This window comes from Winslowiella arboricola (assembly GCF_025527015.1).
Lineage (GTDB): Bacteria > Pseudomonadota > Gammaproteobacteria > Enterobacterales > Enterobacteriaceae > Erwinia > Erwinia arboricola.
This window is the reverse complement of record NZ_JAODIM010000042.1, coordinates 575,559-633,229: the sequence shown is the minus strand read 5'-3', so window position 1 is coordinate 633,229 and position 57,671 is coordinate 575,559. Positions and strand designations below refer to the sequence as shown.

Below are 57,671 nucleotides of genomic sequence, written 5' to 3'. Positions count from 1 at the left end.
GATCGCTTCACGCTGTGCTTCGGACAGTTCAGGCATGCAGTAATGGAGATTGATCTGCGCCCTGCGCCGCGCGCTACGGGCAAATTTACCGGCAGTACGTCCCAGCGCGCCCAGCATCGGATCACGCACGCGTGCCGGTAGCAGCGCGATGCCTGCACAGGCACCAATCCCTAACCACGCGCCCCAGAATTTAGGTTTCAGGAAAGCCTTTTGAAAGACGGGAATAAATTCACTATTACTTTTTTTATGGTTTTCCATGCACTCGCCTCAAACAATAACCGGCTAATGATAGTGCTGACGGACAAATTTGCAATCATTGTGCATCATGCATAAAAAAAACCGGCCGGTTTCCCGGTCGGTTTTTCGTTGCTGCCAGCTTAATTAAAGCTGAGCTGCGGGGTCACTTCTCTGACCTGCGCCAGATAATCTTTGCGATCGCTGCCTGCCAGTCCTTCAGAACGCGGCAGTTTAGCGTTTAATGGATTCACTGCCTGATTGTTAATCCAGATTTCATAATGCAGATGCGGACCGGTTGAGCGGCCGGTATTGCCGGACAATGCGATACGATCGCCGCGCTTCACCTTCTCGCCGGGCTTCACCAGCAGTTTTTTCAGGTGCATGTAGCGTGTCATATACTGACGACCGTGACGAATCGCCACATAGTTACCGGCACCGCCGCTACGTTTGGCAACCACCACTTCACCGTCACCCACTGCCAGCACAGGCGTGCCGACCGGAATAGCGAAGTCGACGCCTTTATGCGGCGCAATACGTCCGGTAACCGGATTCAGGCGACGCGGATTGAAGTTGGAAGACACACGATACTGTTTCACCGTCGGGAAACGCATAAAGCCGCGCGCCAGACCGGAACCGCTGCGATCGTAGAACTTGCCGTCTTCGGCGCGGATCGCATAGTAATCTTTGCCGCCGGTGCGCAGACGAACGCCTAACAGCTGGCTCTGCTCACTTTTACCATCCATCATTTCGCGCGACATCAGCACCGAGAACTGATCGCCCTTACGCAGTTTGCGGAAGTCCATCTGCCATTGCAGCGCTTTAATCACCGCGCTGGTTTCACCGCTGGACAATCCGGCGCGCTGGGCGCTGGCGGCAAAGCTGCCACTCAGCTCACCGCGCAATACGTTGTTCTGCCATTCACCCTTTTGCATCTCGCTGGAGGCTTTAAAACCGTTGCCGGAGCGATCGTAAGTACGGGTTTCACGGCGCGACATTTCCCAGGTCAGGCGCTGTAACTGGCCATCATCGGTCAGGGTCCAGGAAATTTGCTGACCGATCTTCAGGTTAGTCAGATCCTTATCGGCTTTCGCCAGCTGATTGATATCAGCCATCTCAATGCCATACTGATTCAGGATGCTGCTTAAGGTGTCGCCAGTCGATACTGTGTAATCGTGGGTGCCGGTTTCATTTGGCACGTCTTCATCGATTTCATCTTTCGGAATATCTTCTTCCGGTGCAGGGGTTGGCTGATCGATAGGTTCACTGGCTTCGGGCAACAAGGTACGCAGCTCGTTTTTATCCAGCTCGATATGTTTAACGATCGGGTTTTCGCTATCAACAGGGTGATAAACGTAGGGCCGCCAGACGGCGACGGCCAGCGTTACGACAGTCAGCGACCCCAGCATGACACGGTGGGGTCGCGGTAAGTTATTGAACGCCATGGCGACAGAGCGGGCTATCTGCTGCACTTTTTACTATTCCTCTATGCTCCTTTCAGGCAGCTCACATACTGGCTCGACAACTGTGAGAGGAATTTCACATAGCTGTCTTTTGCTAAGCTGATACCCATTCCCAGCGGATCTAAGGTGCCTTTTCGCACAGAAGTTCCGCGGGCAACGGCATCGATGACGGCCGGCCTGAATTGTGGTTCAGCGAAAACACATACGGCTTTCTGCTCAACCAACTGTGTTCGTATTTGATGTAAGCGCTGAGCGCCCGGTTGGATCTCAGGATTCACGGTAAAATGCCCGGCAGGCGACAACCCGTAATGTTTTTCAAAGTATGTGTAAGCATCATGAAAAACGAAATATCCCTTCCCTTTCACCGGCGCCAGCTCAGCACCAATCTGCTGGTCAGACTTCGCCAGGCTAACTTCGAATTGCTGGAGGTTAGCGTCTAGTTTGTCTTTGCTTTGCGGCATAAGTTCCAATAATTTTTGGTGGATTGCAACCGCCGATTGCCTTGCTATCTCTGGGGATAACCACAAGTGCATATTGTACTCACCGTGATGATGGTGGTCATGCCCCTCTTCATCGTGGCCGGAATGGCTCTCATCATGGTGCTCATCCTCTTCGCCACCGCGGATTAACAGTGGTTTTACTCCCGGCAATTCAGCCAGTTCAAGGTTTTTCTGCGGGGTAAATCCGGCCGCTGGTTTGGTCAGAAAAGCTTCCATTTCAGGGCCGATCCATACCACCAGATCCGCGCTCTGCAAGCGTTTAACGTCAGAAGGGCGTAATGCGTAGTCATGCTCAGATGCACCATCCGGAAGCATAACTTCCACCGGCGTGACACCATCAGCAATCGCCGCGGCGATAAAACCGAGCGGTTTAATTGAGGCCACCACCGCCGCCGAGGCTGGCGCAGCAAGCGAAGCGGCGAATCCCAGTGCGGCGAAGGCTGAAAATAAACGTTTTTTATTATGTAACATAATGCGTCAATCCATCGTGATTAGCTGATGGAGTGTGATATTATAACATTCGATATCTTCTGCAACCTGTAATTGACGATGCCCTCACTAATCACTCTGGAAAACATCTCGGTGTCCTTTGGTCAACGCCGCGTACTGTCTGATGTTTCACTGAAACTGGAACCCGGACGTATTCTTACGCTGCTTGGTCCTAACGGTGCCGGAAAATCGACGCTGGTACGCGTGGTGCTCGGATTAATTGCACCCAGCGCCGGTAAACTCGATCGCCCTGCCGGTTTGCGTATTGGTTACGTGCCGCAAAAACTGCATCTCGACTCTACCCTGCCGCTGACGGTCGATCGTTTTATGCGCCTGCGCCCCGGCGTTAAGCGCGCCGATATTCTGCCTGCGCTGAAACGCGTGCAGGCCGGGCATCTGCTGGAATATCCGCTGCAAAAACTGTCTGGCGGTGAAACGCAGCGGGTATTACTGGCGCGTGCGCTGCTGAATAATCCGCAGCTGCTGGTGCTGGATGAACCGACGCAGGGTGTCGACGTCAATGGCCAGGTGGCGCTGTATGATTTGATCGATCAGCTGCGTCGTGAACTGAACTGCGGCGTGCTGATGGTTTCCCATGACCTGCACCTGGTGATGGCGAAAACCGATGAGGTGCTGTGTCTTAACCAGCATATCTGCTGCTCCGGCACCCCGGAAGTGGTCTCAACCCATCCTGAGTTTATTTCAATGTTTGGCCCGCGCGGCGCCGAACAACTGGCGATCTACCGCCATCATCATAATCATCGTCACGATTTGCAGGGACGCATTATTCTGCGTCGGGGACAGGGTCCGTCATGATTGAATTGTTACTTCCCGGCTGGCTGGGCGGCGTGATGCTGGCCATTGCCGCCGGCCCGCTTGGCTCGTTTGTGGTCTGGCGCCGTATGTCCTATTTTGGCGATACGCTGGCGCACGCGTCGCTGCTTGGCGTCGCATTTGGCCTGCTGCTTAATATCAACCCGTTCTACGCGGTGATTGCGGTGACTTTGCTGCTGTCATTTGGTCTGGTGTGGCTGGAACGCCGCCCGCATCTGGCGATCGATACCCTGCTGGGGATTATGGCGCACAGCGCCCTGTCGCTTGGCCTGGTGGTGGTGAGTCTGATGTCGAACGTGCGCGTCGACTTAATGGCGTATCTGTTTGGCGATCTGCTGTCGGTGACGCCGGTTGATCTGATTGCCATTGCGGTCGGCGTCGCGCTGGTGCTGGCGATTCTTGCCTGGCAGTGGCGGGCGCTGCTGTCGATTACCATCAGCCCGGAAATGGCGCAGGTGGATGGCGTCAATCTTCAGCGCACCAAATTACTGTTGATGCTGGTAACGGCGCTGACGATTGGTGTGTCGATGAAGTTTGTCGGTGCGCTGATAATCACTTCACTGCTGATTATTCCGGCGGCCACCGCGCGTCGCTTTGCCCGTTCACCGGAGCAGATGGCGGCTGTCGCCATAGCGATTGGCGTGCTGGCGGTAACCGGCGGTCTGACCTTCTCGGCGTTTTACGATACGCCTGCAGGACCGTCAGTGGTGCTGAGCGCAGCGTTGATGTTTGTGATCAGTATGGTGAAAAAGCCAGCGGTTTAAATAACGGGCGGCGAGAACGCCGCCCCTGCAGAATATTATAAAGTCATATCGGGGTGGCGTTCTCGCCGCCCATGCCGAAGATTTGCACAATAAATAATGGCGACGTTTTCACCGCCCATCAGGTTATTCGCGGGTAATACCGAAATGTTTATAAGCGTGCTGAGTGGCGATACGGCCACGCGGAGTGCGCTGAATAAAACCCTGCTGAATCAGATACGGCTCCAGCACATCTTCAATGGTTTCACGCTCTTCGCCAATCGCCGCCGCCAGGTTATCCAGCCCTACCGGACCACCGGTAAACTTATCAATAATCGCCAGTAACAGCTTGCGGTCCATATAGTCAAAACCTTCAGTATCGACATTCAGCATATCCAGCGCTTTCGACGCCACATCGCCGCTCAGCTCACCGTTGGCGCGCACTTCTGAGAAGTCACGTACCCGGCGCAGCAGACGGTTAGCAATACGCGGGGTGCCGCGGGCGCGACGCGCAATTTCCAGCGCGCCATCTTCGCTCAGATCCAGCCCCAGCACCGCAGCGCTGCGGCCGACGATATGTTGCAAATCTTCAACGCGATAGAACTCCAGACGCTGCACGATACCAAAGCGGTCACGCAGCGGCGAGGTGAGTGAGCCAGCACGCGTAGTGGCGCCAATCAGGGTAAACGGCGGCAAATCGAGTTTAATCGAGCGCGCAGCCGGGCCTTCGCCAATCATAATATCCAGCTGATAATCTTCCATCGCCGGATAGAGCACTTCCTCGACCACCGGTGACAGACGATGGATCTCATCGATAAACAGCACGTCGTGCGGTTCAAGGTTAGTCAGCATCGCCGCCAGATCCCCGGCTTTCTCAAGTACCGGGCCGGATGTGGTACGCAGATTAACGCCCATCTCGTTGGCGACAATATTTGCCAGCGTGGTTTTACCTAATCCCGGCGGGCCAAAAATCAGCAGATGATCGAGTGCCTCACCGCGCATTTTCGCCGCTTCGATAAAGATTTCCATCTGCTCACGCACCGGCTGCTGACCGACATATTCCGCCAGCAGCTTAGGACGTATCGCGCGGTCAATTACCTCGTCTTCAGAGATAATACCCGGCGATATAAGGCGATCGGCTTCAATCATGCGTTACCTCAAATAGCTGCGCGCAGGGCTTCACGGATCAGGGTTTCGCAATCCGCACCGGCACGACCCACTTTGCTGATCATCCGGCTGGCTTCCTGCGGTTTATAGCCCAGCGCTACCAGTGCAGAGACCGCTTCGCCTTCCGCATCATTGGCGGCTGGCGCCGGACTTTCGCTGGTCAGCGCAAAGGTTGAATCGGTCGCAAACAGATCGCCATGCATCCCTTTAAAGCGATCTTTCATTTCCACCACCAGCCGCTCAGCGGTTTTCTTGCCAACGCCCGGCAGTTTTACCAGTGCGGCAATCTCTTCCCGCTCGACTGCGGTAACAAACTGCTGCGCCGACATGCCGGAGAGGATCGCCAGTGCCAGCTTGGGTCCGACGCCGTTCACTTTAATCAGCTCGCGAAACAGCGCACGCTCCTGCTTGCTGTTAAAACCAAACAGCAGCTGCGCATCTTCACGCACCACAAACTGAGTGAAGATAATGGCTTCGTGATTCAGTTCAGGCAGCTCATAAAAACAGGTCATCGGCATATGCACTTCATAGCCCACGCCGTTGGCTTCAATTAATACCTGCGGTGGCTGTTTCTCAAGAATAATGCCTCTCAGACGACCTATCACGTTAAGCTTCCTTTGGATAATGAGGGAATGTGCTGTTTATAACATAAAAAAGGCTGGATGAATATCCAGCCTGTTAAGGACGCAGACGCCCGCGCGTCAGTTGTAGTCGGGTTTCACTGAGACGGCTGGCGTTCTGGCTGACGTGACAATGGGTAATAGCAATCGCCAGCGCATCGGCAGCATCCGACTGCGGATTGGCCGCCAGTTTCAGCAGGGTTCGCACCATATGCTGAACCTGGCTCTTTTCGGCGCTGCCGATCCCCACTACCGTCTGTTTCACCTGACGCGCCGCGTACTCAAATACCGGTAAGTCCTGATTGACCGCAGCGACAATTGCCGCGCCGCGCGCCTGGCCCAGCTTCAGTGCAGAATCCGCGTTCTTCGCCATAAACACCTGTTCGATGGCAAAAAACTCCGGCTGAAACTGGGTAATGATTTCGCTGACGCCGGCATAAATCAGCTTCAGCCGCGTCGGCAGATCCGGCACGCCGGTACGAATACAGCCGCTGCCGAGATAGGTGAGCTGCCGCCCAACCTGACGAATCACACCGTAGCCGGTTACGCGTGAGCCAGGGTCAATGCCCAAAATAATTGCCATCACGCGTCTCCGGTGGTGTGCTGTTGCCTGCAGGGTAACGCCATTACAGCGTAGCCGCCACCTCATCGGAAATTTCACCGTTATGGTAAACTTCCTGCACATCGTCACAATCTTCCAGCATATCAATCAGACGCAGCAGTTTTGGCGCGGTCTCTTCATCCATATCCGCTTTGGTCGATGGGATCATCGTCACTTCAGCAGAATCAGCCGTCAGACCCGCCGCTTCCAGCGCCGCTTTTACCGCACCGAGGGATTCCCATGCGGTAAAGACGTCGATAGCGCCGTCATCATAGGTGACGATATCATCAGCACCGGCTTCCAGCGCCGCATCCATCACTGTATCTTCATCAAGACCCGGCGCGAAAGTGATCACCCCTTTTTTGGTAAACAGGTAGGCCACAGAACCATCAGTGCCGAGGTTGCCACCGGTTTTAGTGAAAGCGTGACGCACTTCACCAACAGTACGGTTACGGTTATCACTCAGGCACTCGATCATTACGGCAGTGCCGCCCGGACCGTAACCTTCGTAGATAATGGTTTCCATATTGCTGTCGTCTTCGCCGCCAACACCACGGGCAATCGCACGGTTCATGGTGTCACGCGTCATATTGTTCGACAGCGCTTTATCCATTGCCGCACGCAGACGCGGGTTAGAATCCGCATCGCCGCCGCCCAGTTTCGCCGCCGTCACCAGCTCACGAATGATTTTGGTGAAGATTTTACCGCGTTTGGCATCCTGTGCCGCTTTGCGGTGTTTGGTATTAGCCCATTTACTATGGCCTGCCATTGAATTTCTCTCCAAATGATATATCGCCCAGGCTTTCTTGCTGGCGAGTTTGCCCGCTGGCAGTGCTCGCAATCCTCACGTACTTCAGTACGCTGCAGTTGCTGTGCGCTGGCAGCGAACAAACTCGCTGCGCCGATAACGCCTGGCCTTTAATGCAAAAAAATCAGAACAAAACTTAAATCACAAATTCTTCTATCGCCTGGCGATTACTCCAGGACTTGGTCAGCTGCGCGGCGTTGACAGCATCAAGCCATTGATATGCCAGATGCTCACTGATCACTACGGCGCGTTCCGTCGGTAAGGCCAGGCTAAACCAGTGCTCCTGGTTATGCGTAACGCCTGGCGCATAGCGATGACGAAAGTGGCTGAAGATTTCAAATTCTATCTGACGCTGGCAGTCGACAACTGTGAGCTGCTCAGCGTTGATATCAATTGCAACCTCTTCCAGCACTTCACGCCGGGCAGTTTCCCGCGGAGTTTCCCCGGCTTCCACGCTGCCGGTGACCGACTGCCAGAACTCAGGGTCGTCGCGACGCTGCAGCATCAGCACCCGCCGGGTGTCGCGGGCGAAGATCACCACTAACACCGAGACGGGTCGCTTATAGCCCATATTATTCGTTCTCAAGACTCTGTGGCTTGTCCTTCTTCACCACCTGAATCGCCAGCTCTTCCAGCGAAGCCGGATTGGCGAAACTTGGCGCTTCAGTCATCAGACAGGCGGCCGCGGTGGTTTTCGGGAAGGCAATGACATCACGAATATTGTCGGTGCCGGTCAGCAGCATCACCAGACGGTCCAGACCAAAGGCGAGGCCCGCGTGTGGCGGCGTACCGTATTTCAGTGCATCCAGCAGGAAGCCAAACTTCTCACGCTGCTCCACTTCAGTAATGCCCAGAATGCCGAATACGGTTTGCTGCATCTGGCCCTGGTGAATACGAACTGAACCGCCGCCCACTTCATAACCGTTAATTACCATATCGTAAGCGTTGGCAATCGCAGTTTCTGGTACGGATTTCAGCTGTTCCGGCGTCATCTCTTTGGGTGCGGTAAATGGATGGTGCATGGCGCTGAGACCACCTTCGCCATCTTCTTCGAACATCGGGAAATCCACCACCCACAACGGTGCCCATGCGGCATCACGAGTGATATTCAGATCGCGACCCAGCTTCAGGCGCAGTGCACCCAGCGCATCGGCAACCACTTTGCCGTTGTCGGCGCCAAAGAAGATCATATCGCCATCGGCCGCGCCAGTGCGCGCCAGAATCGCTTCAACGATATCCGCATCAAGGAATTTCGCCACCGGACTCTGGATACCTTCCAGACCTTTCGCGCGCTCGTTTACCTTGATATACGCCAGGCCTCTCGCGCCGTAGATTTCGATAAATTTACCGTAGTCGTCAATCTGCTTACGGCTCAGCGTAGCGCCACCCGGTACGCGCAGTGCGGCAACGCGGCCTTTGGCATCGTTCGCCGGACCGGAGAATACTTTGAACTCAACGTTTTTCAGCAGGTCGGCAACATCCACCAGCTCCATCGGGTTACGCAGATCCGGTTTATCCGAGCCGTAACGACGCATCGCTTCGGCAAATGTCATGGTCGGGAAATCGCCCAGCTCGACGCCTTTCACTTCCAGCCACAATTCGCGTACCAGACGCTCCATCACCTCACGCACCTGAGGCGCAGTCATAAAGGAGGTTTCGACATCGATCTGGGTAAATTCAGGCTGACGGTCAGCGCGCAGATCCTCATCACGGAAGCATTTCACGATCTGATAGTAACGGTCGAAACCGGACATCATCAGCAGCTGCTTAAACAGCTGTGGTGATTGTGGCAGCGCATAAAACTTGCCTTTATGTACGCGGCTTGGCACCAGATAGTCACGCGCGCCTTCCGGCGTGGCTTTGGTAAGCATCGGCGTTTCAATATCGAGGAAACCGTGGTCATCCATAAAACGACGGACAAAACTGGAAATTTTGGCGCGCGTTTTCAGGCGATTAGCCATTTCCGGACGACGCAGATCCAGATAGCGGTATTTCAGGCGCGCTTCTTCGGTGTTCTCATGATTTGAGTCCAGCGGCAGCGGTTCAGAGCGGTTAATAATGGTCAGTTCGGTGGCAAATACTTCCACTTCACCGGTGGCCATATCGCTGTTTTTGTTCTTATCATCACGCGCACGTACGGTGCCCGTAATCTGAATGCAGAATTCGTTACGCAGTTCAGAAGCCAGATTAAACGCGTCCTGACGGTCCGGATCGAAAAACACCTGAACGATGCCTTCACGGTCGCGCATATCAATAAAGATCAGGCTGCCCAGATCGCGACGACGATTGACCCAACCACACAGTGTCACTTGCTGGCCGACGTGAGACAGATTGATCTGTCCGCAATACTCAGTACGCATAACGATATCCTTTTAACTTCACCGCTGCTGCACGCGCAGCATTTTAGGTCGTCTTTTGTTATTACCTCATCAGGCAATCGCCGGAGGTAGTGAGCAGACGCTGCCCTGAAAAAGGCAGGCATTATAATGTAAAATCGGCAGGGCGATAAGTGCTGAGCGCCATAACCACCGCAGATTGCCGTGATTCATCTCCACCCGTAGCCGGTTTATCACAAAAAGTAACAAAATTCGCGGTGTTACGACACCTTTCGCCTCGCCGCTGATAACAGTTTATCGCTACTCTCTTCCTTTTCCCGCCACTTTGGAGTCGATAATGAAGTTAAACACTGCTACGACCGCACTGGTATTAATCGATTTACAGGAAGGTATTCTGCCGTTTGCCGGTGGCCCGCATACGGCAGATCAGGTTGTCACGCGTGCCGCCACGCTGGCGGAGAAGTTCCGCGCGGTCAATGCGCCGGTGATTCTGGTGCGCGTCGGCTGGTCAAAAGATTTTGCCGAAGCGCCAAAGCAAGCGGTGGATGCGGAGAATCCAGGCGCTGCTCTGCCGGATAACTGGTGGGTTTATCCGGCTGCGCTTGGCGTGCAGCCGGGTGATATTGAAGTCACCAAACGCCAGTGGGGCGCGTTTTACGGCACCGACCTTGAGATGCAGCTGCGTCGTCGCGGCATCAATACCATTGTGCTGGCCGGGATCTCCACCAATATTGGCGTTGAATCCACTGCGCGTAACGCCTGGGAGCTGGGCTTTAATCTGGTGATTGCCGAAGATGTCTGTAGCGCAGGCAGCACGGAGCAACATCAGGGCAGTCTGAACTGGATTTTTCCACGCATTGCGCAAGTTCGTCAGTCCGCAGAGATTATTGCCGCGTTATAATAATGGCCGGACAGGGAGTGTCCGCCACCGGAGAGGGATAAAATGATTTGGCTGGGCTTACCACAATGGCAGCACCCACAATGGAAAAAACTCGGGATTGAAACCCTGGCGGATTACGCGCGCTTTTTTAACTGTGTGGAAGGCAATACCACCCTGTATGCCCTGCCCAAAGCAGAAATCGTCCAGCGCTGGAAGGCGATGACCGACGACCATTTTCGTTTCTGTTTTAAGTTTCCGGCCACCATCAGCCATAAGGCCGCCCTGCGTCATTGTGACGATCTGACTGAAGAATTTTTCCGCACCCTGGATCCGCTGGCGCGACGGATTGGTCAGTACTGGTTGCAGCTGCCCTCCGCTTTTGGACCCGATGAACTTCCCTATCTGTGGGCGTTTCTCGATAAGCTGCCACGCGCCTTTCAGTACGGTGTCGAAGTGCGTCATCCGCTGTTCTTTGCCAAAGGCGAAGCTGAACAGGCGCTGAACCGCGGCCTGCATCAGCGCGGCATCAATCGGGTGATGTTAGACAGCCGCCCGGTACATGCCGCCACTTCCGGTACGCCGGCGCTGATTGAAGCCCAGCGTAAGAAACCGAAACTGCCCGCCCATGCGGTGATGACGGCAAATAATCCGATGGTGCGTTTTATCGGCGGCGACGACCCGGCAGCCAACCTGCCCTTTTTTAACGACTGGCTGCGTAAATTGCCCGCCTGGTCGCAGCAGGGCCAGCCATGGCTGTTTATCCATACCCCCGATATCGGTGAAGTGCTGACGCTGGTCCAGTATCTCTGGCCGCATCTGCAACAGGCCCTTCCTGCCATCGGCGCAGCGCCTGACTGGCCACAGCAGGCGCAGCTGTTCTGACTGATCCACTGAATAAAGGCTAAACAGTTGCGCGGCGGCAAGGCGACACTTATCAGTTTCCCGGCTATGATAGGCGCAGCAACAATCTTTCCTCGATGGAGTTCAGCATGGTCAGCGCGCTTTATGTCGTGCTTGGGGCACTGTTTTTAATTAAGTTTTCAGTTGATGTGATACGCCTGCGTCGTTCATATCGCGTTGCACATGGCGACGGTGGTTTCTCTGAATTACAGATTGCGATGCGCATTCATGGCAATGCGATGGAAAATATCCCTGTTGCCCTGCTACTGCTGGTAATGATGGAGATGAATGGCGCCGATATCTGGATGCTGCATCTGAGCGCGCTGTTTTTCTTTGTCGGCCGCGCCATGCATTTCTGGGGCATGCACCACAGTGTGATGTTCTGGCGGCGTAACGGTATGCTGTTAACCGGCCTGTCATTGATTGCGATGGTGATCTTTAATCTGCTGTTTATGCCGTGGGATCTGATCCTGACGCTGCATTAATCGCCTGTTCTGGCAAAGCAGGTGCAGCCCGCGCTGCTTTCTGCCAAAATAGTGCCCTTCCCGTTGTTCACCGGATTTACCGTTATGTCTAACCGCGATACGCTTTTCTCCGCGCCAATCTCGAAGCTTGGTGACTGGACCTTTGATGAGCGCGTAGCTGAAGTTTTCCCTGATATGATTCAGCGCTCGGTGCCAGGTTACTCCAATATCATTTCGATGATTGGCATGCTGGCGGAACGTTTTGTACAGCCCGACAGCCGGGTTTACGATCTCGGCTGCTCGCTGGGCGCCGCCACGCTTTCCGTGCGCCGTAATATTCAGGTCGCTGGTTGCCAGATTATTGCCGTGGATAATTCACCGGCAATGGTGGAGCGTTGCCGCCGCCATATCGACGCCTTTCGCGCCGACACCCCGGTTGAGGTGATTGAAGCGGATATCCGCACCATCAATATCGAAAACGCCTCGCTGGTGGTGCTGAATTTCACCCTGCAATTCCTTGCGCCGGAAGAGCGCCAGCAGCTGCTGAATACTATTTATCAGGGGCTGAAGCCGGGTGGCGCGCTGGTGCTGTCAGAAAAGTTTAGCTTTGCCGATCAACAGGTTGGTGAGCTGCTGTTTAATATGCATCACGACTTTAAGCGCGCCAATGGCTATAGCGAACTGGAAATCAGCCAGAAACGCAGCATGCTGGAAAATGTGATGCTCACCGATAGCGTGGAAACCCATAAGCAGCGTCTGCATACGGCGGGTTTCGAACATGCAGAACTCTGGTTCCAGTGTTTTAACTTTGGCTCTTTGATTGCGGTAAAAGCGAGTGATAAATGATCGACTTTGGTAATTTTTATCAGTTAATCGCCAAAGGCCCGCTGGCGCCGTGGCTGGAGACACTGCCCGCGCAAATCGCCAGCTGGCAGCGTGATAATCTGCATGGCAGTTTTAAAAACTGGCACCGCGCAGTGGAGTATTTACCGCTGCTGGAACCAGAGCGCCTCGATCTGCTTCACAGCGTCACCGCTGACAGCAATAATCTGAGCGAGCGCCAGCGTGGCGGTATCAATAATTTACTGCGCAATTTAATGCCGTGGCGTAAAGGCCCTTATTCGCTTTACGGCACGGAGATCGACACTGAATGGCGTTCCGACTGGAAATGGCAGCGGGTGTTGCCGCACATCTCGCCGCTGGCGGGCCGCACGGTGCTGGATGTCGGATGTGGCAGTGGCTACCACATGTGGCGCATGCTTGGCGCGGGCGCGCAGCTGGTGGTCGGCATCGATCCGATGCAGCTGTTTCTCTGCCAGTTTGAAGCGGTACGTAAGCTGCTGGGTAACGATCAGCGCGCTCATCTGTTGCCGCTGGGTATTGAGCAACTGCCGGAATTAAAAGCCTTTGATACGGTGTTTTCGATGGGTGTGCTCTACCATCGCCGTTCACCGCTTGACCATCTGTTCCAGCTGAAAAACCAGCTGGTCAGCGGTGGCGAGTTAGTGCTGGAAACCCTGGTGATTGAAGGGGATGACCAGGCGGTGCTGGTGCCAGGCGAGCGCTATGCGCAGATGCGTAATGTTTACTTTATCCCTTCTACCGGTGCGTTAAAAAACTGGCTGGAGAAGTGTGGTTTTGAAGATGTGCGTATTGTCGACTATTCGCTGACCAGCACCGATGAACAGCGTCGCACCGACTGGATGACCAGCGAATCCCTGGCGGAATTCCTCGATCCTGAAGATGCGAGCAAAACCGTGGAAGGTTATCCCGCACCGCTGCGTGCGGTGCTGGTGGCGAGAAAGCCGTAAATAACTACGCTATGCGGGTGGCGAAAACGCCGCCCCTACAAAAAACCATCACAACCTGTAGGGGCGGCGTTCTCGCCGCCCGTATTGATGATTTTCACCTGCCATAATGACGGCGTTCTCGCCGCCCTTAAATTTTTACCGGCTTAACAGCGCCATATTATTGCGCCTCTTTTGGCCAATACTCAAAACGATAAGCGGTGCTGATATTACGTTTAACCGTATTGCTATCAAACACTTCCGTTTCACGGCCATAACTCAGAGTACAGTTACCGATATCATCCCAGGACTGACACTCATGAATTGTAGTGATCGTACTTACCGCCGTAGAGGCGACGCTGTGCAGCCCCAGTTCGCGTTCCTGCTTATCGTAGGTGTAGGTCTCTTTGCTTTTATCTGAGGTGGTGGTAAGCAAATTACCTTTAGGATCCCACTGATAGCGATATTCACCATTACTCAGATGATCAGAACCACGCGCCACACTTTTCAGCAGCCGAAAATGGCGATCGTGACTGTAGGTGGTTTCAGTAAAGCCTTTCTTGCCCATCAGGGTAAACACATCGGTCGAGCTGGTGATATTGCCGTTTTTGCCCAACTGGTAGTTGATGGTGCCCTGCTTGTTACTGACCTCCACCATTTTCTCCTGCTGCTTCACTTTGACGGAAATCGCATAGTCCGCCTGCCAGCCACCGGGGATTCGTACCACATGCTGCTCCATATTCAGCAGCACATTACCTTCATTCTTATCGAAACTGCTGTCGGCAATCAGCAGAATACCGCAGTTGTCGAACTGCCCCAGCAGACGCTTTTGCAGATCGACATCTTTGCCGAATTCGCCGACCACCACCTGCTTAATCGGCCCTCTGGCGGTACCGCCCAGCATAATAATCGCATTGCTGTCGTTAACCGCTTTATTGTGCAGCGGACACTGCTCAGCGGCGCTGGCGGTAAAACTGAGTAAACCGCCGCACGTCAGCGCGATAACCACACCAGAAATCGTTTTAATCATTCTGTTCCCCGTAAGACCTGAATCCCTGACGATTAAGATAAGTGTAAACGGCATTGGTTACACGCCCATACTGTGCGGAGAATTGTTTTTGTTTCTTCAAGGGCGGGTGCCGGCAATAAATTGCAGAAAAAAAGCCCCAACAAGATGTTGGGGCCTGGTACTTGCAAACATCACGTCATGATAACGGCGTGCTGCGCGGCAAAATCGGTTGTGATAGTCAGGCTACACGTACGGAATTCATATTAATGATCCCTTTCATCGCTTCCACCACATCGCCATCGACACAATAACGGCTGAATTCATCGGTTTCGGTATCAGAGCACATCGAAACACCGGCTTTACGGTAACGCATCGGCGAGGCCACCAGACGACTGGCTGAACTGTGCAGCTCTGCGATGCCAACGTCGAGAAACTTTTGCAGATTACTTAAACGCACCCCTGCGCCTGCCATAATAATTGGACCTTCGCTGCTGTGAGTTAGTTCCTTCAGTAATGCAATTCCACTTTCCGCGCTTTGTTGCTGGCCTGAAGTCAGAATGCGCGCAACGCCGAGGTCGGTCAACTCCTGAAGTGAACGTTTCGGACTATGGCACAGGTCAAAGGCACGATGGAAAGTCACCGCCATCTCACCGCACAATGTCATAATCTGCCGCATTCTGGCCATATCAATATGGGCATCTTCATCCAGCATACCCACTACCACGCCGGGAAAACCCAGATCGCGGATCGCCGCGACATCAGATTTCATCGCGGAAAACTCGCTGGCGGAGTAACAGAAATCACCGCCGCGTGGACGCACAATCGGATGGACAGGGATTGCTACCAGCTCACGCGCCATTTTCAGGCTGCCAAAGGATGGCGTTAGCCCGCCCTCCTTAGGTGCGGCACAGAGTTCAATGCGATCTGCACCGGCTTGTTCTGCAGTGATCGCACAATCCACTCCGTAGCAGCATACTTCCAATTTAGTCATCACATCCTCCTGTTTAATGACTGCTGGCTGGTAATCAGATTCTCAGTTAGGCTGGTTTAGCGGTTATTTTAACGGGAATAGTAATCATGGCATTCAATTTTGATCAATGGATAGACCGACGTCACAGCGATAGTGTTAAGTGGCACAAATATGGCGATCGCGATGTTCTGCCTTTATGGGTGGCCGACAGCGATTTCCGTGCGCCAGACTGTATTATTTCCGCGCTGCAACAACGGGTTGAACACGGTATATTTGGTTATGGCGACACACCGCATGAGCTGATTAATATTGTGATTAAGCGCATGGCCGAACGTTACAACTGGCAGGTGGAAGCGGAGTGGCTGGTGTTCCTGCCCGGCGTTGTCAGCGGCTTGAACCTTAGCGTGCGCGCCTTTACCGGCGCAGGTGAAGGCACTATCGCCCCGACGCCAATCTACCCGCCTTTCCGCCACGCGGCGAAACTGGCTGACCGCAGCCAGCTGAGTCTGCAGATGCGTCTGCAACAGGGCCGCTGGTTAATGGATCTGGAGGCCGCTGCGCCGCAATTAACCGGCAGCGAAAAACTGCTGATGCTGTGTAATCCGCAAAACCCGGGCGGCACCGTCTATCGCCGCGCCGAACTGGAAGCGCAGCTGGCTTTTGCCCGCCGTCATGATCTGATTGTCTGTTCCGATGAGATCCACTGTGACCTGCTGCTGGAACCCGGCGTGCAGCACATCCCCTTCGCCAGCCTGAGCGAAGATGCCGCCCGGCGTTCCATCACCCTGATGTCGCCGTCAAAGACCTTTAATATTGCCGGACTGGGCGCTTCACTGGCGATTATTCCCGACAAAGATTTGCGCGAACGCTTTAAACGGGTACGCAAAGGCATTGTGCCGGATGTCGATATTCTGGCGCTGGTGGCCGCCACTGCTGCGTGGCGTGATGGTCAGCCATGGCTGGACGCCCAGCTGGATTATCTGCGCGAAAATCGCGATCTGCTGGTGGCGCGCGTCAATGCCCTCGACGGCTTATCAATGGTGGCGCCGGAAGGCAGCTATCTGGGCTGGATCGACGCCCATAAACTGTCGGTTGCCAGCCCGGCGATCTGGTTTGAAAAGCACGGCCTTGGCTTCTCACCTGGCCGCGACTTCGGCGATGACGCGTTTGTACGTTTTAACTTTGGCTGTACCCGTGCCACGCTGAATGAAGCCATCAGCCGTATGGAGCGCGCAGTCAGTACGCTTTAAACGCCCTGCTCGCTGGCAACAATCTCCTGCAAACTCCACGGATGGAATTTGATGGTGATTTTGCCATCGGTCACTGCCAGCGTCGGATTAGGCAGGCGCTCATATTCACCTTTCGGCGAACTGGTTTTAATCGAAATCTCGCGCCGCGCCAGCCCTTCATCAGAAAACAGCGCCAGCGCGCGCGCGCCCAGCGTCTCCACTTCACCGCGCAACACGATCTCCACATGTTCCCAGCCTTCATGGCGGTACAGCGTCTGTCCCGGCCATGGCAGTTCAACCACATTTATCTGCCACGGGCCAACCTGCAGCGGCTGCGCCAGCGCAAACAGACAGATTGGCCGGCCATTAATCATATTTTGCGAAAAAAGATCGCCAACTTGTGACAGACCCTGTTTCCAACGCTCTGCGGTAGTGTTCTGATGACAACGCACGGCAATATGATCGGCTACCAGATCGGTTAAAGATAACCCCAGCGTCTCCGCCAGGCTGTTTAACGCCTGCTCAAAGCGCGGTAGATCGCTAGCAAGATCATTTAATTCTTCTACACATTTCCATGCCGTCACTAAATTCTCCTCAAATTTAAACAGTTTTATTAATAGTTACCGCCCAGTGATGATGCTGGTTGGGGTCCAGTTAACACTTGAAAATATTAGTTTCCTGTAAACTTTCCTCAGGGAACAGGTTAATTTGCCGGATAACTGTCCAGTTTACTGCGGTACAGGTCCAAAAAAAAATTTATAAAGCGAACCTTAACCTTATGTTTTACTTTAATTTTATTTACTCAATCCGATTATTCCTAATTGCGGGAGCCACAATTGCAGCCTGACAGCGTTTCTTATAGATTTGTCTCACCATCACACAAGGAACAGCTATATGCTTATGTTAATCGTAGTCGCAGTCCTAATCGCGCTGATGGGTTTTGCTATTACTCGCCACTGGAAGGTGCGCAGTAATAAAACGGTGAGCAATCCCTATCGTCACCTCCGCCGACGTTAAAATTTCCGCTTTTTGGGGGAAACATCCGCAGCAATGTTTCCACCCTGCCCCTCCGGCTACTGACGCCATTTAACAAATACAGTATACTTTTGCTCTCACTTTTCCGCGCCGCCATTGTACAGCATCACTATCGGCTGTCAGGCGACGCGATGACGACGGCTCGATCTGCCCGCAGACGGGCCTTTTCAGCTTATTAAGGTAATTCGGTGAATATTCAGGCTCTTCTTTCAGAAAAAGTCAGTCAGGCGATGATCGCCGCAGGCGCAGCCGCCGATTGTGAACCTCAGGTTCGTCAGTCAGCGAAATCTCAGTTTGGTGATTATCAGGCTAACGGCATCATGTCGGTGGCGAAAAAACTGGGCCAGCAACCGCGACAACTGGCAGAACAGGTGTTACAGCATCTTGATCTGAACGGAATTGCCAGCAAAGTCGAGATCGCTGGTCCGGGCTTTATCAATATTTTCCTCGACCATCAGTGGCTGTCACAGCAGATTGATGCGACGCTGGTTGCGCCACGTCTTGGCGTTGCGGCCGTTGAACCACAGACGGTGGTCATTGACTACTCGGCGCCCAACGTGGCGAAAGAGATGCATGTCGGTCATGTGCGCTCCACCATCATCGGTGACGCCGCTGCACGTACGCTGGAGTTTCTCGGCCATAACGTTATCCGCGCTAACCACGTCGGTGACTGGGGCACCCAGTTCGGCATGCTGATCGCCTTCCTGGAAAAGCAGCAGAATGAACACCATGAAGATATCGCACTCGCCGATCTGGAAGGGTTCTATCGCGAAGCGAAAAAAACCTACGATGAAGACGAAGAGTTTGCCCTGCGCGCACGTAACTATGTGGTGAAACTGCAGGGTGGCGATGAGTATTGTCGCACCATGTGGAAGAAGCTGGTCGATATCACCATGACGCAAAACCAGCTGATTTACGATCGTCTGAACGTGACCCTGACGCGTAAAGATGTGATGGGTGAAAGCCTGTATAACGACATGTTGCCCGGCATCGTTGCGGACCTGAAAGCGAAAGGTCTGGCGGTAGAGAGCGAAGGCGCCACTGTGGTATTCCTTGATGAATTCAAAAACAAGGAAGGTGAACCGATGGGCGTGATCATCCAGAAAAAGGATGGCGGCTATCTCTATACCACCACGGATATCGCCTGTGCGAAATACCGTTATGAAACTCTGCATGCTGACCGCGTACTGTACTTTATCGATTCACGTCAGCACCAGCACCTGATGCAGGCATGGACCATCGTCCGCAAAGCGGGTTATGTGCCGGATGCAGTGCCACTTGAGCACCATATGTTTGGCATGATGCTGGGTAAAGATGGTCGTCCATTTAAAACCCGCGCCGGTGGCACCATCAGGCTTTCCGATCTGCTGGACGAAGCGGTTGATCGCGCGACCAGACTGGTTGCCGAGAAAAATCCCGATATGCCAGCCGACGAACTGAAAGCGCTGGCTAACAGTGTCGGTATCGGCGCAGTAAAATATGCCGATCTGTCGAAAAGCCGCACCACTGATTACATCTTCGACTGGGACAATATGCTGGCATTTGAAGGCAACACTGCGCCTTACATGCAGTATGCCTATACCCGTGTGCTGTCGGTATTCCGCAAAGCAGGTATCGAGCTGTCCGGCGTCAGCGGCAAGGTTAATATCAGCGAAGATCGTGAAGCCGCGCTGGCAACCCGCCTGCTGCAGTTTGAAGAGACCATTACTCAGGTCGCTCGCGACGGTATGCCGCATGTGATGTGTAGCTATCTCTACGATCTGGCCGGGCTGTTCTCCGGCTTTTACGAGCACTGCCCGATTCTGACCGCCGAAGACGAAGCGACTCGCCAGAGTCGCCTGCAACTGGCGCTGTTAACCGCGAAGACGCTGAAACAGGGGCTGGATACGCTGGGTATTGAAACTGTCGAGCGTATGTAAATGATAAGGGCGGCGAGAACGCCGCCCCTACATCCTTAAACCGTAGGGGCGGCGTTCTCGCCGCCCGTGTCGATGATTTGCACCTGCCGTAATGACGGCGTTCTCGCCGCCCTTTTTTATGGCAGATTACTGATGACCACCAATGGTGGCGGTCATACGGATCTGACGGTTATCGGTCAGCTCCAGGTTGGACAGCACCATCAGCTGCGGCAGATTGCGACGCAGGAAGCGCGCCAGTAACGCACGTAACGGATGGTTAACCAGCAGCACCGGCGGCGCACCCAGCGACTCCTGACGTTGCAGCGCCTGCTGCGCCTGCACCAGCAGACGATCCGCCAGTCCAGGCTCCAGACCACCGCCGCCCTGCAATGCCTGTAACAGCAGACGTTCCAGCGTGGTGTCCAGACCAATCACCTGCACTTCGTCGCTACCCGGGAACCACTGCTGGGTAATCGCACGGCCCAGCGCCACACGCACCACTGAAGTCAGCTCATTCGGGTCAGGCTGCACCGGCGCATGTTCCGCCAGCGTTTCAATAATGGTACGCATATCACGAATCGACACCCGCTCGGTTAACAGATTCTGCAGCACTTTATGCAGCGTGGTCAGCGTCACCACTCCCGGCACCAGATCTTCCGTCAGTTTCGGCATCTCCTGGGTCACGCGATCCAGCAACTGCTGCGCTTCCTGGCGGCCAAACAGCTCGCTGGAGTACTGACCAAGCAGATGGTTAAGATGCGTCGCTACCACGGTACTGGCTTCTACCACGGTAAAGCCCTGGATCTGCGCCTGTTCTTTCAGCGCACTTTCAATCCAGACCGCCGCCAGGCCAAAGGCCGGATCGACAGTGGCTTCACCTGGCAATGTACCGGCGGCCGTGCCCGGGTTAATTGCCATCCAGCGGCCAGGATAGGCGTCACCGCTGCCAATTTCCACGCCTTTCATCAGAATACGGTAGCGCGCAGGCGGCAGTTCCATATTGTCGCGAATATGCACCACCGGCGGTAAAAAGCCGACTTCCTGGGCAAACTTTTTACGGATACTGCGGATACGTCCGAGCAGTTCACCATCCTGCTGGGAATCGACCATCGGAATCAGGCGATAACCGACTTCCATGCCCAGCGAATCTTCCAGCTGCACATCGGTCCACGAGGCTTCAAGCGCCGGTGAGGACTCCTGCGATTTTACCAGTGACGGTGCGGCAGCGGCCTTGGGTTTCATCTCCTTGCCTCGCATATACCAGGCCAGCCCTAACAGCGCGCCGGTAAACAGCAGGAAGACAAAGTTTGGCATACCCGGCACCAGGCCCAGTAAGCCGAGTACCCCGGCGCTTAACATCATCACACGTGGATTAGCGAACAGCTGGGTAACCATCTGCTCACCGACGTCCTGATCGGTGCTGACGCGGGTCACGATCACACCGGCTGCGGTGGAGATTACCAGCGCCGGGATCTGGGCAACCAGACCGTCACCGATGGTTAACAGGGTGTAGGTTTCAGCTGCGTGGCCCAGCGGCATACTGTGCTGAACGACACCCACAATCAGACCACCGATGACGTTGATCACCATGATCATAATGCCGGCGATCGCATCACCGCGCACAAACTTACTGGCGCCGTCCATTGAACCGTAGAAATCGGCTTCCTGGGTAACGTCAGAACGGCGTTTTTTGGCCTCGTCTTCACCAATCAGACCGGCGTTTAAGTCGGCGTCGATGGCCATCTGTTTGCCGGGCATCCCATCAAGCACAAAACGCGCGCCCACTTCAGCGATACGTCCGGCACCTTTGGTAATAACCATAAAGTTGATCAGTACCAGGATGATAAACACCACAATACCGATGGCGAAGTTGCCGCCGACAAGGAAGTGCCCAAAGGCCTCAACCACCTGCCCCGCCGCGCCAGCACCAGTATGACCATCCATCAGGATAATACGGGTAGAAGCAACGTTCAGCGCCAGACGCAGTAACGTGGAAAACAGCAGAATGGTAGGGAATGCGGCAAAATCCAGCGTGCGCTGGGTGAACATTGCTACCAGCAGCACCATAATCGATAACGCGATATTAAAGGTAAACAGCAGATCGAGTACGAACGCCGGTAATGGCAGCACCATCATCGACAGAATCATCAGGATCAGTACCGGACCAGCCAGCACCTGCCACTGCGTATCTTTAAAGTTGCCAGGTAACCGCAATAAAGAGGCCAGATTAGACATCAGTTTTATTCTCTCCAGCAAAGTCCAGTGCTTCCGGCACCGGCAGACGTACAGGTTTCTTCGGCATCAGGCCGCCTTCGATTTTCCAGCGGCGTAGCTGCCAGACCCATGCCAGCACTTCCGCAACCGCACCATACAGGGCGCCAGGAATATGTTGACCAATTTCACTGTGACGATAGAGCGCACGCGCCAGTGGCGGCGCTTCCAGCACCGGTATACGGTGTTCCTTGCCAATCTCACGAATACGCAGAGCAATCTCTCCCGCCCCTTTCGCCACCACTCTGGGTGCGCTCATTTTCTTTTCGTCATACTGTAATGCGACCGAGTAGTGGGTCGGGTTAGTGACAATCACATCGGCTTTAGGGATATCGGCCATCATGCGGCGCTGTGCGGCGGCACGCATTTGCTGGCGAATACGCCCCTTAACATGCGGGTCGCCCTCTTGCTGCTTATACTCGTCACGAATGTCCTGACGGGTCATGCGCAAGCCTTTGTAGTAGCTGTACAGCTGCCACACCACATCGTAGGCCACCATCGGGATCAGCCCGAGTAAAATATACAGTCCGCAGACGGCGATCATATTCAGCGCATGGTGCAGCGCATCGAATGGCGATTCAGTCAGCAGATGCAGCATATCCGGCCAGTGGCTATGCAGGTAGGCGCTGGTCACACAACCGACCAGAATCGCCTTCAGAATCCCTTTCAGCAGCTCGGTCCACGCCTGCGCGCTCACCATCCGCCCGAGCCCTTTGATTGGGTTCAGTTTGCCAAAATCAAACTTAATCGCTTTACCGCTGATCACGATGCCGCCCAGCAGCATCGGGGCGGCAATTGCCACCACCACCAGTCCCGCCAGCACCGGCAGCAGCGCCCAGATGGCCTGACCTAACAACGTGCTGATATGGCGGACAATCTGTTTATCATCGCTGATAATACCGTGGTCGAAATGCAGACCAGCCGCAACCATGGTCGATAACTGGCGTGCCATATTTTCGCCGCCCAGCCAGAGGATCATCAGGCCAATCAGCACCATTAATACTGAGGTGAGTTCGCGCGAACGCGGAATCTGCCCCTCCTCACGCGCTTTTTCTATTCGGTGGGGTGTGGGGGATTCTGTTTTTTCCTCATCGCTGTCTTGAGACACGGCAGCCAACCTTGATACGCGGAATTTCAGGCATCAGCATGCCAAAACCGCGCCGGTCTGATGGCGGGAGTAAAGAGGGAAAATAGCGGCTATTTTGCGGATAGGGTAATAGTCCCCTTATCCTGCCACTCCCCCCAGGCGGGAGGAAGGCAGGATAAAGGGCAATAAGCAACGACTGAGCGGATTAAAACCCGAGGCTATCCAGCAGATCGTCAACCTGATCCTGGTTAGCGACCACACCGGGTGCATCCGAGTGGATCTGCGGCCCATTTAACAGGCTGCTGCTCTCTTTCTTCTGGCGCTGGCTGCCTTCCGGCATGTTGTCGATCAGCACCATCAGTAACTGGCGTTCAATCTCCTGCACCACATCCATCATACGTTTGATCACCTGGCCCGTCAGGTCCTGGAAATCCTGCGCCATCATGATTTCCATCAGCTGGGCATTGGTAAACGACGTATGGGTAGGCACCACTTCCAGATAGCTACGGGTATCCGAAACCAGTGAACGTGCATCGGAAAGCTCAATAGGATTTTCAAACCACTCATCCCAGCGACCTTTCAGTTGTTTGGCGCCATTTTCTATTTCAGTCTGACGTGGCTGGGCAGCTTCCACGCAGTTCAGTGCGCGCTCTGCCGCTTGCGCCGTCATCTGTACAACATAGTCGAGACGATCACGGGCATCCGGAATCGCTTCCGCGGCTTCGGCAATTGCCTTATCAAGACCCAGTTCACGCAGACTGTCACGCAACATACGTGTCAGAGAGCCGATCTGCGTAATAATATCTGGAGCAGGCGCCGTATTGTTGCCTGGTTTCGGAAGTTCGCTCATCAGCTCTCCTTACATACCCAGTTTTTCGAAGATTTTACCTAACTTCTCTTCCAGGGTTGCTGCTGTAAAAGGTTTAACAACATAGCCACTGGCACCCGCCTGCGCAGCCGCGACAATATTCTCTTTCTTGGCTTCTGCCGTTACCATCAGTACCGGTAGTTTCGCCATCCCACCATCAGCACGAATCGTCTTCAGCAGTTCAAGGCCATCCATATTCGGCATGTTCCAGTCGGAAATGACGAAGTCAAATGCGCCAGCGCGCAGCTTGTTCAGTGCATCCGCTCCGTCTTCTGCTTCTTCGACGTTATTGAAGCCAAGCTCTTTCAGCAGGTTACGCACAATACGACGCATCGTATTGAAATCGTCCACTACCAAAAAGCGCATATTTTTATCAACCATATCAACTCCTGTGTTATCTCGACCCGCGGGACGGGCTTTGGTTAAATACGTAATGCCTGTCCGGCGCTAATTTTCGCCAGCATGTGCTGACTGATTTGGTGGAGATCCACCACCTCACTGACCGCCCCGTGGGCAATCGCCTCACGTGGCATGCCGAAAACCACACAACTTGCTTCGTTCTGCGCAATGGTCCAGGCGCCTGCCTGATGCATCGCTTTTAATCCCGCCGCACCGTCATTGCCCATCCCGGTCAGGATCACCCCGACGGCGTTACGGCCAGCGAACTGCGCCACTGAGTTAAACAGCACATCTACCGATGGCTTATGACGATTCACCGGGGGACCATCATTCAGTTTCACCTGGTAGTTAGCGCCGCTGCGCGTCAGCTCCATATGCATGGCACCGGGAGCGATATAGGCGTGGCCTGGCAGAATACGCTCGCCATCTTCCGCCTCTTTCACCGTAATCTGACACAGCTTGTTCAGACGCTCGGCGAAGGAGCGGGTAAAACCGGGTGGCATATGCTGTGTAATCAGCAGTGCCGGGCTGGTCGCAGGCAGTGGCTGCAGCACATGGCGAATCGCCTCGGTGCCGCCGGTTGATGCGCCAATGGCAATCAACTTCTCACTACTCAACAACGGACCTGCCTTTAACATCACCGGTGGCGCATCGCTGCGGCGCACATGCAGTTTCGCCCGCGATGCGGCACGCACTTTATCGGCAATCATCTGGCTGTACGCCAGCATGCCTTCGCGAATGCCCAGCTGTGGCTTAGTGACAAAATCCACCGCCCCCAGCTCCAGCGCACGCAGGGTCACTTCGGAACCTTTACCGGTCAGCGACGACACCATCACCACCGGCATCGGACGCAGGCGCATCAGTTTCTCAAGGAAATCGAGGCCATCCATCCGCGGCATCTCAACATCCAGCGTTAACACCTGCGGATTGAATTGTTTGATTAAATCGCGCGCGGCCAGTGGATCCGGCGCCGTGGCGACCATCTCCATATCAGGGTGGCTGTTAATGATCTCGGTCATTAGCTGCCGCATCAGCGCTGAGTCATCAACGCACATGACTGTGATTTTGCTCATTATCTTTCCTTAGTCAGTCCATAGACTGTCTGTCCACGCAGATAGAACTCTTTACTGATCTGGCTGAAGTTTTCTGAATGTCCTGCAAACAGCAGACCACCGGGTTTCAGCAGCGGAACAAAACGCCGCAGGATCTTCTCTTGTGTCTCTTTATCGAAATAGATCATTATGTTACGGCAAAAAATAACATCAAACGGACCGGGTAATGGCCACTCCGGCGCCAGCAGGTTAAGCTGGGCATAATTCACCATCCCGGCCAGTTCCGGACGCACCCGCACCATACCGGAATGAGGGCCGGTGCCGCGCAGAAAGAAACGCTGCAACTGCTGCGGTGAAATGGTGCGCAGCTCTTCCTGGCGATAGACACCCGCCAGCGCTTTTTCCAGCACCTGGGTATCAATATCGGTGGCATGAACCTGGAACTTCCCCTGTCCTGCCCCCAGCGTTTCCGCGAGGGTCATGGCGATCGAGTAAGGTTCTTCACCGGTTGACGCCGCCGTACTCCAGACGTTATAGCTGCCGCTACGCTGTTTGGCGTGTTCAGCCAGAATCGGAAAATGGTGCGCCTCACGGAAAAATGCCGTCAGGTTGGTGGTCAGCGCATTCACAAACGCCTGCCACTCTGCGCTATTCGGGTCATGTTCCAGCAGCGCCAGATAACGACCAAAATCATCAATATTTAACGTGCGTAACCGACGCACTAAACGGTTATAAACCATCTCCCGCTTATGATCGGCGAGGACAATGCCAGCGCGTTGATAAATAAGCTGGCTGATACGCCGGAAATGCGTATCCGATAACGGCAGCCGCTGTACCATCTGCGACAGCAGCGTAGCGTTTTCAGGCGGCGCTGCCAGCAACGTCGATTTTTTCATCTAAGGCCACCCAGCAAAAGGCTGATTAAGGGGTTAATACGATGCCACTTCCCTTGATGCCACCCGGGAATGCTGAAAAACGGCGGGTTCGGCGGCAGTATCGAGCGTAAATCTCGTTACCGCTTCGCTGAGCAGCCCGGCCTGTGATTCCAGCGCCTCAGTGGCGGATGCCGCTTCCTCTACCAGCGCGGCGTTCTGTTGCGTGACCTGATCCATTTGACTGACCGCCTGAGCGACCTGTTCAATGCCACGGCGCTGTTCGTCAGACGCCGAAGCAATTTCCCCCATAATGTCGTTTACACGCGTGACCGACTGAACAATCTCCTCCATGGTTTCCCCGGCGGATGCCACTAAGGTGGATCCCTGGTCAACCCGATTGACTGATTCTTCAATCAACACTTTGATCTCTTTTGCCGCCTGCGCACTACGTTGTGCGAGGTTGCGAACTTCGCCAGCGACCACGGCGAAGCCGCGTCCCTGTTCGCCTGCCCGCGCCGCTTCTACCGCCGCGTTCAGGGCCAGAATATTGGTCTGGAAAGCAATGCCGTCGATCACACTGGTGATATCACCAATCTTCCTCGAGCTGGTGGCAATTTCATGCATGGTGCTGACCACATTACGGGTCAGCGAGCCGCCTTTATGCGCCGTGGTTGAGGCGTCGCGTGCCAGCTGCGAAGCCTGGCGGGCATTTTCCGCGTTACCGGTGACAGTGGCGGTTAACTGCTCCATGCTGGCGGCAGTTTCGGCCAGTGAGGCGGCCTGCTGCTCGGTGCGTGCGGATAAATCGTTATTGCCAGCGGCAATTTCGCGGATACCGACATGCATATTCTGGCTGCCGTCGCGTACCTGCAGCACGGTTTCCGCCAGGCTGTTCTGCATCACTTTCAGGCCGTCAAACAGCTGACCAATCTCATTACTGCCACTCTCATCAATGCGCCCGGCAAGATTGCCGGAAGCAATACGTTCAAAATGGCGACGCATACGCGTCAGCGGAGCGATCAGCGCCTGTTTCAGCCACCATAGTGCTGCCGCAGTCGCCAGCAGTGAGAACGTCACCGCCATGGCAAAAATCCATTTCGACTGGCTGTAGAAGCCGCTACTCTGCTGTTTCGCATGATCGAGAATGTCATCGATATGCGTCATCCAGCGGTTGTAGTGCTGCAGAAAATCGTCCTGGAATTGCTGCGTCGGTGAATCAAGAAAATCCTGCAGCTGATTGTTCTGCAGATAAGCGATCAGCTGCGACAATTCATGGTGATAGCGATCAAAGCTCACTTTCATCGCCTGCGTCAGACGCTCACCTTCCGGCGTCACACGGGGTAACGCCATAAACTGCTTAAAACTGACCGTGGCAGCATCCAGATCTTTCTGGGCGCTGCTCATCAGGGTCAGAACCTTGTCACGCGGTGCGTTCAGCGCCGCACGGGTTCCGGCCCGGCTCAGGGTGACGCGGGTACTGAGCAGTAACGCCCAGCTCTCGCTCAGTGCATCACGCTGCTGTCCACTGACAGCCACCTGATGCAAATTATTCGTGTCCAGCCGGAAAGAGTTGAACGACAAGCCACTGCTGATCAGTTGCATCAGGCAGAACACGGCAAGAATAAAAATCAGCGCACTTGAGACACGAATACGGCTATACATCACTTCCTCCGGCCAGGCCGCCCAATGCGGGCGGCGAATAAGGTCTAATCAGAATGTTTCCCAGTTACTGTCGGAAACGTTATTACCCGCTTTTTGCGACGCTGCGCCGGAGCCTGCGATCAGAGCGGTTTTTGTTGCTGTAATAGTGTTAACGGCGCGCTGCGGAATTTCTTTACGAATTCTGAATACCGCTACCGCTTGCGACAGTCGGCTGGCCTGCTCTTCCAGCGCCGCGGCGGCAGCTGCAGACTGTTCCACCAGTGAAGCATTCTGCTGGGTCACCCGGTCCATCTCGGTCACCGCCAGGCCAATCTGGTCGATGCCACGGCTCTGCTCGTCAGAAGCGGAGGCGATCTCGCCCATAATGTCGGTAACGCGGGTTACCGCATTAACGATATCGCCCATGGTTTCGCCGGCGCTTTCCACCAGTACCGATCCGGTATCGACCCGGTTAACCGATTCTTCAATTAATGTCTTAATTTCTTTTGCTGCCTGCGCACTGCGCTGGGCCAGACTACGCACTTCGCCAGCGACTACCGCAAAACCACGACCCTGTTCACCGGCACGCGCCGCTTCTACCGCCGCGTTCAGCGCCAGAATATTGGTCTGGAAGGCAATGCCGTCGATAACGCTGATAATGTCGGCAATTTTCTTCGAACTGGTGGCAATATCGCTCATGGTACGCACCACGCCATCCACCACTTTGCCGCCCTTCTGTGCGGTTTCGGAGGCGCTGAGCGCCAGCTGCGAAGCCTGCCGCGCGTTTTCGGCGTTCTGTTTCACCGTTGCCGTCAGCTGCTCCATACTGGCCGCAGTCTCTTCCAGTGAGGCTGCCTGTTCTTCGGTACGCGCCGAAAGATCGTTATTACCCGCGGAAATTTCGCTGGCGCCGGTGTAAATAGCATCGGAGCCATCACGTACATCGCCGACCGTGTTCACCAGCTCCTGCTGCATATGTTGCAGGCTGGAAGCCAGCAGCGTCATTTCGCTACGCCCTTCCACGATGATCGGCTGCGTCAGGTCGCCACTGGCGATCTGACGGATATGATCGATAGTGCTGTTGAGCGGACCTAACAGGATGAGGTGCATACCGCGCCATACCAGCACCATAATCGCCAGCAGTATCACTACCACAGCACCGATTACCCACATCGCCTGTTGATAAGCGCTTTCATTCTGTGTCGAACCCTGGGCAAACAGATCGGCGGTATTGTTCAGCCAGCTGCTGTAAGCGGCTTCAAAACCATTCTGATATCCCTGCGTCGGTTGATCGACGAAACCTTTAATATTGCCGGTACTCAGCATCTGAATCAGTTCGGTCAGCGCGTCGTGCAGAATGACGTAATTATCGGCCACCGCTTTCACATGGCTGAGTGCTTTCACATCATCAGGAAGCTCGGCGTTATACAGCGCATATTGCTGCTCTGCGGTTACCAGCTGGGTTTTGGCCAGATCTAATAATTCCTTCATCCCTGCCCCGGTGCCGATCTGATTGCTATCGAGCATAAAGCGCATACCTGCGCGATTAAGGGTATTACGGGTCTGGATCAGGGCTATCCACGAGGCAGTCAGATTAGTCTGCTCGCGACGGAGTTGCTCTGTGAGGGTAAAATTCGCTTTATCACTTTTTAATGCCTGGAAGAAAAGACCGCCGGACATTAATTGCAGTGCGCCAAAAACTACCAGCACTAAAATCAGGCTGGTAACCACTTTCATACGCTTAAACATACGATCCCTTATGACATTGCCATTGCAGAACTGGATTGCTCTCTGCTGGGGATTATCGGCAGCGACCGGTGAACCTTTATGATGGGGGCGACAGAGCCGCCCCCAAATGATTAAAAGGTTTCCCAGTTATTGTCTGCGCTGGCGGACGCCGTTGCTTTACGCTGTGCTGGCGCGGCTGGCGCGCGTGACGCAGGCTGGCTGGCAGCCGCCATCACTTTATCTGCACGTACTTTAAATACCGCCACCGCCTGGCTCAGACGACTGGCCTGCTGTTCCAGTGCAGCAGCAGCAGCAGCGGACTCTTCTACCAGTGAGGCGTTCTGCTGGGTCACACGGTCCATTTCGGTTACCGCCTGGCCCACCTGGTCAATACCACGGCTCTGCTCATCGGAAGCCGAGGCAATTTCACCCATAATATCGGTGACGCGGGTGACCGCACCGACGATATCAGTCATGGTAGAACCGGCGGTTTCCACCAGTGAAGAACCGGCATTAACGCGGCTGACAGAGTCTTCGATCAGTGTTTTGATCTCTTTCGCTGCCTGCGCACTACGTTGCGCCAGGTTACGCACTTCACCGGCTACCACCGCAAAACCACGACCCTGTTCCCCGGCACGCGCCGCTTCTACCGCCGCGTTCAGCGCCAGAATATTGGTCTGGAAGGCAATGCCATCGATAACGCTGATAATGTCGGCAATTTTCTTCGAACTGGTGGCGATTTCACTCATGGTTTTCACCACGCCATCGACAACCTGGCCACCTTTCTGCGCGGTTTCTGAGGCGCTAAGCGCCAGCTGCGACGCCTGACGGGCGTTTTCAGCGTTCTGTTTCACTGTTGCCGTCAGCTGTTCCATACTGGCCGCGGTTTCTTCCAGTGATGCCGCCTGCTCTTCGGTACGCGCCGAAAGATCGTTGTTACCGGCAGAAATTTCGCTGGCGCCGGTAAAGATCGCGTCAGAACCATCACGCACATCGCTAACGGTACGCATCAGTTCCTGCTGCATATTCTGCAGGCTGGCAGCCAGCTGCGTCATTTCGCTGCGGCCTTCCACTTCGATACGCTGGGTCAAATCACCGGCAGCAATATATTTGATATGGCTGATGGTCTGTTGCAACGGTTGCAGCAGGATGCGTTGTAAACCGAACCAGCACACTGCGATAACCGCCACCACCAGCAGCATAATGCTGGCAAGGATCCACATCATCTGCGAATAGGCTGACTGGTTCTGCTCAACACCGGCTGCGGTCAGCAGCGCCTGCGCTTCACGCCATTTGGCATAAATCGCGGTCATATCATTCTGTTTCTGTTCAACATTCAGCCCAAACATCTCTTTCAGCTGATTATTGGTCATCATCGCCAGCATCTGCTCCAGCGTATTGCTGTAAGTGGCATAGTTCTTTTCCAGCTCTTCGGTCAGATGTTTATCGAGTCCCGGGGTATCTGGCGTCGCTTTATAGGCAGCGAAATATTGTTTACCTTGTTCCAGCTGTTTATTGCCTTGCTCTGCTAATGCCGCCAGTGATGACATATCATTAGTTTGCATCCGCAGCATGCCGCGGTTAAGAATAATGCGCGTCTGGTTAAGGGCAATCCATGCATCAGTAAAGGTTGCGACATTCATACTTGAATTTTGCGCAACGGCGAAGTTTTCTTTGTCGGTTTTTAGTGCGTTAAAAAACAGTCCGCCGGACACTAACTGCAAGGCACCAAAAATCATCAGCACCAGAATTAAACTGGTGACCACTTTGATACTTTTAAACATGTTTACCCTTGATGTGTGCTAAGTGAAATTACAACTCTGTTATCGGCATTACGATGGGGGGAGTTTATTTGCGCTCGACGTTTTTCTGCTTAAGTAATTATTGTTATCGGCTATTAATAATAGTCGGGGCAGTTTTGCGCTGCCCCGAATAAATCGCTTACGCGCTACGCAGCGTGTCCATCAGTTCCATCTCTTCACTGCTCAGCAGTTTTTCGATGTCAACCAGGATCAGCATGCGCTCGCCCAGTGCGCCGAGTCCGGTAAGGTACTCGGTGGACATAGTGACGGCGAACTCGGGTGAAGGGCGGATCTGCTCCTGCGTCAGAGACAGCACGTCAGAGACGCCATCCACCACAATCCCGACTACGCGATGTTCCAGATTCAGAACGATCACCACGGTATTGTCGTTATATTCCACACCAGGCTGCGCGAATTTAATCCGCAGATCGATAATCGGCACGATCACGCCGCGCAGATTCGTCACACCTTTAATAAACTGTGGGGTGTTGGCGATACGCGTTACCTGATCGTAACCGCGGATCTCCTGCACCTTCAGAATATCGATACCATACTCTTCATCACCGAGCGTAAATACCAGGAACTCCTGTCCTACGCTTTCGCCAGTAATTTTAGTGACATTTGCCAATCCAGTCATAGGTCTACCCTTAATCGGTTACAATTAAGCTGCGGCGCCGGCCACACGCTTTTCTCGGTTTAAAGATTGCAGTGCAGAGACGTCAACAATCAGCGCCACACTGCCATCGCCGAGGATGGTGGCGGCTGAGATACCCGGCACTTTGCGATAGTTGCTTTCCAGGTTTTTAACCACCACCTGATGCTGACCAATCAGCTGATCAACTAACAGCGCATAGCGTTTACCGGCACTCTGCAGGATCACTACGATGCCCTGCGTTGCTTCCGTTTTGGCGCCCTGCACTTCAAATACATTCCACAGCTCTACCAGCGGCAGATATTCACCACGCACTTCCAGCACGCGCTCACCGCCCGCCAGTGGGTGCAGATCTTCGGCCAGTGGTTGCAGCGATTCCATCACCGCATTCAGCGGCAGAATAAACACCTCTTCCGCGACCCGAACGGACATGCCATCGAGAATCGCCAGCGTCAGTGGCAGCAGAATACGGATGGTGGTGCCTTTGCCCTGCTTAGAACTGATTTCAACATGGCCACCCATCTCCTGGATGTTTCTTTTCACCACGTCCATGCCCACGCCGCGACCGGAAACATCGGTAACCTGCTCAGCAGTGGAGAAACCCGGGGCGAAGATCAGCATGCCCACTTCTTCATCGCTCATCGCTTCACTGACCTGCATCCCCGAAGAGAGTGCTTTCGCCAGAATACGTTCACGGTTCAGGCCCGCGCCGTCATCGGTCACTTCAATGCAGATATTCCCGCCCTGATGTTCCGCAGACAGCGTCAGATTGCCGGTGGCGGATTTGCCGCTGGCAATACGTTTATCCGGTGATTCAATGCCATGATCGAGACTGTTACGCACCAGGTGCGTTAACGGGTCAATAATACGTTCGATCAGGCTCTTATCCAGTTCGGTCGAGCTGCCCAACAGCGTCAGTTCCACCTCTTTGCCCAGCTTGCTGGCCAGATCACGCACCAGACGCGGGAAGCGGCTAAACACATACTCCATTGGCATCATACGAATCGACATAACCGATTCCTGCAGGTCACGCGCATTGCGTTCCAGCTGGCCCATACTGTTCAGCAGTTCGCCATGATTCACCGGGTCAAGCTCGCTGGAGCGCTGCGCCAGCATCGACTGGGTAATCACCAGCTCGCCAACCAGGTTAATCAGCTGATCGACCTTCTCAACCGCCACACGAATACTGGTCGATTCGCTGCCACGCGCGGGCGCGGCTTTTTTAGTTTCGCGTTTCGCCACCGGGGTGATATCACTGACGGTCGCCAGCGCTGGTGTATCGATCGCCACGGCCGCCACTTCGGCCACCGCTTCAACTACCGGCTCGGCAGCAGGCTGATCGATAAATTTGATCTGCGCTTCATCAATGACAAAACAGAGCACCGCGACGATATCATCTTTATCTACCGATGAATCGAGCGTCACTTCAACTGAAGTCTGGCCTTTGGTAATGTCGCTGACGGTGCCGAGGTTACCCAGCTCTTCCAGCATCAGATCCACTTCTGTCGGCTTCAGATCGATCAGCGCCAGACGAAGACCGGCGGCAACCACAGGCTGCACTGCCTCAACGCTGGCCAGGGTTTTCGCTGGCTCGATAACGTCGCCTTTTGCTTCCAGCGCCAGCTGACGCAACGCCTGACAGATATACTGAAAGGTCTCGGCGTTTGGCTCGGTCGCGGTTTTATAGGCATCCAACTGTTCCTGCATAATATCTTTGGTTTCCAAAAACAGGTTGATGATATCGGTGCTGAGCTGCATTTCACCGCGGCGTGCCCCGTCCAGAATATTCTCCAGAATATGCGTGGTTTCCTGTAATACAGTAAAACCAAAAGTACCCGCTCCGCCTTTAATCGAATGGGCCGCACGGAAGATGGCGTTTAGCTGTTCCGAATCGGGTTCCTGTGGGTCTAATCCCAACAGGTGTTGTTCCATGTCAGCCAGTAACTCATCGGCTTCATCGAAAAACGTTTGGTAAAAATCGCTGATATCCATGCTCACGGTATCACCTCGGCTGTGAGTCGCGATTAGGCTGCGACGGACTGACAGGCGCGGCCGGTAACGTGGTTACCGGTTGCGGCTGCGCGTTCGGTGCGGCCTGTGAAGGTTTAGGGTCTGGTGTTAATGCCGCGGCTGAAGGTTCAGCCGGTGCGGTAACTTGTTTAATACTCATTGCATCGTTGATTTGTACTGCATCACTCTCAGCGTTCTCTTTTTCAATCTGCGCCTCGGTATCATGGTTCAATACCAGCAGACTGATACGACGGTTCACCGCATCAGTGCCCACGCGGTTTTTCAATTTCATGGTGTCGGACATGCCCACCACGCGCAGCATCTTGCTGCTATCCAGGCCGCCAATCACCAGCTCGCGACGAGAGGCGTTGGCACGGTCTGCCGACAGTTCCCAGTTGCTGTAACCACGATCGCCACTGGCATACTGGAAATCATCGGTATGTCCCGCCAGACTGATGCGGTTTGGAATATCGTTAAGGATCGGCGCAATCGCCCGCAGGATATCGCGCATATAGGACTCCACTTCCGCACTACCGGTCTTAAACATCGGGCGGTTCTGACTGTCGATAATCTGAATACGCAGCCCTTCCTCCACCATGTTTATGATCAGATGCGGACGTAACGCCCGCAGACGCGGGTCAGCTTCAATCAACTGGTCGAGCTTTTCACGCAGACGATTCAGGCGGATTTCATCCAGCTTGCGTTTCTGCGCGTCCATATCGACCACTTTTTTGACTTCACCTTCCTGCTGCGTCGGGTCATCGCCGCCACCCGGAATCGGACTTTCGCTGTCGCTGCTGCGTTGTCCGCCGGTCAGCGCTACTTTTAACGGCGTCCGAAAATACTCAGCAATCTGTACCCGCTCCTTAGGGCTGGAGATCGAAATCAGCCACATCACCAGGAAGAAGGCCATCATGGCAGTCATAAAATCGGCATAAGCGATTTTCCATGAGCCATGCGCGCCCCCATGATGTTTCGCTTTGCGCCGCTTAACCAGCACGATGGGGTGATTGCTATTCTTCATGCATCTTGATCCGAAGTCTGTTGTGCCGGTGATTTGGCATTACGCACGTGCTCTTCCAGTTCGGTAAACGACGGTCGATCGGTGGAGTACAGCGTTTTACGGCCAAATTCCACGGCGATTTGCGGCGCGTAACCATTCAGGCTGGAAAGCAGAGTCACCTTAATACACTGCATCATCTTGGTGGTTTCCGCACACTTCTGCCGTAACACCGGGGCTAACGGCGAAATAAAACCGTAGGCCAGCAAAATGCCGAGAAAGGTTCCGACCATCGCATTGGCAATCAACGCACCCAGTTCCGCTGCCGGACGGTCCGCCGCTGCCAGCGTGTGCACAATGCCCATTACCGCGGCGACGATACCGAATGCCGGTAACGAATCGCCCAGTGCAGACAGGCTTTGAGCCGGAACCTCACATTCGTGTTCGTAGGTTTCAATCTCTTCATCCATCAGCGCTTCGATTTCAAATGCGTTCATATTCCCGCTCACCATTAACCGCAGATAGTCAGTGATAAAGTCCACCAAACGGTTATCGGCAAGAATTCGCGGGTAATTAGCAAAGATTTCACTTTCGCGCGGACTTTCAATATCCCTTTCCAGCGACAGCATGCCCTGCTGGCGCGATTTCGCCATCAGCCGATATAACAACGCCATCAGATCCATATAGATCGCTTTGTTATATTTTGACCCTCTCATTAAAAGGGGTAAGGCTTTCAGCGTGGCTTTAATTGCCTTGCCATTGTTGCCGACAATAAAGGCGCCAATGCCCGCACCGCCGATAATGATCAATTCCGAAGGCTGATAGAGGGCGCCAAGATGGCCGCCGACCATCATGTAGCCCCCCAGCACTGAGCCTGTTACCAGCAAATATCCCAATATAACCAGCACAATAAATCCTTACGTCTCAAACAACGTGTGGGTGGAAGTTAAGCCAGAGAGCCGAAGGCGTTATTCGTTAAACGTGACGCAAAAAAAAAGCAGCGGTTAAAAAACCGCTGCTGGATGTCATTCCACGTTTCGAACAATCTTAAACGGCGCGTTTAACCTGTTCATCCAGCAGTTGTGGATTACTATCGGCAAACTCCGCAGAAAGTTTACGTCTTTTTACCGCTCGTGATGGCGGCTGGCACAGGCTGCAGACGAAGCTGCCAACTGGCTGGTGAGCATGAGTAATAAAACTACCGTTGCAGCATTTGCAGCTGGAGAGTTCCAGCATATTGCTTTCAACAAAACGTACCAGTGTCCAGGCACGGGTCAGCGCCAGCAGAGGGGCTTCATCTGCATGAGGGCACTGCTCCAGATAGAGACGGTAAGCTTTGATCACCGCCTCCACGCCGCTACACAATCCGGTTTTCAGTAAAAACTGCCAGGCATTGCAAAACATCGTTGCATGGATGTTTTGCTCCCAGGTCATAAACCAGTCGGTCGAAAAGGGCAGCATGCCTTTCGGCGGTGGGCTGCCGCGCAGTTCTTTATATAATTTAATCAAACGGCCGCGACTTAGCTGAGTTTCACTCTCCAGCATTTGTAAGCGCGCACCCAGAGTAATCAATTCCATCGCCAACTGAATATCGCGAGCTTCGCGAACAATACTTTTCTCTGTCATTATCCCGCCCTCTTCTTCGGCAACTCTTCTGTAGATGAAGCGTCGCGTAATAAACGGCTGGATAACAGAATACCGGTATGGATTTGCTGTAAATCATCCACACGTGATTCTTTTGTCAGACGATTAATAGTCTGGTGATCGTTAAAACGGAACTGGCAAACCAGCTGGTTGGTCTCAGCCAATTTAACCATTTCAGGTAATGTTAATTTTGCCAATGTATCTGCCATTGGTTCGTCAATACCCAGACGAAACATTGCAGAGGCTTTTTCCTGGTTAATTAAACGTTGTGCAAGCAATAAATATGACAAATTGATGTCGTAGATATGTTTGAGTAATTCTGATGTACCCATTATTTTTTCCATCCTGACTAACACTACTTTTAACGTGTGCGGAATAAATCCGCTACCTTGGTTGCTGGTTGGTAAATCTTAAGATGGCAAAAACATGTGGCTGTAGCCGAACGTTCGCTGAAACATTTTTGTTTCTGGCCGCATACTGCCTCAGTAAGTCGTCTTTAACCCATTTTGCCGTCACTCTGGCCTGAGCTTTAACAATCTTCCATGACGTCCGCTTACATCGTTTTTAAGAATATTCCGAAAGCAACGCAACTCTATCCGCTCTGATTTCTACATACAACGAGCGAGCCACCTAATTTTAGATAAAGTGTGATCCAGATCACACTTTTAAGCCAAATCTTTTCACCCGACCCATCAGTGCCGCTTTTGAATAGGTTAAAAAGTGAGCAATTACCCCATTTTTTGCTAAATTTCATCCCTGGTGAATCTTTTGCCGCTAAAAATGCTTACTTTTTGATCCAATCAAAACAAACCAGCGGCCAGTTGCTTATAAGCAGACATTTAATACTAATAAAAGTGTTGATATCAGCATTAAGTACTAATTAATCAAAACAACTATCGCAGCAACGATTAGTTACTTACTGAAACTGTTTTAATGGAAAGTAGATTTAAATTGCGATCAACAGCAGAGTTTACGCAGCGTAGCGCAATGATTTGTTAACTTTTTAAGGGGAGTGTTCAGGAGTCGGTAAAACATGTAACAGACCATTACATTAGCAGAATGAATGTTTAGGGGTTAAGGCAGGGGGTACAAGCTAACTATCGGCAGCAGCTCATTATTCTTTAGAAAAAAAGTGGCTTTTTTTAAATATGGCCCTAAATAAGCCACTTTTAAGGCTGATTTAGACCCTAATCTCACTTTTATTCTGTTCCTATACATTAGCGAACCGCAGTTTTTTTCATCCTTAAGTGAAATGTGGCATGAAAAAACATGCCACCAAAGGCCAACGTTATTATTGTCACATTGGGGATCTTATGGGCGGCGAGAACGCCGCCCCTACATAAGCCGGTAAATTATTGCAGGGGCTGCGTTCTCGCCGCCCCTGCCATGATATGCACCTTGCCGAGGTCTCAGGCATAAAAAAGGGAGCCAAAAATGGCTCCCGCTCTCCTTCAGTGCCGTAAAGCACGTACTTTTACTGCAATTCAGGCTAATCGTGGAAAGGTCGCAACCTTATTGGTCACCTCGTGATCGTCGTCACGTGCGGCAATCGCCTGCAAATCCTTCAGGAAGGTCTCACGCCAGTGAGTGATATCGTTTTTACGCAATACCGCCATCATGTCGTTATAGCGAGAAATACGCTCGGTACGCGGCATATTCAGCGCCCGGTCGAGAGCCGCCGCCACTTCATCACGGTCATAAGGATTGACGATTAACGCTGAGGTCAGTTCGTTGGCGGCACCGGCAAAGCGTGACAATACCAGTACACCCGGATCGTCCGGGTCCTGCGAAGCCACATACTCCTTCGCCACCAGATTCATCCCGTCGCGCAGTGGCGTGACCAGTCCGACATCGGTCAGACGGAAGATTTTCATCAGCAGGCGGCGGTCGAAATGCTGGTTAAGGTAATAGAGCGGCGTCCAGCCCAGCGTGCCATATTTGCCGTTAATACGTCCGGCTTCAGTCTCAAGCTGGTGACGAATATCCTGATAGGCCTGCACATCACCACGCGAAGTCGGTGCAATCTGTGAATAGCGAATATTGCCGCGATGCTCCGGGAAGTTCTCCAGCAGAGCCTCATAAGCAAGGAAACGTTCCGGTAAGCCTTTTGAATAGTCCAGACGCTCACAGGCGATAATATTTTTTGCATCACCCAGTTCGCGCTTCATCGCCGCCATTTTCGGCGGCAGCGGACCTTCGGCCATCTCTTTGATGCTTTCCGGCTCAATACCGATCGGATAGACCTCGGTGGCAAAGTTATTGCCAAAAGCACGGTGCTGTTTCGGCCCATTACTTTGTACCTGAGTCAGCAGCGACAGGCTTTCGAGGAAGGCGGTACGATCGCTTTCAGTCTGGAATCCCAGCAGATCGTAATCACACATCATCTCCAGCAACTCCTGATGCGGCGGCAAGGCGTTGAAAATTTCCGGTGTAGGGAAAGGAATATGCAGGAAGAAGCCAATGCGGTTTTTCATTCCAAGTTTACGGCAGGCGGCGGCGAACGGTAGCAGATGGTAATCGTGGATCCACAGAATATCATCCGGCTCCACCAGCGGTTGCAGGCGCTCGACCAGCAACTCATTGACGCGGCAATACCCTTCCCAGGCTTCACGCTGGAACTGCACTAAATCGAGGCGATAGTGGAAAGCGGGCCAGATAACAGTATTGGAGAACTGACTGTAATAGAGGTCGTAATCATTCTGGGTCAGACTAAAAGAAGCATAGGTAATGCCCTCCTGTTTAACCACGCCCAGTTGTTCCTCTTCCTCTTCGCCGATGGCGCTGATTTCACCATTCCAGCCGAACCACAAACCACCTGTTTTCTTTAACGCATCCAGAATACCGACTGCCAAACCACCTGCACTGGCTTTCGAACCATCGGGTACAGCGATACGGTTAGATACGACCACTAAGCGACTCATAACCTTTACTCCTTACCGACGTTGTCTTGTCTTGATCTAATTGTAATTTCATCTGTTCCAGCCAGAGATACACGTCATCAACGCCCTTCAGGCGGTAGCGTGCATGGCTGGAACCTTCACCGACCTTCACTGATAAGCCATTCATGGCATTGACCGCCAGAAATCCTGCTTCATCAGTTAAATCATCACCAATAAACACCGGAATACGTCCGGTAAAAGGCGCTTCCTGCATAAAAGTGCGGATTGCCGCCCCTTTATCAATACCTTTGGGCTTCAGCTCCACCACACATTTTCCCGGCTGCAGCGCCAGCATCGGGAAATGTTCCACCATTGACTCCGCCAGCTGCAAAATCTGAGTTTCATACTGCATTCCCTGTCGGTAATGCAGCGCAAAAGCCATGCCTTTGGCCTCCAGCTGTGTGCCAGGCCAGTTAGCCATGCTGCTGCTTAGCGTCGCGTCGAGCGCATTGGCCACCTCTTCCGGCAACACAGTGCGATGTAATTCGCCCAGGGCATCACGTCGTTCGGCGCCGTGAACACCGGCAGCCGGCGCCCGTAACGGCGCGGCCAGTTGATCCAGCTGTTCAATCGGACGGCCGGAAATCAGCGCCAGCGCACCATGGCTGAGCGTCGAGATCGATTGCAGGGTATGACGAACCTGCTCCGGGATAGAGACCTCATCCGGGCGTGGTTTTATGGCAGCCAGCGTGCCATCAACATCGAAGAAAAACGCGTAGAGGCCGCCACCTATAGAAGGGAATACATCGGAATCTCTGGTCACACTTTCCTCCTGTCTGCATGGGATCGCGCAGTCCATTAATGATTATCGGGTGCGCGAACGTCTGTTATGGCAGTCAGGAATTGTGCTGATATCAAAACTAACAGATTAAAGTGAGAGAGGCGTTACAACTGAACTGGAGCGGCTGATGACCCGGTAATTATCGTTGTACTGTGGTGCGTTTCTCCTGTACCGACTCTTCACTTTTCGCGCTGTTAACTTATTTTCTCTGACCAAACTGCGCATAACATCACAATTTAGTATAGACGCTGTTTCTGCTTGTGCCAGATTAACGGGGTTTTAAGAGCAATCCGAAGCCGCATACCGGCGCAGTACACATGCTGGCCGCGAACATCTATTGTCTGTTTTATGCAAAGCAAAGTCTAAAAAAGCATTTAATTATTCAACATATATTATTCCAATAAACACGTTTCAAATTTCTCCCAGTCCGGCAGGATATTGTCTTTCCAGCTGGCGAAAAACGCCATTCGTCCTTTACCTTTGCGGATAAATACAATGAACAGCAAAACTTACACCCCCTGGCACGTTGTGGCTGGCACGCTAACCGCCTTTAGCTTACTGGTCAGTTCAGTCAGCGCGCGCGCCGAGGGAAATATCAGCATTGCGCAGCAATTCGGTATCGGCTATTTAATTCTCGATGTGGTACGCGATCAGCATTTAATTGAGAAACAGGGCAAAAAAAAGGGGCTGGAGATTAAGGTTGACTGGCGTACCCTGTCCGGCGCGACGGCAATGAATGAAGCACTGCTGTCCGGTCACCTTGATGTCGCTTCCGCCGGAGTGCCGCCAATGTTAACCCTGTGGGACCGTACCCGCGGCCGCCCGCAAGAGGTGCGGGCCATCGCCTCACTCGGCTCAATGCCAAATTATCTGCTGTCGAACAATCCGGCAGTCAAAACCATCGATGACCTGAGCAGTAAAGACCGTATTGCGGTTCCGGCTGCCGGAGTTGGCTTCCAGTCGCGCACCCTGCAAATTGAAACCGCGAAACGTTATGGCAATGCCGAATATAAACGCTTCGATAATATCAGCGTCAGCCTGCCTCATCCGGATGCCACCGCCGCATTAATTGCCGGTGGTTCAGAGATCAATACCCATTTCTCCAGTCCCCCTTTCCAGTATCAGGCGCTGGAGCACAAAAATGTGCATAAAATTCTCAGCTCTTATGATGTCCTCGGCGGCGAAGCGACATTTAACGTGCTGTATACCACTAAAAGATTCCATGACCAGAATCCTGAGACCTATCGCGCCTTTTATGACGCGTTAAATGAAGCGGCGCAAATTATTAATGCGGATAAAGCCAAAGCGGCGGAAACCTATATTCGTGTGGAGAAATCCCGTCTGCCGCTGCCACTGGTGCAGAAGATTGTTGCCGACCCGGAAATTAATTTCACTGTCTCGCCGGAACGCACCTTTGTCTACGCCGAGAAGCTGCACGAGTTAGGTGTGCTGAAAAACCGTGCTACTTCATGGCAGGACTATTTCTTTAAAGAGGCCTGGGAACAACCCGGCAGTTAAGCGCAGGAGAAGCTACCGTGACTGAACAACAACCTGCCGGCCCGCTGTTACGCGTCGAGGGTGTCGGACTGGAGTATCGCACCGGCCAGCGCCTGATCCGCGCCACCCATGATGTCAGTTTTGATGTCTGGCCATCCGATCGTTTTATTCTGCTGGGTCCTTCCGGCTGTGGTAAATCCAGCCTGCTGAAAGCGATTGGTGGTTTTCTGCCAGCTACCGCAGGCAGTATCCATCTTGATCAGCAGCCGGTGACCCAGCCGGGACCGGATCGCATGATGGTATTTCAGGAGTTCGATCAGTTACCGCCGTGGAAAAGCGTGCTGGAAAACGTGATGTTTCCGCTGATTGCCAGTGGCAAAGCGCGACGCCGTGAGGCGCGGGAGATCGCCCGCCATTTTCTCGATAAGGTCGGGCTGGCCGGTTTCGCCGATGCGCTGCCGCATACCTTATCGGGCGGCATGAAACAGCGGGTGGCGATTGCCCGCGCGCTGGCGATGAAGCCTAAAGTGTTGCTGATGGATGAACCCTTCGCCGCACTCGACGCCCTCACCCGCCGCAATATGCAGGAAGAGCTGCTGAATCTGTGGGAAGAAGCACGTTTTACGCTGCTCTTTGTCACTCATTCGATTGAAGAGGCGCTGGTGGTCGGCAACCGGATTCTGGTGCTCTCGCCGCATCCGGGCAGAGTTCGCGCTGAACTTAACTGCCATCAATACTCGCTGGCGCAATTTGGCAGTGAGCCGTTCCAGCATGCCGCGCGTCAGATCCACCAGCTGCTATTTCCGCAACAGGGGCAAACTGTTGCGCCTGCCGTTTCTGAACAGGATAAAAATCATGTCAACCCTGCCCCCCGTCCGTCCCGAGTATCAGCGTGAACTGACGCCGCTGGAAAACTTTGCGCTGGAGGTGCCGCTGCCATGGCACCAGCGCCTGTGGAATCAGACCTGGCTGCGCAAAACGGTGATCGTCGCTTTTTTGCTGCTGCTGTGGGAAGCGGCGGCGCGCTGGCAGAATAACGATCTGATGCTGCCGGGGGTGATTCAGACCTGGCAGGCATTTATCGCCGATATGGCCAGCGGTGAGTTACCGGCCCGCATGGCGATCTCACTGTCGCTGCTGCTGAAAGGCTATCTGATTGGCAGCGTGCTGGCACTGCTGCTGAGTGCGCTGGCGATCTCTACCCGTTTTGGCCGCGATCTGCTTAGCACCCTGACCGCAATGCTCAATCCGCTGCCCGCCATCGCGCTGCTGCCGCTGGCGCTGCTGTGGTTTGGCCTCGGTAATAACAGCCTGTTGTTTGTGCTGATTCATTCGGTGATGTGGCCGATAGCCCTCAGTACCTGGTCCGGTTTTAGCAGTGTCTCCGACACTCTGCGCATGACCGGTCGTAACTACGGGCTGAAAGGGCCGCGGCTGGTGCTGAATATTCTGATTCCGGCTTCGCTGCCCGCCATTTTGTCCGGCCTGAAGATTGGCTGGGCCTTTGCCTGGCGTACGCTGATTGCCGCCGAACTGGTGTTCGGCGCCTCCAGCGGTCAGGGTGGCCTCGGCTGGTATATTTATCAGAACCGTAATGAGCTGTTTACCGACCGGGTATTTGCCGGGCTGGTCTCGGTGATTGTGATTGGCCTGCTGGTGGAAGGGTTGATATTCGCCACCATCGAGAAAATCACCGTTAAACGCTGGGGTATGCAGCGTTAAACAGCACCTCACGGATCCAGCGCTGTGCGGGCGAGCTGTGATTGCGCGCATGCCAGACCGCCAGCTTGGTAAAGCCCGGGATCGCTACCGGCGGCTCCATGCTCACCAGTCCCTGCGTATTGACCGCCAGACGCTGCGGCACCACTGCAATCAGGTCGCTGACGCGCAATAACTCCGGCAACACCAGAAAACTGCTGACCGAAACACTGACTTTACGCTGCTGGCCAATCTGTGCCAGCGCGTGATCGGTCACGCCACTGAAAGCTTCGCCTTCATACGACACCAGCGCATGTTCCAGCTCACAGAAGCGCGCAAGGGTCATCTCCCCTGCTGCCGCCGGATGTCCGGTTCTCAGCAAACAGATATAACGTTCATCAAACAGCCTGCGCGCATGCAAATCAGGGTGCGAACTTTCCGGCGTCACCAGCGCCAGATCGATATCGCCGCGCTCCAGCTGGCTCTGTAGTTTGGTGTGATCCACAGGTCGCACCGCCACGCGGATCCCTGGCGCCTGCTGTCGCAGAATGGCGAGAAACGGCACAATCACCGCCCGCAGCGCATAGTCGGTGGAGGCGATAGTCAGCGTCATGCTGGCCTGCGCAGGGATAAATGCCGCCGGTTGCAACAGGCCCTCAATATTACTGAGGATGGCTCTGACCGGCGCCGCCAGCTCCAGCGCCCGCGCAGTCGGGATCACCCCGCGCTGGCTACGCACAAACAGCGCATCGTCAAAACTTTCCCGCAATCTGACCAGCATGCCGCTTACCGCCGGTTGCGTAAGCGACAGTCGCGCTGCCGCGCGCGTCACACTGCGCTCTTCCAGCAGAGCATCCAGCGCCTTCAGCAGATTAAGATCGAGGGTTCTGATATCAGAAATCATGATGCCAACCATCACTAAGCATAATTAGACTGATGTCAGCGTAGCACGCAATATAGTGCAACACCATTTGCCCTGTTAAGGAGAATCACCATGCACGCTATTTTCTGGCCAGAAGCGTATCTGCCCGGCCTGACCGACAATTTTGCCTCCAATGAGATCATTATTTCCGGGTTAAGCGCCGCCGATGTCTGGCCATTGCTGAATAATACCTCGGCCTGGCCGGGCTACTACAGCAATGCGGCAGATATTGTGTTTTATGACGCGCCCGGCCCGTTGCTCAGCAGCGGCGCGCGTTTCCGCTTCACCACATTTGGTTTTCTGGTGGAAGCGGAAGTGACCGAGTATCAGCCGCCGGTTGCCGGTCAGCCAGCGCGTATCGCCTGGCATGGCTGGGTTGAAGGCGACGCCGGGTCACGTCTTGATGTGCATCACGCCTGGCTGTTTGAAGATCTGGACGGCGGACGGGTGCGTATTCTGACGCAGGAAACCCAGAATGGCGCACCGGCGCGTGAGCTGGCGCGCAGCAAACCCAATCCGATGATCAATGCACATCAGGAGTGGATTGAAGGGCTGGCAGCAGCGGCGCGGGAAGCGAAGCGCTAAACGCTCAGAAGGTGCTGATACCGGCACCTTCATTGCCCCATCAGCGATAGTAAACCGCAATATACTGATTATTGACCTGTTCAATGGTCACTTGCGTATCAAAGATCGCTTCGATAATTTGCGGATGCATTATCTGCTGCGGCGTACCACGATAGATCACTTCACCCTCTTTCATGGCAATAATATGATCCGAGTAAGCGGAGGCGAAATTGATATCATGGATCACCAGTACAATGGTTTTATTCAGCTCATCCGCCGCACGTCGCAGCTGTTTCATCATCGCCACACTGTGCTTCATATCCAGATTATTCAGGGGTTCATCCAGCAAGACATACTGCGTATCCTGGCACAGCACCATCGCCACCCAGGCACGCTGGCGCTGGCCGCCGGATAACTCATCGAGATAGCGATCTTTCAGTGGCAGCAGATTCAGAAAGCACATCGCTGCATCAATATGCTGACGGTCGTCAGCGGTCAGCCGTCCTTTGCTGTAAGGATAACGGCCAAAACCTACCAGGTCATACACCGTCAGACGGCTGGTAAGATGGTTCTCCTGACGCAGCACCGACAGAATTTTCGCCAGCTGGTCGCCAGGGGTTTTTGCCACATCCAGCCCGTTAAAACTGACATGTCCGCCATCCGGCGTCAGCAGACGACTCATCACCGATAACAGCGTCGACTTACCCGCGCCGTTCGCGCCAATAATCGATGTTACCCCACCTTGTGCGATACTTTCAGTCACCTGATTCAGCACCGGCGTATCGAGGTATTTTTTTACCACCGCATTGATTTCAATCACAACGACGCCTTTTTCAGCAACAGGTACAGGAACAGCGCGCCGCCGGTAAATTCAATCACCACTGACAGCGTGCCCGCCATATTAAAGATGCGCTCAAGAATCAGTTGCCCGCCGACCAGTGCAATCACACCGGTCAGCACCACACCAGGCAGCAGATAGCGATGACGATGAGAGCCGATCAGCTGATAGCTGAGGTTAGCGACCAGCAGGCCAAGAAAGGTCAGTGGCCCCACCAGCGCAGTGGAAACCGCCACCAGCACCGATACCAGCAGCAGAATAATCATCACTTTTTGCTGATAAGGCACCCCCAGATTGATCGCGCTGTTGCGTCCCAGCGCCAGCACATCCAGCGTAAAACGCATGCGCCAGATAACGACAGCCACCAGCAGCACAATCGCGGCGGCTAAGGCGATAATTTCCGGCGCCGCGCGGGTAAAGGTGGCGAAGATACGGCCTTGTAACACGGCAAACTCACCGGGTGACAGCAGGCGCTGCAGTAAATTCGACAGGCTGCGGAACAACGTGCCGCACACCAGCCCCACCAGCAGCACCTGATGCAGATTGACGCCGCTGCTGCTTAACAGCCAGCGATACAGCAACAGTGAAAACAACACTAACAGCAACGATTCACAGATAAATTTGCCGCTGATCCCCAGCACGCGCAGCCCGTCGGCGTCGATAAAAAAGATCATCGTGGTCTGGATCAGAATAAACAGCGCTTCCAGTCCCATTACCGACGGCGTCAGAATGCGGTTATTGGTTACGGTCTGAAACAGCAGCGTCGCCACGCCGGAGGCAACAGCCACCAGCAGCATGGTGGCCAGAATCAGACCGCGATGCACGAGGATATAAGCGATATTGCCGTGCAGATTGATGGTCATAAACAGCGTAATCGCCAGCAGCGCCAGCGCGGCCAGTAGCAGTAAACGCCGCGCGGGTCTGCTCAGACCCGCGCCTGCAGCGGCGGTCTGTTCTGAAGATAGCGGATTAGCCTGCATGACGTTTTGTCCTGAGGATCAACAGCAGAAAGGTCAGCGCGCCAATCGCGCCGAGAATGACACTGGCCGGAATTTCAAACGGATAGCTGACCAGCCGGCCAATAATATCGCACAGCACCACCAGCGCGCCGCCCCCAAGCGCCACCCACGGAATGGAGCGCCGCAGATTATCGCCCATCGCCATACTGACAATATTCGGCACGATTAAGCCGAGGAACGGCAGTACGCCGACCACCACCACCACTACGCCACAGATAATGGCGATAATCGCCATACCGATCAGCATCACCTGCTGATAGTTAATGCCGACATTAAGCGAAAAATCGCGGCCAAGCCCGGCGACGGTAAAACGATCGGCAATCAGCATCGCCAGCAGCGTCAGCGCACCGACAATCCACAACAGTTCATAACGCCCCTGCAACACGCCGGAGAAATCGCCAGACTCCCAGCTGCCCAGCGACTGCAACAGATCAAACTCCATCGCCAGAAAGGTGGTCACCGCGCTGAATACCGCGCCCAGCATAATGCCGGTCAGCGGCACCATCAGCGCAGACTTAATCCGCATACGTTGCAGCAGTAACATAAACAGTGCGGTGCCGCCGAGGGCAAACAGCACCGCCACCACCATTTTCACCAGTACTGACGCTGACGGGCTGATAACCATTACCAGCAACAGACCCAGGCTGGCGGACTGAGTCGTACCGGCAATCGACGGTTCAACAAAGCGATTCTGCGTCAGCATCTGCATAATCAGACCGGCGACGCTCATCGCCCCGCCCGCCAGCACCAGCGCCAGCGTGCGGGGCACGCGGCTGATCAGGAAAATATCGCGCATATCGGCATCTGACCAGAAGCCGTCGAAGGTCATATAGCCCGCGCCGATACACAGGCTGCAGATCATCAGGCCCAGCAATCCTGCCAGGCCGATCATTAAGTGAAAGGTTTTCATCGTGGTTAATTACGGCTGCTGCTGATCCAGCGTGGTGCTGATTTTATCCATCAGCTGGCTGTAACTTTGCAGCCCACCGGCGATATACAGCGCGCCGGAGTCGAGATAAACAATATGTTTATTCTGCCAGGCAGCGGTTTTACGGATCAGCGGATTATCCAGCACCTGCTGAGCAGACTGCCCCTGTTTACGGCCAATGGCATTATCGCGATCCAGCACAAACAGCCACTGTGGATTCGCCTGCAGAATAAACTCGGAAGAGACGACGTTGCCGTGACGGCCGGTTTGCGGGAAGCTGGTGGCCGGTTTAAAGCCCAGCACATCAAACACAAAACCAAAACGTGAGCCAGGCGTATAGGCAGACATCTTACCGCCATTTACCATCACCACCATTGCCGTCCCGGCATTCGCCGATTTCACCTTCAGGTCGGCGATTTTCTGTTTAAAGTTATCCAGCAGGATTTTCGCTTGCGGCTGTTTAGCGAAAATAGTCGCCAGCTGTTCGGTGCGCTGTGACAGGCTGGCGACAAAGTGCTTCTCATCAATATCAAGCGAGATAACCGGCGCAATGGCGCTCAGTTTTTCATAAGTATCACGGGCGCGACCACCGGCAATAATTAAGTCAGGTTTAGCATTACTCAGCGCTTCATAATTCGGTTCAAACAGCGTACCGGCATTCAGATATGCGCTGCCCTGATACTTCGCCAGAAACGGTGGCAGATGTACGCTGCTTTGCGGCACCCCGGCCACCGGGATCTGTAACGCATCAACAATATCCAGCGTCGCCGGGTTCAGCACAATCACTTTGCTTGCATTAAGCGGTACTTCAGTGCTGCCCTGCGCGTGTTCAATAGTGATACTCGCCGTTTTAACTTCCGCCATTGCCGGAGCAATACCACTGACGATAAAGGTCGCAGCCACCAGCGACGCAGCCAACGCTAAACGTAATTTCATTTTCTCTCCTGAAAAGTAAACAACTGTAACCGCGAATTAAAACAGTAACGATTCTTATTACCAATTGTCACAATCATACGCGATAGCGCAGCAGAAGAAACACATCTGCTGTGCGGAATCTTATGCAATCGCGTGGTGGGAATCGGCATTCAGGCAGGAACGGCGTCTATTGCTATATGACGTATATTACTTAACCCGTTGTATTGTCGTTATAAAATATTAACGGGTTAATTTTATTGTCTTTTTTATCAACAATCATGGAGATTCTGTGAAGGATTTTGCCCGCTTTGTATATTAATGCAAATTATCACAGTGCTGGCTGCAGCCTTTTTTGTGCTTCAATCTTCATCAGAAAATCATACATCGGCGCCAGCTGCCGGAAGCCGCTGGCTAACACTGGCACCAGCTGCGGGGAGAACAGCAAATCCATCTGCCGCTGCTCGCAGATTAATGCCCAGGATTTCTTGTTGTACCACTGTGACAACGCCGGCTGCATGCCCTTTATCAGTTCACGCTTATAGCTTTCACCTTCCAGCGTAAAGTCAGCCGGGATCGCGGCGGTCATCTGAAGAAAAGCGGCGGGATCCTGCTGCAAAAGCTCTCTGAACAGATTCATGGTGATCCGCGAAGCGCTGTAGTAGCCGAGGCCATAACGCCACCAGTCGGGGCCAAACTCGAAAAAAAAGACCGGCGCATCGGTCCAGTTTTTACGGGACCGCTTAAAGGTCAGCCAGATATTGCTGCGATACAGCGATTTATCGCGGGAGAAACGCGTATCGCGATGCAGGCGGGAAATGGTCTTGCCAACCGCCGGGCGTATTTCAAACAGCTCATCGATAACCAGCATATCCTGCGCTAAATCTGCCACCAGCTGGCGCACAGGCTGTAGCAGATCCTCGTCATAGATCCCACGATGCTCGTCGAACCACTCTTTATTATTGTTCTGGCTCAGCTGTTGTAAGAATGTCAGGCCGCGCTGGGTAACACCGCTAAATTCGCTCATGATGATCCTTTTTCGCCGTTAAGCGATAAAGCTTATCAGAACAGACAGCAGGTTTTAAATCAGCCTGCGCCATACGGAATTTGATCGCTTCTGCAGGATCTGGCGAGCTGACCGGATAGTGTTTATGTTGATCATTTTCGCTAAGAGTGATCAAGATAATCCCCCTCCTCGCCGTCAGGCTGCGGATCGCGTGCAAAAATGGGCGCTCAGGCTTACCGCGCAACAGGTAATCCCGCATAACGTGTCGTATACGCCGGAGAGAGCATCTCGCGCTTCATCGCCCAGGGCTTCTGAATTCCCTGGCCGGCAAACCAGACTCTGCCATTGGTTTTCTGATTAATGTTATCAATAACCTGCATTAATTCTGCATGGTTAACCCGTGGCGGATAGTTATCAAACAGATTTAACTGCGCGACGCCGTGACTGAAAAAGTCGCCCAGCATGATCCCGGCTTTCATATAGCGATGACCAGCGATCCAGATACGATCGAGACACTCCAGCGCGGCGCGGATAATATCGCGCGTATCACAGGTCGGTGTCAGCACTTTTACCGTGGCCTGGTTGCCATAGAAGGTTTCCCCCTGCGCGTGAGGGCTGGTACGCACAAATACCGAAATTTGCTGGCAATACTGATGCTCACCGCGCAACTTTTCCGCAGCACGCTCCGCGTATGCGCATACCGCTTCGCGCATATCGGCATACTCAGTAATGCGGCTGCTAAAAGAGCGGCTACAGAGGATCTGCTGTTTAGGCGGCGGGCACTCATCGGTTTCCAGGCAAGGCTCGCCACGCAGCTCGCGTACCGTACGCTCCAGCACCACGTTAAAGTTTTTGCGAATAAAACTCGGGGTGGCTTCCGCCAGATGCAGTGCACTTTCAATTCCCATCAGCTGCAGTCTCTTACTGATACGACGCCCTACGCCCCAGACATCACCGACCCCGACCAGGCTGAGCAGCTTACGCTGGCGATCAATATTCGACAGATCCAGCACACCATTGGTTTTGCTCCATAGTTTGGCGGCATGATTCGCCAGCTTGGCCAGCGTTTTGGTTGGCGCAATGCCGACGCCAACCCGCATATGGGTTTCACGAAAAATACGTTGCTGCACCTGCTGGCCGAACAGCTCCAGCGACATACAGTTACTGACGCCATGCAGAGTCAGGAAGGCTTCATCAATCGAATAGATCTCCACCTGCGGCGCCATCTCTTCCAGGATGGTCATCACCCGCTCACTCATATCGGCATACAGCGCGTAATTGGAACTGAAGACCGTGACCTGATGGCGCTGAAACAGCGCTTTCTGTTTAAAATAAGGCTCCGCCATGGTGATACCCAGCTTTTTCGCTTCTGCGCTACGCGCAATCACACAGCCATCATTATTACTCAGCACCACCACCGGTTTACCGCGTAAATCCGGGCGAAACACCGTCTCGCAGGAAGCATAGAAGCTGTTGACATCGACCAGCGCATACATAGTTATTGATTATTTCCTGAGCTAAAAGGACATGACAGATAAACTGTATATATATACAGTATTACCGATCGCCGGTGGTGATCAAGCAGCTTGTGGCAGAATTTCACGAAGGGGTTGTTGTTATGGGGGATTTATCTGGACAGAGTTAGCAGAGTCCTTCCCAGTATGAGAAATTTAGCAAAAAAAAAACCGTCATAATGCGCATCTCTGAGAAACCAGGCGTGGCGGGTGTACTGCGATAAATGCCACCCAAATTTCACCCACCCGTCAATCCCGTCAGCTCACACTTCATTCAGTATGATGCGGTAAGCGCCGCAATTTTTCAAACAGCCAGAAGAACGCTAAGTAGCAAATATTCAGCGGCGATATCACGGGTTATCCGCAGTTTTCCCGACTGCATGCGCTTAATCGAAGACGCGGCAATAGGAAAGGGGGCGTAACGCCCCCTGCTAACAATATTATACGGTGATAAACACCCGGCCAATGCGGCCGCGCTCTTCCGCGCGACGATGGGCGGCGGCGGCCTCCGACAGCGGGAAAGTGGCATCAATCGGTAGCTGCAACTCGCCATGCAGAGCTTTTTCCAGCAGATCGGCGACCAGTGCCCGCGGCTGCGGATCGCCCATTTCCGGGCCAAACAGACAGCCGATAACCGTCTTGCGGTGCATCAGCAAATGCCCGGCATCAACAGGCTGGTTGCGTCCAGCCAGTACGCCGATCAATACCGCACGACCGCCATCTCTCAACGCCTCAATGCCGTCGCTCAGCTCCGGGCCGCCAATATTATCAATCAGCAGATCGACCGCATTGCCACCCAGTAAATCACGCAACTGGGCGCTGGCAGAGCGGGAACCGGTAACAATCGCGTCGGTTAAGCCGTACTCGCGCAGCTTTTCCAGGCTGGCAAGGCTGGTGCCGGTGCCAATCACGCGCGCGCCCATTTTTGCCGCCAGCTGAACGGCAGCGATACCCACACCGCCGGCAGCACCGAGAATCAGTACCGTCTGACCACGTTGCAGCGCGCCGAGCTGTAACGCCCAGGCCGCAGTGCCCGGCCCGACCGGAATGGCCGCCGCAATCCGCATATCCAGCCCTTGCGGCACCACAAAGCAGTTTGCCGCCGGAACCGCGCGCAGTTCAGCATGCGATCCTGTCCAGTGAAAGGTCGTGACCTTTTGACCCACCGCAAATCCCTCTACCGCTTTCCCGACCTGCAGCACTTCGCCCGCTGCCGCATAGCCGAGAATAGCGTCCGCGCCGCCTGGCCGGTGTTTACGCCCGACCAAATCGCCACCTTCGATACTGATAGCTTCAACGCGGATCAGTAACTCAGTATCGGCTGGCACCGGATCGGCAACCTCCTCAAGCCGTAAAACTTCCGGCTCGCCGGGCTGATCATAGATTATCGCTTTCATCTGTTTCTCCATCAGTGTGCTGTGATGATAGAAATAACAGAGTGATAGCCTGGAAAGATACCCTCATGGTGCTATCGGCTGATTTAACGCTGGATGGTTGTCCGCCAGCCATTGCGCGACATCGGTCACGTCAATGTCGTACCGGGCATTAAAACTGTCGGCTTTTTTCCACGCCACCCCCTCTGCGCGCGCAAAAGCCAGCCGGTAAGCGGCGGCCAGATCACCTGGCGCTGCCGCCACCGCATCATGCAGCTGTTGATGGCTGAGCACCTGCAAAGTGAAAGGCACGCCATAGTGTTCACTCAGCACGCTGGTCAGCTGGTGATAAGTAAGGGTATCGCCGGCGATATACACCACGCTGTTTTTAATCACCGGCTGATGACAGAAAATCTGTGCCGTAAGCCACCCAATATCTTCGGGCGTGGTCAGTGTGAGCGCATAGTCAGCAGCACCCGGCGCATAAACCCGCTGCTGCTGACCATCGACAATGCCGAAGCTCGGTTCAAACAGATAGCTGGTAAACATACCGGTCGAAACTATCACCCACTGCGTCTGCTGCTGCGCACGTAATATTTCGCGCACCGCCAGCTGTTCATCCCATACCGGCTGCCCGCTGTCTTTACCAATCTGGTCGTAATCGACGCCAAACTGCCACGGAAAATAGCGTGCGACTCCGGCATCCAGCACCGCCCGGGTGATCTTCAGCTGGGTACCTGCGCCGCCGACAAAGCCGCTACAGTTGATAATCGCGTCAAAAGGCGCAAAGCAGTGGCTCAGCTCGCCGGTGGTCTGCTGGCTAAAATCCGCGGTAATCACTTTAACGCCCCACTCCGCTAACTGTTGCAGCCGCGCCTGGTTGGCCGGATGCGGATCGGTTAACGATGCCGGGCGCAGCAACACGCTCAGGCGCAGCGCTGGCCGCTGTTGACGCTGGCGGATAAAGCCTGCCAGCATCGCCATACCCAGTTCGCCGGCACCCAGAATCAAAATATTTTGCCATTGACGCATTGCAGAATCGTTCATACTCTCCTCCTGTTGTTGCGCCCTATCCTGCCAGCGCCGGGGGGAGGCAACAATCAGGTACACGCGTGATACCAGGGGAAATAATGAAGCTAAGTGAAGAGAGAATCAGGCAGTTTGCAGCCATTTGTGATGCGCTCAGCGATGAAGATGACAGTATGAAGCGAGAAATCCTCACCCATACCGGTAATCGCTGGTCACTGGGGATTGTCTACGCCTTAGGGACGCAGGGAACGCTGCGCCATGCCGGGCTGGCGCGCGAACTGAGCGGCATCACGCAACGCATGCTAACCCGCACTCTGCGCCAGCTGGAACGTGACGGCCTGATTAGCCGCCATGACTATCAGCAAAAATATCCGCACCCCCGGGTCGAATATACGTTAACGGCTCTGGGCGAAGGGATGTTGCTGAATATGCTGCCGTTATGGAACTGGCTAATGGATAACGCGGCGGGATTTCGCGCTGCCCGCAGCCATTTCGCCGCCAGCCATCCGGCTGATAGCGTGCCGTAGCCCGGGGATTACTGCATATTTTTAATCACAAACGTCACCACGCCGAATACATCGAGCCGATCTTCACTACCAATCATAATCGGTGAGTAAGCGCGATTCATCGGCATCAGCTGCACGCGCGGCTTCAGCAACAACTTTTTTACCGTAAACTCGCCTTCCACCGCCGCCACCACAATGCTGCCGTGGGTGGCATTTAGCGAGCTGTCGACCACCAGCATGTCATCATCACTGATCCCGGCTTCGATCATCGAATCACCGGATACTTTGACAAAATAGGTGGCGCTGGGATGCAGGATGCAGTGCTCATTCAAATCGATCCGTTTTTCGACATAGTCCTGGGCCGGAGACGGGAAACCACAGGGAACCTTTTCCAGAAACAGCGGAAGAGAAAGAGAGTGCGGAATATCGGCCATGCGTAAAAAAGTGATCATGCTAACCTGCAATAATATCTGTATATATATACAGTATTATCGTTCACAGCAGCAGTGACAACTGGATTTTTTTGGAAACCCGTTAGCGGCCTGATTGTGCAGAAGATTTAGTTAACGGTGGATCGTCCCTGCTGCGCCAGCCACTCGTCGCGCGGTTAAAATGCCAGACAGAGGTGAGTTTGCTGCCGGGAATATAAACTGGCAATTCCGCGCACTTTTATCACACTTAAGGCTGACCTGAACAACCGGAGAAGCCGCCATGAGCAGCAACAACGCGAAAATCGATTTCCCGCCAGAGAACGTCCGAAAATACCTTGAGCCAGGCCCGGTGGTGCTGATCTCGTCACAGTGGCAGGATGAGCATGACATTATGACCCTCGGCTGGCATACCATTATGGAATTCTCGCCGTCACTGGTGGGCTGTATGATTTCGGCGATGAATCACAGCCATCAGCTGATCCGCGCCAGCGGTGAGTGCGTGATCAATCTGCCGACGGCGGATCTGGTCGATAAAGTGGTGGCAATTGGCAACAGCAGCGGGACAAAGATTGATAAATTCAGCGCCAACCAGCTGACGGCGTCTGCCGCCAGTAAGGTGCAGGCGCCGCTGATTGCGGAGTGTTACGCTAACTTTGAGTGCCGGTTATACGATGATGCGCTGGTGGAAAACTATAACTTCTTTATTTTTGAAGTGGTGAAAGCGCATATCTGTCGGCTGCCGGAATATCCGCAAACCCTGCACTATACCGGCGACGGCATCTTTACGCTTTCCGGTGATCGGCATCTCGATAAAAGCGCCGATTTTCGACCGGAAATGCTGTAGATCAGCGACTGAGGCTGGCAGCGTTATCAGGTAGTGTGCGGTCTCCTTCGCCCAGCTCGCGCTGCAGGAATACCGTATCCAGCCACTGTCCGTGCTTCAGCCCTACCGAATGCAACGTGCCGCAGAGGGTGAATCCCAGCGATTCATGCAGCCCCAGCGAACCATGATTTTCGCTGTTGCCGACATTGGCGATCATCTGACGATAGCCCTGTTGCTGCGCCCAGTCGATAGCGTGCTGCAACAGGGCTTTGCCCACGCCACGTCCCTGATAATCGGGATCGATATACACTGAATCTTCCAGTGTGTAACGATAGGCATAGCGCGTGCGATAAAATGACAGGTAGCAGTATCCCATCACGCAGCCATCCATTTCCGCCACCAGCCAGATCAGCCCTTCCTGCTGTACTTTGGCAATGCGGCTGGCCATCTCTTCACAGGAAGGTGGCAGCGTTTCAAAACTGCCCAGCCCGGTATTGACATGATGGGCGTAAATCGCCTGGACGGCGGCAATATGGTTCTGACTGGCGTGGAGAATATTCACGGTTTTTCCGCAAAGGTTAATCTGGAGTATCGGTGAGAATACCGCAATCCGGTGACGACGCTAAATAGCTAATACTTATAACGTTTAGAATCTGAACAACAGTTTTTTCGTCAACCGGCGCTGGTTGTCAGCGGGCAGATACGGCTACAATAAAGAAACGTATCAACAGGCAGGAGTTTTACGATGGCGATTGAACACGCAATTATTGCCGGTGGCTGTTTCTGGTGCACCGAGGCGGTATTTAAAGATGTGATCGGCGTGGAAACCGTCGAGAGCGGCTATATCGGTGGCCACACCGCCAATCCGACCTATGAAGAAGTGTGCACTGGCACGACCGGTCATGCCGAAGGCATCCGCATCGGTTTTGACCCGCAAAAGCTGAACTATGGCGATTTGCTGGATATCAGTTTCGCTACTCATGATCCCACGCAGCTGAACCGCCAGGGCAACGATATTGGTACGCAATACCGCTCAGCCATTTTCCCGACCAGCGAGGCACAGCGCCAGGAAGCCGCCGCAGCCATTGAGCGTGCGCAGCAGGATAATCAGCAGCCGGTGGTAACGACGATTGAAAGCGGTGAATGGTATCCGGCGGAAAACTACCACCAGGATTACTGGAGTGGCCGTGGTCAGCAGAACGGTTACTGTATGGCGGTGATCCCACCAAAACTGCAGAAGCTGCGTAAAAGCTATGCGAACCGGGTGAAATCGCTGAATCCGTAGCAGTAACGGCAGGTTTTTTGCCTGAAAAAATCGTTAATGGTTACGCCTTAACCGAATATAACGAAAGGGAAAAAATCTGCTTGACCGTTACCCCACGACTCCCTATAGTAGCGCCCCGTTGCCCTCTGCGGAGGATAACGTGAAAAAAAACGGTGAGGTGTCCGAGTGGCTGAAGGAGCACGCCTGGAAAGTGTGTATACGGCAACGTATCGAGGGTTCGAACCCCTCTCTCACCGCCATCTTAAAAGAGAAAGTCTGAACGCAAGTTCAGACTTTTTTTTGCCTGAAATTTATGCAGAAGAAGCCTCTGCTTACCGAACTATGCGTCTGTGGAATTTGTCTCGCCTGCAACGAAGCCGGGCATCTGCAGCGACCCAAGTGAGCTGAAAAAACGCTGATAATCTTTAGCGCCTGATAGTTTTTCAGCCGGGTAAGTCGTGACTTCGCTGCCTGCAAGGCTGGATTTTTGCACGGTAAGTCCACTGCTTATACTACCGGGGAAATAGAGGGTATAAACGGCACTGATTTTTTCATTATCAGTAATAATCATAAGTGAGATTAACTTCTTATTTTCTTGCGCCATAAAACGCATTATTGCTTCGGCATCATGTTG

General features: G+C 53.8%; 58 protein-coding genes and 1 tRNA gene (2 of these 59 cut by a window edge). 17 read left to right on the top strand and 42 right to left on the bottom strand.

Going from position 1 to position 57,671, the window contains the following annotated elements:
* The 3 genes from lpxM to znuA form a co-directional block, all read right to left on the bottom strand.
* On the bottom strand, positions 1–258 hold the 5' end (the start) of the coding sequence (lpxM, locus tag N5923_RS17370; RefSeq protein WP_267145108.1) for a lauroyl-Kdo(2)-lipid IV(A) myristoyltransferase. The gene continues 717 nt to the left of window position 1, outside the view; the window shows 258 of its 975 coding nt (coding positions 1–258); it begins with the start codon at positions 256–258; the stop codon falls past the left edge of the window.
* A 119-nt stretch (positions 259–377) separates the two neighbouring features.
* Positions 378–1,706, bottom strand: a complete 1,329-nt coding sequence (gene mepM / locus N5923_RS17365; protein ID WP_267145109.1) for a murein DD-endopeptidase MepM — start codon at positions 1,704–1,706, stop codon at positions 378–380.
* Between the two features lie 14 nt (positions 1,707–1,720).
* Entirely contained in the window at positions 1,721–2,668 is a 948-nt protein-coding gene (znuA, locus tag N5923_RS17360) for a zinc ABC transporter substrate-binding protein ZnuA (protein ID WP_267145110.1), read from the bottom strand.
* Positions 2,669–2,746: 78 nt separating this feature from the next.
* On the opposite strand from znuA, the gene znuC reads away from it, so the two are divergent.
* Entirely contained in the window at positions 2,747–3,502 is a 756-nt protein-coding gene (gene znuC, locus N5923_RS17355) for a zinc ABC transporter ATP-binding protein ZnuC (protein ID WP_026111947.1), read from the top strand.
* On the top strand, positions 3,499–4,284 hold the full coding sequence (gene znuB, locus N5923_RS17350) for a zinc ABC transporter permease subunit ZnuB (protein ID WP_267145111.1): 786 nt from the start codon (positions 3,499–3,501) through the stop codon (positions 4,282–4,284). Before znuC ends, znuB begins: the two co-directional genes overlap by 4 nt.
* Positions 4,285–4,407: 123 nt before the next feature.
* On the opposite strand, the gene ruvB is transcribed toward znuB, so the two are convergent.
* From ruvB to aspS, 6 genes are all read right to left on the bottom strand, one after another.
* A complete protein-coding gene (gene ruvB / locus N5923_RS17345) occupies positions 4,408–5,409 on the bottom strand; it encodes a Holliday junction branch migration DNA helicase RuvB (RefSeq protein WP_267145112.1) in 1,002 nt (333 codons plus the stop codon).
* 8 nt (positions 5,410–5,417) lie between these two features.
* Positions 5,418–6,032: a Holliday junction branch migration protein RuvA gene (gene ruvA, locus N5923_RS17340; RefSeq protein WP_017802884.1), complete on the bottom strand. Its 615-nt coding sequence runs from the start codon at positions 6,030–6,032 to the stop codon at positions 5,418–5,420.
* A 73-nt stretch (positions 6,033–6,105) separates the two neighbouring features.
* Entirely contained in the window at positions 6,106–6,630 is a 525-nt protein-coding gene (gene ruvC, locus N5923_RS17335) for a crossover junction endodeoxyribonuclease RuvC (RefSeq protein WP_267145113.1), read from the bottom strand.
* Positions 6,631–6,673: 43 nt separating this feature from the next.
* Complete coding sequence (locus N5923_RS17330; RefSeq protein ID WP_017802886.1) at positions 6,674–7,417, bottom strand: YebC/PmpR family DNA-binding transcriptional regulator; 744 nt, start codon at positions 7,415–7,417, stop codon at positions 6,674–6,676.
* Between the two features lie 175 nt (positions 7,418–7,592).
* A complete protein-coding gene (gene nudB / locus N5923_RS17325) occupies positions 7,593–8,027 on the bottom strand; it encodes a dihydroneopterin triphosphate diphosphatase (RefSeq protein ID WP_267145132.1) in 435 nt (144 codons plus the stop codon).
* Position 8,028: 1 nt separating this feature from the next.
* Positions 8,029–9,816, bottom strand: a complete 1,788-nt coding sequence (gene aspS / locus N5923_RS17320) for an aspartate--tRNA ligase (protein ID WP_267145114.1) — start codon at positions 9,814–9,816, stop codon at positions 8,029–8,031.
* Between the two features lie 310 nt (positions 9,817–10,126).
* Between aspS and N5923_RS17315 the strand changes: the two genes are divergently transcribed.
* The 5 genes from N5923_RS17315 (at position 10,127) to cmoB (ending at position 13,847) form a co-directional block, all read left to right on the top strand.
* Positions 10,127–10,693, top strand: a complete 567-nt coding sequence (locus tag N5923_RS17315; protein WP_267145133.1) for a hydrolase — start codon at positions 10,127–10,129, stop codon at positions 10,691–10,693.
* Positions 10,694–10,735: 42 nt separating this feature from the next.
* Positions 10,736–11,554 (top strand): DUF72 domain-containing protein, encoded by an 819-nt coding sequence (locus N5923_RS17310; protein WP_267145115.1) that lies wholly within the window; start codon positions 10,736–10,738, stop codon positions 11,552–11,554.
* 107 nt (positions 11,555–11,661) lie between these two features.
* Complete coding sequence (locus N5923_RS17305) at positions 11,662–12,057, top strand: MAPEG family protein (protein ID WP_267145116.1); 396 nt, start codon at positions 11,662–11,664, stop codon at positions 12,055–12,057.
* Positions 12,058–12,141: 84 nt separating this feature from the next.
* Positions 12,142–12,882 carry a carboxy-S-adenosyl-L-methionine synthase CmoA gene (cmoA, locus tag N5923_RS17300; protein WP_267145117.1) on the top strand — a complete coding sequence of 247 codons (741 nt, stop codon included), beginning with the start codon at positions 12,142–12,144 and terminating at the stop codon, positions 12,880–12,882.
* Entirely contained in the window at positions 12,879–13,847 is a 969-nt protein-coding gene (gene cmoB, locus N5923_RS17295; RefSeq protein WP_267145118.1) for a tRNA 5-methoxyuridine(34)/uridine 5-oxyacetic acid(34) synthase CmoB, read from the top strand. Before cmoA ends, cmoB begins: the two co-directional genes overlap by 4 nt.
* Before the next feature lie 157 nt (positions 13,848–14,004).
* On the opposite strand, the gene N5923_RS17290 is transcribed toward cmoB, so the two are convergent.
* Together N5923_RS17290 and cutC are read right to left on the bottom strand one after the other, a co-directional pair.
* Positions 14,005–14,853 carry a hypothetical protein gene (locus tag N5923_RS17290; RefSeq protein WP_267145119.1) on the bottom strand — a complete coding sequence of 283 codons (849 nt, stop codon included), beginning with the start codon at positions 14,851–14,853 and terminating at the stop codon, positions 14,005–14,007.
* 217 nt (positions 14,854–15,070) lie between these two features.
* Positions 15,071–15,823 carry a copper homeostasis protein CutC gene (gene cutC, locus N5923_RS17285; protein ID WP_267145120.1) on the bottom strand — a complete coding sequence of 251 codons (753 nt, stop codon included), beginning with the start codon at positions 15,821–15,823 and terminating at the stop codon, positions 15,071–15,073.
* An 86-nt stretch (positions 15,824–15,909) separates the two neighbouring features.
* Here cutC and N5923_RS17280 point away from each other — a divergent pair, with 86 nt between their 5' ends.
* A complete protein-coding gene (locus N5923_RS17280; protein WP_267145121.1) occupies positions 15,910–17,052 on the top strand; it encodes a MalY/PatB family protein in 1,143 nt (380 codons plus the stop codon).
* Here N5923_RS17280 and N5923_RS17275 read toward each other — a convergent pair.
* Entirely contained in the window at positions 17,049–17,615 is a 567-nt protein-coding gene (locus tag N5923_RS17275) for a VOC family protein (protein WP_267145122.1), read from the bottom strand. The genes N5923_RS17280 and N5923_RS17275 overlap by 4 nt on opposite strands.
* A 639-nt stretch (positions 17,616–18,254) precedes the next feature.
* Here N5923_RS17275 and argS point away from each other — a divergent pair.
* Complete coding sequence (argS, locus tag N5923_RS17270) at positions 18,255–19,985, top strand: arginine--tRNA ligase (RefSeq protein ID WP_267145123.1); 1,731 nt, start codon at positions 18,255–18,257, stop codon at positions 19,983–19,985.
* Positions 19,986–20,111: 126 nt separating this feature from the next.
* Here the strand turns inward: argS and flhA are convergent, their stop codons facing one another.
* The 17 genes from flhA to otsB all read right to left on the bottom strand — a co-directional run bounded on the left by flhA (position 20,112) and on the right by otsB (position 40,695).
* Positions 20,112–22,199 (bottom strand): flagellar biosynthesis protein FlhA, encoded by a 2,088-nt coding sequence (flhA, locus tag N5923_RS17265; RefSeq protein WP_267142698.1) that lies wholly within the window; start codon positions 22,197–22,199, stop codon positions 20,112–20,114.
* Positions 22,192–23,343 (bottom strand): flagellar biosynthesis protein FlhB, encoded by a 1,152-nt coding sequence (gene flhB, locus N5923_RS17260; protein ID WP_267142697.1) that lies wholly within the window; start codon positions 23,341–23,343, stop codon positions 22,192–22,194. The genes flhA and flhB overlap by 8 nt, the downstream gene beginning before the upstream one ends.
* 184 nt (positions 23,344–23,527) lie before the next feature.
* On the bottom strand, positions 23,528–24,172 hold the full coding sequence (gene cheZ / locus N5923_RS17255) for a protein phosphatase CheZ (RefSeq protein WP_267142696.1): 645 nt from the start codon (positions 24,170–24,172) through the stop codon (positions 23,528–23,530).
* A gap of 9 nt (positions 24,173–24,181) precedes the next feature.
* The gene (gene cheY / locus N5923_RS17250) at positions 24,182–24,571 is read right to left on the bottom strand and encodes a chemotaxis response regulator CheY (protein ID WP_017802915.1); all 390 of its coding nucleotides are present in this window, start codon (positions 24,569–24,571) and stop codon (positions 24,182–24,184) included.
* Positions 24,572–24,612: 41 nt separating this feature from the next.
* Positions 24,613–25,662, bottom strand: a complete 1,050-nt coding sequence (locus N5923_RS17245; RefSeq protein ID WP_267142695.1) for a protein-glutamate methylesterase/protein-glutamine glutaminase — start codon at positions 25,660–25,662, stop codon at positions 24,613–24,615.
* On the bottom strand, positions 25,662–26,537 hold the full coding sequence (gene cheR / locus N5923_RS17240; protein WP_267142694.1) for a protein-glutamate O-methyltransferase CheR: 876 nt from the start codon (positions 26,535–26,537) through the stop codon (positions 25,662–25,664). Before cheR ends, N5923_RS17245 begins: the two co-directional genes overlap by 1 nt.
* A gap of 33 nt (positions 26,538–26,570) precedes the next feature.
* The gene (locus tag N5923_RS17235; RefSeq protein ID WP_267142693.1) at positions 26,571–28,178 is read right to left on the bottom strand and encodes a methyl-accepting chemotaxis protein; all 1,608 of its coding nucleotides are present in this window, start codon (positions 28,176–28,178) and stop codon (positions 26,571–26,573) included.
* A gap of 48 nt (positions 28,179–28,226) precedes the next feature.
* Positions 28,227–29,906 carry a methyl-accepting chemotaxis protein gene (locus N5923_RS17230; RefSeq protein WP_267142692.1) on the bottom strand — a complete coding sequence of 560 codons (1,680 nt, stop codon included), beginning with the start codon at positions 29,904–29,906 and terminating at the stop codon, positions 28,227–28,229.
* A gap of 110 nt (positions 29,907–30,016) precedes the next feature.
* Entirely contained in the window at positions 30,017–31,669 is a 1,653-nt protein-coding gene (locus N5923_RS17225) for a methyl-accepting chemotaxis protein (protein ID WP_267142691.1), read from the bottom strand.
* A 157-nt stretch (positions 31,670–31,826) separates the two neighbouring features.
* On the bottom strand, positions 31,827–32,324 hold the full coding sequence (gene cheW / locus N5923_RS17220) for a chemotaxis protein CheW (RefSeq protein ID WP_267142690.1): 498 nt from the start codon (positions 32,322–32,324) through the stop codon (positions 31,827–31,829).
* A gap of 24 nt (positions 32,325–32,348) precedes the next feature.
* Positions 32,349–34,331 carry a chemotaxis protein CheA gene (cheA, locus tag N5923_RS17215; RefSeq protein ID WP_267142704.1) on the bottom strand — a complete coding sequence of 661 codons (1,983 nt, stop codon included), beginning with the start codon at positions 34,329–34,331 and terminating at the stop codon, positions 32,349–32,351.
* Positions 34,332–34,341: 10 nt separating this feature from the next.
* On the bottom strand, positions 34,342–35,373 hold the full coding sequence (gene motB / locus N5923_RS17210) for a flagellar motor protein MotB (RefSeq protein WP_017802924.1): 1,032 nt from the start codon (positions 35,371–35,373) through the stop codon (positions 34,342–34,344).
* Positions 35,370–36,257, bottom strand: a complete 888-nt coding sequence (gene motA, locus N5923_RS17205) for a flagellar motor stator protein MotA (RefSeq protein WP_267142689.1) — start codon at positions 36,255–36,257, stop codon at positions 35,370–35,372. Before motA ends, motB begins: the two co-directional genes overlap by 4 nt.
* 139 nt (positions 36,258–36,396) lie before the next feature.
* Positions 36,397–36,975, bottom strand: a complete 579-nt coding sequence (gene flhC, locus N5923_RS17200) for a flagellar transcriptional regulator FlhC (RefSeq protein ID WP_017802926.1) — start codon at positions 36,973–36,975, stop codon at positions 36,397–36,399.
* Complete coding sequence (gene flhD, locus N5923_RS17195; RefSeq protein ID WP_267142688.1) at positions 36,975–37,325, bottom strand: flagellar transcriptional regulator FlhD; 351 nt, start codon at positions 37,323–37,325, stop codon at positions 36,975–36,977. The genes flhC and flhD overlap by 1 nt, the downstream gene beginning before the upstream one ends.
* A gap of 1,152 nt (positions 37,326–38,477) precedes the next feature.
* The gene (gene otsA / locus N5923_RS17190; RefSeq protein WP_267142687.1) at positions 38,478–39,914 is read right to left on the bottom strand and encodes an alpha,alpha-trehalose-phosphate synthase; all 1,437 of its coding nucleotides are present in this window, start codon (positions 39,912–39,914) and stop codon (positions 38,478–38,480) included.
* The gene (gene otsB, locus N5923_RS17185; RefSeq protein ID WP_267142686.1) at positions 39,889–40,695 is read right to left on the bottom strand and encodes a trehalose-phosphatase; all 807 of its coding nucleotides are present in this window, start codon (positions 40,693–40,695) and stop codon (positions 39,889–39,891) included. Before otsB ends, otsA begins: the two co-directional genes overlap by 26 nt.
* A gap of 513 nt (positions 40,696–41,208) precedes the next feature.
* On the opposite strand from otsB, the gene N5923_RS17180 reads away from it, so the two are divergent.
* The 3 genes from N5923_RS17180 to N5923_RS17170 are packed head-to-tail and all read left to right on the top strand — an operon-like array spanning position 41,209 to position 43,932.
* Positions 41,209–42,231 carry an ABC transporter substrate-binding protein gene (locus tag N5923_RS17180; RefSeq protein ID WP_267142685.1) on the top strand — a complete coding sequence of 341 codons (1,023 nt, stop codon included), beginning with the start codon at positions 41,209–41,211 and terminating at the stop codon, positions 42,229–42,231.
* A 17-nt stretch (positions 42,232–42,248) separates the two neighbouring features.
* Positions 42,249–43,106, top strand: a complete 858-nt coding sequence (locus N5923_RS17175; RefSeq protein WP_267142684.1) for an ABC transporter ATP-binding protein — start codon at positions 42,249–42,251, stop codon at positions 43,104–43,106.
* Entirely contained in the window at positions 43,066–43,932 is an 867-nt protein-coding gene (locus N5923_RS17170) for an ABC transporter permease (RefSeq protein WP_267142683.1), read from the top strand. The genes N5923_RS17175 and N5923_RS17170 overlap by 41 nt, the downstream gene beginning before the upstream one ends.
* On the opposite strand, the gene N5923_RS17165 is transcribed toward N5923_RS17170, so the two are convergent.
* Entirely contained in the window at positions 43,907–44,812 is a 906-nt protein-coding gene (locus N5923_RS17165) for a LysR family transcriptional regulator (protein WP_267142682.1), read from the bottom strand. The two genes, N5923_RS17170 and N5923_RS17165, sit on opposite strands and share 26 nt — an antisense overlap.
* 90 nt (positions 44,813–44,902) lie before the next feature.
* Here N5923_RS17165 and N5923_RS17160 point away from each other — a divergent pair, with 90 nt between their 5' ends.
* A complete protein-coding gene (locus N5923_RS17160; RefSeq protein WP_407704481.1) occupies positions 44,903–45,415 on the top strand; it encodes an SRPBCC domain-containing protein in 513 nt (170 codons plus the stop codon).
* A 40-nt stretch (positions 45,416–45,455) separates the two neighbouring features.
* On the opposite strand, the gene N5923_RS17155 is transcribed toward N5923_RS17160, so the two are convergent.
* The 9 genes from N5923_RS17155 to N5923_RS17115 all read right to left on the bottom strand — a co-directional run bounded on the left by N5923_RS17155 (position 45,456) and on the right by N5923_RS17115 (position 54,031).
* A complete protein-coding gene (locus N5923_RS17155; protein ID WP_267142681.1) occupies positions 45,456–46,214 on the bottom strand; it encodes an iron ABC transporter ATP-binding protein in 759 nt (252 codons plus the stop codon).
* Positions 46,211–47,212, bottom strand: coding sequence for an iron chelate uptake ABC transporter family permease subunit (locus N5923_RS17150; protein WP_267142680.1), 1,002 nt, complete (start codon positions 47,210–47,212; stop codon positions 46,211–46,213). The genes N5923_RS17155 and N5923_RS17150 overlap by 4 nt, the downstream gene beginning before the upstream one ends.
* Entirely contained in the window at positions 47,202–48,161 is a 960-nt protein-coding gene (locus N5923_RS17145) for an ABC transporter permease (protein ID WP_267142679.1), read from the bottom strand. Before N5923_RS17145 ends, N5923_RS17150 begins: the two co-directional genes overlap by 11 nt.
* 9 nt (positions 48,162–48,170) lie before the next feature.
* Positions 48,171–49,115, bottom strand: coding sequence for a siderophore ABC transporter substrate-binding protein (locus tag N5923_RS17140; protein WP_267142678.1), 945 nt, complete (start codon positions 49,113–49,115; stop codon positions 48,171–48,173).
* 307 nt (positions 49,116–49,422) lie between these two features.
* Positions 49,423–50,121, bottom strand: a complete 699-nt coding sequence (locus N5923_RS17135) for a DUF2461 domain-containing protein (RefSeq protein WP_267142702.1) — start codon at positions 50,119–50,121, stop codon at positions 49,423–49,425.
* Positions 50,105–50,341: a hypothetical protein gene (locus N5923_RS17130; protein WP_267142677.1), complete on the bottom strand. Its 237-nt coding sequence runs from the start codon at positions 50,339–50,341 to the stop codon at positions 50,105–50,107. The genes N5923_RS17135 and N5923_RS17130 overlap by 17 nt, the downstream gene beginning before the upstream one ends.
* The gene (gene umuC / locus N5923_RS17125; RefSeq protein ID WP_267142676.1) at positions 50,331–51,593 is read right to left on the bottom strand and encodes a translesion error-prone DNA polymerase V subunit UmuC; all 1,263 of its coding nucleotides are present in this window, start codon (positions 51,591–51,593) and stop codon (positions 50,331–50,333) included. Before umuC ends, N5923_RS17130 begins: the two co-directional genes overlap by 11 nt.
* Before the next feature lie 458 nt (positions 51,594–52,051).
* Complete coding sequence (locus tag N5923_RS17120; RefSeq protein ID WP_267142675.1) at positions 52,052–53,008, bottom strand: quinone oxidoreductase family protein; 957 nt, start codon at positions 53,006–53,008, stop codon at positions 52,052–52,054.
* 63 nt (positions 53,009–53,071) lie between these two features.
* Positions 53,072–54,031, bottom strand: a complete 960-nt coding sequence (locus N5923_RS17115) for an aromatic alcohol reductase (protein WP_267142674.1) — start codon at positions 54,029–54,031, stop codon at positions 53,072–53,074.
* 83 nt (positions 54,032–54,114) lie between these two features.
* Between N5923_RS17115 and N5923_RS17110 the strand changes: the two genes are divergently transcribed.
* A complete protein-coding gene (locus tag N5923_RS17110) occupies positions 54,115–54,540 on the top strand; it encodes a winged helix-turn-helix transcriptional regulator (protein WP_267142673.1) in 426 nt (141 codons plus the stop codon).
* Between the two features lie 8 nt (positions 54,541–54,548).
* Here N5923_RS17110 and umuD read toward each other — a convergent pair whose 3' ends face one another.
* Positions 54,549–54,971: a translesion error-prone DNA polymerase V autoproteolytic subunit gene (gene umuD, locus N5923_RS17105; protein WP_407704479.1), complete on the bottom strand. Its 423-nt coding sequence runs from the start codon at positions 54,969–54,971 to the stop codon at positions 54,549–54,551.
* A gap of 259 nt (positions 54,972–55,230) precedes the next feature.
* Here umuD and N5923_RS17100 point away from each other — a divergent pair, with 259 nt between their 5' ends.
* Entirely contained in the window at positions 55,231–55,794 is a 564-nt protein-coding gene (locus N5923_RS17100) for a flavin reductase family protein (protein WP_267142672.1), read from the top strand.
* Position 55,795: 1 nt separating this feature from the next.
* On the opposite strand, the gene N5923_RS17095 is transcribed toward N5923_RS17100, so the two are convergent.
* Positions 55,796–56,335 carry a GNAT family N-acetyltransferase gene (locus N5923_RS17095; protein WP_267142671.1) on the bottom strand — a complete coding sequence of 180 codons (540 nt, stop codon included), beginning with the start codon at positions 56,333–56,335 and terminating at the stop codon, positions 55,796–55,798.
* Between the two features lie 183 nt (positions 56,336–56,518).
* On the opposite strand from N5923_RS17095, the gene msrA reads away from it, so the two are divergent.
* Together msrA and N5923_RS17085 are read left to right on the top strand one after the other, a co-directional pair.
* Positions 56,519–57,058: a peptide-methionine (S)-S-oxide reductase MsrA gene (msrA, locus tag N5923_RS17090; RefSeq protein WP_267142670.1), complete on the top strand. Its 540-nt coding sequence runs from the start codon at positions 56,519–56,521 to the stop codon at positions 57,056–57,058.
* A 151-nt stretch (positions 57,059–57,209) separates the two neighbouring features.
* Positions 57,210–57,297: transfer RNA gene (locus N5923_RS17085), tRNA-Ser, on the top strand.
* Between the two features lie 80 nt (positions 57,298–57,377).
* On the opposite strand, the gene N5923_RS17080 is transcribed toward N5923_RS17085, so the two are convergent.
* On the bottom strand, positions 57,378–57,671 hold the 3' portion of the coding sequence (locus N5923_RS17080; RefSeq protein ID WP_267142669.1) for a hypothetical protein. The gene runs 180 nt beyond the window's last position; only the last 294 of its 474 coding nucleotides appear in the window; its start codon lies beyond the right edge, outside the window; it ends in the stop codon at positions 57,378–57,380.

Coding starts and splice junctions, on each gene's coding strand:
- znuA (WP_267145110.1), bottom strand. CDS start 2,668: ATGTTACATAATAAAAAACGTTTATTTTCAGCCTTCGCCGCACTGGGA.
- znuC (WP_026111947.1), top strand. CDS start 2,747: ATGCCCTCACTAATCACTCTGGAAAACATCTCGGTGTCCTTTGGTCAA.
- znuB (WP_267145111.1), top strand. CDS start 3,499: ATGATTGAATTGTTACTTCCCGGCTGGCTGGGCGGCGTGATGCTGGCC.
- ruvB (WP_267145112.1), bottom strand. CDS start 5,409: ATGATTGAAGCCGATCGCCTTATATCGCCGGGTATTATCTCTGAAGAC.
- ruvC (WP_267145113.1), bottom strand. CDS start 6,630: ATGGCAATTATTTTGGGCATTGACCCTGGCTCACGCGTAACCGGCTAC.
- N5923_RS17330 (WP_017802886.1), bottom strand. CDS start 7,417: ATGGCAGGCCATAGTAAATGGGCTAATACCAAACACCGCAAAGCGGCA.
- nudB (WP_267145132.1), bottom strand. CDS start 8,027: ATGGGCTATAAGCGACCCGTCTCGGTGTTAGTGGTGATCTTCGCCCGC.
- aspS (WP_267145114.1), bottom strand. CDS start 9,816: ATGCGTACTGAGTATTGCGGACAGATCAATCTGTCTCACGTCGGCCAG.
- N5923_RS17310 (WP_267145115.1), top strand. CDS start 10,736: ATGATTTGGCTGGGCTTACCACAATGGCAGCACCCACAATGGAAAAAA.
- N5923_RS17305 (WP_267145116.1), top strand. CDS start 11,662: ATGGTCAGCGCGCTTTATGTCGTGCTTGGGGCACTGTTTTTAATTAAG.
- cmoA (WP_267145117.1), top strand. CDS start 12,142: ATGTCTAACCGCGATACGCTTTTCTCCGCGCCAATCTCGAAGCTTGGT.
- cmoB (WP_267145118.1), top strand. CDS start 12,879: ATGATCGACTTTGGTAATTTTTATCAGTTAATCGCCAAAGGCCCGCTG.
- N5923_RS17290 (WP_267145119.1), bottom strand. CDS start 14,853: ATGATTAAAACGATTTCTGGTGTGGTTATCGCGCTGACGTGCGGCGGT.
- cutC (WP_267145120.1), bottom strand. CDS start 15,823: ATGACTAAATTGGAAGTATGCTGCTACGGAGTGGATTGTGCGATCACT.
- N5923_RS17280 (WP_267145121.1), top strand. CDS start 15,910: ATGGCATTCAATTTTGATCAATGGATAGACCGACGTCACAGCGATAGT.
- flhA (WP_267142698.1), bottom strand. CDS start 22,199: ATGTCTAATCTGGCCTCTTTATTGCGGTTACCTGGCAACTTTAAAGAT.
- cheZ (WP_267142696.1), bottom strand. CDS start 24,172: ATGAGCGAACTTCCGAAACCAGGCAACAATACGGCGCCTGCTCCAGAT.
- cheY (WP_017802915.1), bottom strand. CDS start 24,571: ATGGTTGATAAAAATATGCGCTTTTTGGTAGTGGACGATTTCAATACG.
- N5923_RS17245 (WP_267142695.1), bottom strand. CDS start 25,662: ATGAGCAAAATCACAGTCATGTGCGTTGATGACTCAGCGCTGATGCGG.
- cheR (WP_267142694.1), bottom strand. CDS start 26,537: ATGAAAAAATCGACGTTGCTGGCAGCGCCGCCTGAAAACGCTACGCTG.
- N5923_RS17235 (WP_267142693.1), bottom strand. CDS start 28,178: ATGTATAGCCGTATTCGTGTCTCAAGTGCGCTGATTTTTATTCTTGCC.
- N5923_RS17230 (WP_267142692.1), bottom strand. CDS start 29,906: ATGTTTAAGCGTATGAAAGTGGTTACCAGCCTGATTTTAGTGCTGGTA.
- N5923_RS17225 (WP_267142691.1), bottom strand. CDS start 31,669: ATGTTTAAAAGTATCAAAGTGGTCACCAGTTTAATTCTGGTGCTGATG.
- cheW (WP_267142690.1), bottom strand. CDS start 32,324: ATGACTGGATTGGCAAATGTCACTAAAATTACTGGCGAAAGCGTAGGA.
- cheA (WP_267142704.1), bottom strand. CDS start 34,331: ATGGATATCAGCGATTTTTACCAAACGTTTTTCGATGAAGCCGATGAG.
- motB (WP_017802924.1), bottom strand. CDS start 35,373: ATGAAGAATAGCAATCACCCCATCGTGCTGGTTAAGCGGCGCAAAGCG.
- flhC (WP_017802926.1), bottom strand. CDS start 36,975: ATGACAGAGAAAAGTATTGTTCGCGAAGCTCGCGATATTCAGTTGGCG.
- flhD (WP_267142688.1), bottom strand. CDS start 37,325: ATGGGTACATCAGAATTACTCAAACATATCTACGACATCAATTTGTCA.
- otsA (WP_267142687.1), bottom strand. CDS start 39,914: ATGAGTCGCTTAGTGGTCGTATCTAACCGTATCGCTGTACCCGATGGT.
- N5923_RS17180 (WP_267142685.1), top strand. CDS start 41,209: ATGAACAGCAAAACTTACACCCCCTGGCACGTTGTGGCTGGCACGCTA.
- N5923_RS17170 (WP_267142683.1), top strand. CDS start 43,066: ATGTCAACCCTGCCCCCCGTCCGTCCCGAGTATCAGCGTGAACTGACG.
- N5923_RS17165 (WP_267142682.1), bottom strand. CDS start 44,812: ATGATTTCTGATATCAGAACCCTCGATCTTAATCTGCTGAAGGCGCTG.
- N5923_RS17160 (WP_407704481.1), top strand. CDS start 44,903: ATGCACGCTATTTTCTGGCCAGAAGCGTATCTGCCCGGCCTGACCGAC.
- N5923_RS17150 (WP_267142680.1), bottom strand. CDS start 47,212: ATGCAGGCTAATCCGCTATCTTCAGAACAGACCGCCGCTGCAGGCGCG.
- N5923_RS17145 (WP_267142679.1), bottom strand. CDS start 48,161: ATGAAAACCTTTCACTTAATGATCGGCCTGGCAGGATTGCTGGGCCTG.
- N5923_RS17140 (WP_267142678.1), bottom strand. CDS start 49,115: ATGAAATTACGTTTAGCGTTGGCTGCGTCGCTGGTGGCTGCGACCTTT.
- umuC (WP_267142676.1), bottom strand. CDS start 51,593: ATGTATGCGCTGGTCGATGTCAACAGCTTCTATGCTTCCTGCGAGACG.
- N5923_RS17120 (WP_267142675.1), bottom strand. CDS start 53,008: ATGAAAGCGATAATCTATGATCAGCCCGGCGAGCCGGAAGTTTTACGG.
- N5923_RS17115 (WP_267142674.1), bottom strand. CDS start 54,031: ATGAACGATTCTGCAATGCGTCAATGGCAAAATATTTTGATTCTGGGT.
- N5923_RS17110 (WP_267142673.1), top strand. CDS start 54,115: ATGAAGCTAAGTGAAGAGAGAATCAGGCAGTTTGCAGCCATTTGTGAT.
- umuD (WP_407704479.1), bottom strand. CDS start 54,971: ATGATCACTTTTTTACGCATGGCCGATATTCCGCACTCTCTTTCTCTT.
- N5923_RS17100 (WP_267142672.1), top strand. CDS start 55,231: ATGAGCAGCAACAACGCGAAAATCGATTTCCCGCCAGAGAACGTCCGA.
- msrA (WP_267142670.1), top strand. CDS start 56,519: ATGGCGATTGAACACGCAATTATTGCCGGTGGCTGTTTCTGGTGCACC.